Consider the following 56,511-nt stretch of genomic DNA (forward strand, 5'->3'; position numbering starts at 1 on the left):
CACGCGCTGTCGCTGCGCGACTCGGGGGTCGATGTGCGCGTCGGCCTGCACGAGGGCTCCAAGTCCAAGGCGAAGGCCGAGGAGCAGGGTCTTCGCGTGGTCACCCCCGCCGAGGCCGCGGCCGAGGCCGACGTCATCATGATCCTGGTCCCGGACCCGATCCAGGCGCGGGTGTACGAGGAGTCCGTCAAGGACAACCTGAAGGACGGCGACGCGCTGTTCTTCGGACACGGCCTGAACATCCGCTACGGCTTCATCAAGCCCCCGGCCGGTGTCGACGTGTGCATGGTCGCCCCCAAGGGCCCGGGTCACCTGGTGCGCCGTCAGTACGAGGAGGGCCGCGGCGTCCCGTGCATCGCGGCGGTCGAGCAGGACGCGACCGGGGGCGGCTTCGCGCTCGCGCTGTCCTACGCCAAGGCCATCGGCGGCACCCGTGCGGGCGTCATCAAGACGACGTTCACCGAGGAGACCGAGACCGACCTGTTCGGTGAGCAGGCGGTGCTCTGCGGTGGTACCGCGGCGCTGGTCAAGGCCGGTTTCGAGACCCTGACCGAGGCCGGTTACCAGCCGGAGATCGCGTACTTCGAGTGCCTGCACGAGCTGAAGCTCATCGTGGACCTGATGTACGAGGGCGGCCTGGAGAAGATGCGCTGGTCGATCTCCGAGACCGCCGAGTGGGGCGACTACGTCACCGGCCCCCGCATCATCACCGACGCCACCAAGGCCGAGATGAAGAAGGTCCTCGCGGAGATCCAGGACGGCTCCTTCGCCAACAACTGGATCGCCGAGTACAACGCCGGCCTGCCGCGCTACAACGAGTACAAGAAGGCCGACGAGAACCACCTGCTGGAGACCACCGGCAAGAAGCTGCGCAAGCTCATGAGCTGGGTGGACGAGGAGGCGTAAGTCCTCCGCACCGCGGTCTGCACGGTCCCGGGGGCGCCGCGCCCCCGGGACCTGCCGCTTTGGCCACCCCGTACACCCTCGTGCGGGTGATCCTTCCACGTTGGCGCAGGATGCCGGGCCCGCCGCCGATAGACTCCACTAACAAGCGCGTCAGGCTCACAGCGTCGTGCGTCTTCCACGCGGCATGCCATCCCTCTCCACCGCCTTCGGCCGTCGGGACGCGGCCGTAGACCAGGGACTAGTGAGGACTCACGTGAGCAACCCCGTCGTACTCATCGCTGAAGAGCTGTCGCCTGCCACCGTCGACGCCCTCGGTCCGGACTTCGAGATCCGGCACTGCAACGGCGCCGACCGAGCCGAACTCCTGAGCGCGATCACCGATGTCGACGCCATCCTGATCCGCAGCGCCACCAAGGTCGACGCCGAGGCCGTCGCGGCCGCCTCCAAGCTCAAGGTCGTGGCCCGCGCGGGCGTCGGCCTGGACAACGTGGACGTCTCCGCCGCCACCAAGGCCGGCGTCATGGTGGTCAACGCCCCGACCTCCAACATCGTCACCGCCGCCGAACTCGCCTGCGGTCTGCTGATCTCCGTCGCCCGCAACATCGCCCCCGCGAACGCGGCCCTCAAGCAGGGCGAGTGGAAGCGCAACAAGTACACCGGCGTCGAGCTCGCCGAGAAGACCCTCGGCGTGGTCGGCCTCGGCCGCATCGGCGCCCTGGTGGCTCAGCGCATGTCGGCCTTCGGGATGAAGATCGTCGCGTACGACCCCTACATCCAGCCCGCTCGCGCCGCCCAGATGGGCGTGAAGATCCTCAGCCTCGACGAGTTGCTGCAGGTCTCCGACTTCATCACGGTGCACCTCCCCAAGACCCCGGAGACGGTCGGCCTCATCGGCGAGGAGGCGCTGCGCAAGGTCAAGCCGCACGTCCGCATCGTCAACGCCGCGCGCGGCGGCATCGTGGACGAGGAGGCGCTGTTCGCCGCGCTCAAGGAGGGCCGGGTCGGCGGCGCCGGCCTGGACGTGTACGCCAAGGAGCCCTGCACGGACTCCCCGCTCTTCCAGTTCGACAACGTGGTGGCCACCCCGCACCTGGGCGCCTCCACCGACGAGGCCCAGGAGAAGGCCGGCATCTCCGTCGCCCGCTCGGTGCGCCTCGCCCTCGCCGGTGAGCTGGTGCCGGACGCGGTCAATGTCCAGGGCGGGGTCATCGCCGAGGACGTCCGCCCCGGCCTGCCCCTCGCCGAGAAGCTCGGCCGGATCTTCACCGCCCTCGCGGGCGAGGTGGCGGTCCGCCTCGACGTGGAGGTGCGCGGCGAGATCACCCAGCACGACGTGAAGGTGCTGGAGCTCTCGGCCCTCAAGGGCGTCTTCGAGGACGTCGTCGACGAGACCGTCAGCTACGTCAACGCCCCGCTCTTCGCGCAGGAGCGCGGCGTCGAGGTCCGCCTCACCACCAGCAGCGAGTCGCCCGACCACCGCAACCTGGTCACCGTGCGGGGCACCCTCTCGGACGGCACCGAGGTGTCCGTCTCCGGCACGCTGGCGGGTCCCAAGCACATCCAGAAGATCGTCGCCGTCGGTGACGACGACGTGGACCTGGTCTTCGCCGAGCACATGGGCTTCCTGCGCTACATCGACCGCCCCGGTGTCGTCGGCACCATCGGCCGCATCCTGGGCGACGCCGGCATCAACATCGCGGGCATGCAGGTCGCCCGCGACCAGGCCGGCGGCGAGGCGCTGGTCGCGCTCACCGTCGACACCGCGATCCCCGCGCCGGTGCTGGCCGAGATCGCCGAGGAGATCGGCGCCACCTCGGCCCGCGCGGTCAATCTCGAGGACTGACGGCCGGTTCGCTCCGCTGGGGGCGGCCGACCCGGGAGATCCGGGTCGGCCGCCCCTTCGCCGTCAGCGTCGCCATCGCGGGGGAGCCGGCCCGGAAGCGCAGCGCCACCGCCGCGAGGAAGACCAGGCCCAGCACCGGGTACGGAGAGGCCAAGGGCTGCAGCCACCACGCCAGGTGCAGATCGAGGTCACCGGCCTTCGGCACGATCCACAGGGTGCGCGCCAGGAAGACCACCGCCGCCACCCGCAGCGCCCAGCGCGGCGCCTCGGCGGCGAGCAGGATCAGCATCGGCACGCACCACACCCAGTGGTGCGACCAGCTGATCGGCGTGATGAGCAGCGCCGTGACCGCACAGCACACGACTCCCCAGGCCTCCCGGCCCAGGCGGCCCATCCGCACCGACACCGTGAGGCCCGCGCAGGCCACCACAAGCGCGGCGACGGCCCAGACCGCGCCGGGGTGGGCGGTGTGCAGCACCCGGGCGGCGAAGCCCTGCAGCGACTGGTTGTCGACGATCCACACCTTGCCGATGCGGCTGGTGTCGAAGACGCAGCGGGTCCAGTAGTCGACCGTCGCGCCGGGCAGCGCGAGCGCCCCCAGCAGTGTGGTCCCGGCGAACCCGGCGGCGGCGACCGCGGCCTCCTTCCGCCGGCCGGTCAGCAGCAGGTAGACGGCGAAGATCGCGGGGGTGAGCTTGATGCCCGCCGCCACGCCGATCGCGAGGCCCTTGCCGCGTGCGCCGTCCGGCCGGCTCACGTCCCACAGCACCAGCACCGCCAGCAGCAGGTTGATCTGGCCGTAGAGCATCGTCTGGAAGACCGGCTCCAGCCACAGCCCGAGGGCCATGGCCAGGAGGACCACCACCCAGCGCGAACCGCGGGCGCGCGGCCACCCCGTCGACCGGCAGGACAGGTACGCCAGCAGCCCGAGCAGCAGCAGGTTGCCGCCCATGAAGGCCAGCTTCAGCAGGGGTACGGGCAGCCATGTCGTCGGCACGAACAGCAGCGCGGCGAACGGCGGGTAGGTAGCCGGGAGGTTCCACTCGGTGACGGTGAAGCCGTACAGGTCGGTGCCGTCGACGGCGGCCGCGCCCTCGGCGCGGTAGACCTGCATGTCGGCCATGGGCACGGCCATCGACAGGCACAGCGCGGTGAAGGCGGCCAGTGACACGACCAGCAGCAGCCCGGCGAGGAGCAGTCTGCGGTCGGCGCGAGGTCTGCCGGGAACGGTCGGCGGCGTCCTCCACAGCGCTGGGCGTTCGCGTCCGTGGGCGTCCGTGAAATGAGTCACCGGCTCCCGATCCCCTTGTTTCGCCATCCGCGGTGTCCGCGCCGGACGCGCGGTTCGCCCACGTCCTACGCGTGTCGATCAAGCCCCCCTGGGCCCTGCCGGCCCGAGCCTCGCGTCACGTTACTTGTGCCCCCTCGGGTCGGCAACAGTCCCTTCAGTCCCCGAGCCCGGCCGTCTTGAGGGCTATGTGGAGCAGCAGCCGGTCCTCCCCGTCGTCCAGGTCGAGGCCGGTCAGCCGCTCGATGCGGGACAGCCGGTAGTAGAGCGTCTGCCGGTGTATCCGCAGCTCCGCGGCGGCGCGCCCGGCCTGCCCCGCACGGTCGAGGTACACCTCGGCGGTATGTGCGAGGTCGGAGTGCGAGGGGTCGAGCAGCGGACGCACCGCCGGATCCACCGCACCGGCGGGCAGCGCGGCCAGCATCCGGTAGGGGCCGATGGCGTCCCACTCCGCGGTGCGACCGAGCCGCGGCTGGGCGCGGGCGGCGCGGGCGGCGGAGACGGCCTCGTGCCACGCCTCGGGCAGTTCGGCGAGCCCCTGGCGGGGGGTGCTGATCCCGGCCCGCGCGCTCGGTTCCACCGCCCTGCCGTTGCCCTCCATCAGCCGTGCGGCCGCGGTGAGCGCCGGCCCCGACATCGTCGCCGAGCGCAGCCGTACCAGGGCGGCGAGCGCCGCGACCGGGGGCTCCCGGTGCGTGTCGGGGGTGCTTTCCTGCGGCGGCACCACGCACAGCGCGGCGGCGCCCGGCACGCTGCGCGGCCCCGGTGCGTCGCCGTCCTCGCCGCCCGGCCAGGGCAGGACGCACACCACCGCGTGGGCCTCGTCCGCGTCCGGGCCGAGTGCCTCCCGCAGCGCCTCACGGGCGGCCGTGCGGCCGGGCCCGGGGGCGGAGCCGAGGAGGTCGCCCAGCGCCCGGCCGGCGTCGGCGCCCGCGCGGGACTCGGCGGCCAGCAGTGCGCCGATGCGGGCGGCGACCGCCATGGCGGCGGCCAGCTGGGCGTCGGTGTACCCGCTGGTGTCCAGCAGCCACACGTAGCCGTGCACGACGCCGCCGTGCCGCACCGGCAGGCACAGCCGGGGCCTGAAGACCCCGGCGTCGGGCGCGGCCGGGATGCGGACGGGGGCCGTGGCCCGGGCGATGCCGAAGCGCTCGAACCACGAGCGGACCTCGGCGGTGGAGCGGCGGGTGAGGATCGACCGGGTGCGCACCGGGTCCATGGCGCCGTCGTCGTCGCTGTCGTGGGCGCCGAAGGCGATCAGCCGGAAGTCGCGGTCCTCCAGGGTCGCCGGGGCGCCGAGCAGCGCCGAGACCTCGTCGACCAGCTCCTGGTAGTCACCACGCACGCCGCCATTCTCCCTCATACATCTGTATGAGGGAGACCGATCCGATGCGTGACAGCTGTCGATGGCGGGCGGGGTAGGTGAATCCTAGATTTCACGGCGACGCTGCCTGCCCCCTGGGCAGCCCTTCAACCAGGAGGAGACCGTGCTCGGTCCCGTGCTGCTCGCCGCCTCGCGCAGCGACCGTATGCGCCGCGTCGTCGCGGGCGCGCCGATCACCCGCCCCGTGGTGAACCGCTTCATCGCGGGTGACGAGCTGGCGCCCGCCATGGACACCGTGCGGTCGCTGGCCGCCTCCGGCCTGGAGGTCACGCTCGACCACCTGGGTGAGGACGTCACCGACAAGGCGACCGCGCTCGCCACCCGCGACGCCTACCTGCGGCTGCTGGAGGCACTGAAGGCCGAGGGCCTGGGCACCCGCGCCGAGGTCTCCGTCAAGCTGTCCGCCTTCGGGCAGGCCCTTCCGTCCGGCGGCCACGACATCGCGCTGGAGAACGTCCGCCCCGTCGCCGACCTGGCGAGCGAGATCGGCACCACGGTCACGCTCGACATGGAGGACCACACCACGGTCGACTCCACCCTCGCGATCCTCGACGACCTGCGCCTGCGCCACCCCGGCACCGGCGCCGTCCTGCAGTCGTACCTCTTCCGCACCGAGGAGGACGCCCGCAACCTCGCCGTCGCCGGCTCCCGCGTGCGCCTGGTCAAGGGCGCCTACAAGGAGCCCGCCAATGTGGCCCACCAGGACAAGGCCGAGGTCGACCGCGCCTACGTGCGCTGCCTGAAGATCCTGATGGCGGGCGAGGGCTACCCGATGATCGGGTCCCACGACCCGCGGCTGATCTCCATCGCCCAGGAGCTCGCCCACCGGCACGGCCGCAAGCAGGGCTCGTACGAGTTCCAGATGCTGTACGGCATCCGCACCGCCGAGCAGCGGCGGCTGGCCGAAGAGGGCGAGCGCATGCGCATCTACGTCCCGTACGGCGCAGACTGGTACGGGTACTTCATGCGGCGTCTCGCGGAGCGGCCGGCGAACCTGGCCTTCTTCCTGCGGTCCTTCCTCCCCACCCGCTGACCACGACCCCACAAGGACACAAGGAGCTGTCTTCCATGGACGCTGTGACCCAGGTCCCCGCCCCGGTGAACGAGCCGGTGCACTCCTACGCCCCGGGGAGCCCGGAGCGGGCCCGGCTGGAGGCGAAGCTGAAGGAGCTGGCCGGGAACCCCGTCGAGCTGCCGATGACCATCGGCGGCGTGCGGCGGATGGGCGGCGGCGAGCGCTTCGACGTCGTACAGCCGCACAACCACGGCGCCCGCCTCGGCACCTACGCCAACGCCACCCAGGACGACGCCCGCGACGCCGTCGAGGCCGCACTGGCCGCCGCCCCGGCCTGGCGCGCCATGTCCTTCGACGACCGCGCCGCCATCATCCTGCGCGCGGCGGACCTGCTGGCCGGCCCCTGGCGCGAGACGATCGCCGCCTCGACGATGCTCGGCCAGTCCAAGACCGCGCAGCAGGCCGAGATCGACAGCCCCTGCGAGCTGGTCGACTTCTGGCGCTTCAACGTGCACTTCGCCCGGCAGATCCTGGCCGAGCAGCCGATCGCCAACTCCCCGGGTGTGTGGAACCGCCTCGACCACCGCCCCCTCGAGGGCTTCGTCTACGCGATCACGCCCTTCAACTTCACCGCGATCGCCGGCAACCTGCCGACCGCGCCGGCCCTGATGGGCAACGTCGTGGTGTGGAAGCCGTCCCCGACCCAGACGCACGCCGCCGTGCTGCTGATGGAGCTGCTGGAGGAGGCCGGGCTGCCCAAGGGCGTCATCAACCTGGTCACCGGCGACGGCATCGCCGTCTCCGAGGTCGCCCTGGAGCACCCGGACCTGGCCGGCATCCACTTCACCGGTTCCACCCGGACCTTCCAGCACCTGTGGAAGACGGTCGGCAACAACATCGACAAGTACCGCTCCTACCCGCGGATCGTCGGCGAGACCGGTGGCAAGGACTTCGTCGTCGCGCACCCGTCGGCCGACCCGGCGGTGCTGAAGACCGCGCTGACCCGCGGCGCCTTCGAGTACCAGGGCCAGAAGTGCTCCGCGACCTCCCGCGCCTACATCCCGCGCTCGCTGTGGGAGAACGGCTTCAAGGAGGAGTTCGCGGCGGAGGTCGACGGCCTCACCATGGGTGACGTCACCGACCTGTCCAACTTCATCGGCGCGGTGATCGACGAGCGCGCCTTCGCCAAGAACAAGGCCGCCATCGACCGCGCCAAGGCCGACCCGACCGTCGAGGTCGTCGCCGGCGGCACCTACGACGACAGCGTCGGCTACTTCGTCCGGCCGACCGTGCTGGTCTCCTCCGACCCGGAGAACGAGATCTTCCGCGAGGAGTACTTCGGCCCGGTCCTCGGCGTGCACGTCTACGACGACGCCGACGAGGGCGCCTTCGAGGCGATGCTCACCCAGATGGAATCGGTCGCCGCGTACGCGCTGACCGGCTCGGTGGTCTCCCGTGACCGCGCCGCCGTCGCGCACGTCATGGACAGGCTGCGCTTCGCCGCGGGCAACTTCTACATCAACGACAAGTCCACCGGCGCCGTGGTCGGCCAGCAGCCCTTCGGCGGCGGCCGTGCCTCCGGCACCAACGACAAGGCGGGTGCCGCGCAGAACCTCATGCGCTGGACGTCGACCCGGTCGATCAAGGAGGCCCTGGTGCCCCCGACCGACTACCGCTACCCGCACATGGGCTGATCTCCGCGTCACCCGGACGAGCCCGCAAGGGGCAGGGCCCGGTACCCCCGATTCCGTGGGGTGCCGGGCCTTCGCCGTCTCAGATAGTAGGAAGTCCGAGTAATTGTGGAGACAGATCGGCCGAGCTGTCCTAGCTTTGTAGAAGCCGAACGTCTCGCTCCACCAGCGACCGGCGGACGTCAGCCGCGCACCTCTGGCAGGTCACCCCCTGCAGCGCCGCTCCCCGCCCCGTTCTATGGCGACACAACCCTCCTCTTCTTCTCCGGGAGCTGTTCACCATGGACGAGACCGCCCGCAAGAACGCCGCCGAAGCCCTCCAGCGCGCCCTGGACCGCCGTGACAACGGCGGCTCGACGGGTCACGAGCCGCGATGAGCGGCCCCCTCGTGCCCCGCCGGATCAGCCGTCTGCGGCGCCTGGCCTATCTGGCCGTGCGCGCGATGGTGAAGTGATCGATCCGTCTGCCGTTCTCGGCGAGTGCCGAGACGACCAGCCGCGCCGTCCCGCCGGACGGCGCGGGCAGCGACTCCACGGACAGGAACGAGTGGCCGGTGTAGCGGACGCGTGACCACTCCACCGTCTCCGTCGCCTTGTGGGCACCCCTCACCCAGCGATAGGTGTCCACGCTGTCCAGGTCCTTGACCCGCCCTTCGTGGCTGTCCGGTACGGGGAAGGCGTACAGGCTCTTCCCCGCGCCGCCCGCCGTGACGTAGACGATGCCGTCCCGCTCGGGGTGCGTGGTCGCCCCGACGGGGACGGCCCTGCCCACCGCGTCGCGGCGTACCGCGTCGGTGCGCTCGTAGACGTGGTTGTGCCCGTTGACCACCAGGTCGACGCGGTGCTTCTCGAAGAGCGGCACCCAGGCCTCGCGCACCCCGCCCTCGGAGGCGTGCGCGCTGGTGGTCGAGTAGGCGCAGTGGTGGAAGAAGACGACCAGGAAGTCGGTGCCGCGTCGCGCCCGCAGCTCGCCCAGCCGCCGGTCCAGCCAGGCCGTCTGCCGGCCGCCGCTGATCCCCCGGTTGGCCGGGATCTCGTAGGACACGTCGTTGGCGTCCAGCGCCACGACGGCCACGTTGCCGTAGGCGAAGGAGTAAGCGCCGGGGATCCGCGCCGGGTCGGGGCCGTCACCCGGCAGGGTCCAGCGGGCCTCCTGGCCGCCGTAGCCGTTGGGGGAGTACCAGGCCTCCATGTCGTGGTTGCCGAGCGCGACCATCCACGGGACGCGTGCGGCGACGCTCTCGGTCTGGGCGAGGAACTGGTCCCAGACGCGCGCGTCGTAGATGTCGTCCTTGGCGCCGCGGCCGGAGTCGTCGGCGTAGCAGATGTCGCCCGCGTGCAGGTGGAACGCGGGGTTCTGAGCCAGGATCAGACTGTCGTTGGCCAGCGCGTGGTAGCTGACGCCCTGGTCGCCGAAGGCCGTGAACACGAACGGCCGGCGCTGCGCGGGGTCCGGGGCGGTGGTGAAGGAGCTGATCGTGCCGTAGGCGGACGGCACGGCGGGGTCGAAGCCCCGGTGCCCCACGCCGTAGTAGTACGTGGTGCCGGGGCGCAGCCCGTCGAGCGCCGCGTGCAGGTAGTACTGCTCCACCGCGGGCAGTTCCTTGCCGAGCGCGGCGGTGTGCAGCGAGCGCACCTGCGCCTCGATCCGCTGCCCCAGGTCCCAGGGGCGCAGCCCCACCCGTACGAACGGCCCCCGCACCGGCAGCGGCACCTGCCAGGAGACGCGCATCTGCGTTTCGGGGTCGGCGCCGAAGGCCAGGTGACGGCCGAACGGGGCCACCAGCGCACCGTCCACGTGCGCCGCGGCCGGCGGGGCGAGCACCTCGGGGAAGCGCGCCGGCGCGGCGGTCTCCCCGCCGGCGTACGCGGACGCGCCCAGCACACCGGCCCCGGCGACGACCCCGGCGGCCGCGACGCCGCCCCGGATCACCCGTCTGCGGGAATGCCGCTCCCGCAGGTGGGCGTGCTGCTCAGCCATGCTCAGACGGCCGGCGAGGTGCTCGTCGATGCCCATCCGTGGAGTGTCCATGGACAGGGAGTTCCCCTCCGCCGCCGACTCAGCACGGTCAGACGGGTGAACAGCACCCGGCGGGCACGCACCGCGTCCGCCATGCGGACATCACGTGTCATTCCCTGGACGGAAGAGTAGGGTTCTCGCCATGTCTCGCAGCGTCAGTCTCGCAGTGATCCCCGGTGACGGAATCGGCCAGGAAGTGGTGGCAGAGGGCCTCAAGGTCCTGTCCGCCGTCCTCCCGCAGGACGTGAAGCTGGAGACCAAGGAGTACAGCCTCGGCGCCAAGCGCTGGCACGAGACCGGCGAGACCCTGCCGGACGCGGAACTGGAGCAGCTCAAGGCGCACGACGCCATCCTGCTGGGCGCCGTCGGCGACCCTTCGGTGCCCTCCGGCGTCCTGGAGCGCGGTCTGCTGCTGAAGCTCCGCTTCGCCTTCGACCATCACGTCAACCTGCGCCCCTCCCGGCTCTTCCCCGGAGTGAAGGGCCCGCTGGCCGGTGAGCCGGACATCGACTTCGTCGTCGTCCGCGAGGGAACCGAGGGCCCCTACGTCGGCAACGGCGGTTCCCTGCGCACCGGTACGCCGCAGGAGGTGGCCACCGAGGTGAGCCTCAACACGGCGTTCGGCATCGAGCGCGTGGTGCGCGACGCCTACGCCCGCGCCCAGGCGCGTCCCCGCAGGAAGCTGACGCTGGTCCACAAGAACAACGTCCTCGTGCACGCCGGACACCTGTGGAAGAACATCTTCGACAGGGTCGGCGAGGAGTACCCCGAGGTCGCCACCGACTACCTGCACGTGGACGCGGCGACGATCTTCTTCGTCACCCAGCCCGAGCGCTTCGACGTGATCGTCACCGACAACCTCTTCGGTGACATCCTCACCGACCTGGCCGCCGCCGTGACCGGTGGCATCGGCCTCGCAGCCAGCGGCAACATCAACCCGGGCGGCGAGTTCCCCTCGATGTTCGAGCCGGTGCACGGCTCCGCCCCGGACATCGCCGGCCAGGGCAAGGCCGATCCGACCGCCACCGTGCTCTCGGTCGGCATGCTGCTGCAACACCTCGGGTACACCGCCGAGGCCGAGCGGATCGAGGCCGCCGTCGCCGCGGACCTCGCCGAGCGTTCCGCGACGCGCAGCACCTCCGAGATCGGCGACGCGCTCGCCGCGCGAGTAGCCGGCTGACCGCCGGGTAAGCCTCCGCCAGTCGGCCCGGCCGGTCAGCGACCGCACCACGACTGACCTCCACCTCCCGGGCCGCGCATGTACGTCCTCGGCCCCGCCGCTGCGATAATCGGCGGTGGGGCCGCTGTGCGAGGGGAAACTCGGACGTCCTAGCAGCTGAGGACGTCGGGTGCGGTCCGCCCTGACCCTGACGCGAAGGACACCACACATGACGACGCCCACGATCGAGCTCAAGCCCTCCTCGCACCCGCTGCCCCACGCGCAGCGCGAGGCGATCCTCGCCAGCCCCGGCTTCGGCCGCCACTTCACCGACCACATGGTGACGATCCGGTGGACCGAGGGCCGCGGCTGGCACGACGCGGAGCTCGTGCCGTACGCGCCGCTCTCCATCGACCCCGCGAACATGACGCTGCACTACGCGCAGACGATCTTCGAGGGGCTGAAGGCCTACCGTCAGCCCGACGGGTCCGTCGCCACCTTCCGTCCCGAGGCCAACGCCGAGCGCTTCCAGGCCTCCGCCCGCCGCCTGGCCATGCCGGAGCTGCCCGTGGAGACCTTCATCGCCGCCGTCGACGCGCTCGTCAGCCAGGACAAGGAGTGGGTGCCCAGTCAGGGTGAGCAGTCCCTCTACCTGCGCCCGTTCATGTTCGCCACCGAGGTCGGCCTCGGCGTCAAGCCGGCCAACGAGTACCTGTTCATGGTCATCGCCTCCCCGGCGGGCGCGTACTTCCCCGGTGGCGTCAAGCCGGTCTCCGTGTGGCTCTCCGAGGAGTACGTCCGTGCCGCGCCCGGCGGCACCGGCGCCGCGAAGGCGGGCGGCAACTACGCCGCGTCCCTGGTCGCACAGGCCCAGGCCATCGAGCACGGCTGCGACCAGGTCGTGTGGCTCGACGCGATCGAGCGCCGCTGGATCGAGGAGATGGGCGGCATGAACCTGTACTTCGTGTACGGGGACAGGATCGTCACCCCCGAGCTCACCGGCTCCCTCCTCCCCGGCATCACCCGCGCATCGCTGCTGCGCATCGCCGCCGACCTCGGCTACGAGGTGAGCGAGGGCCGCATCTCCGTGGACGACTGGAAGAACGGCAATGCGGACGGATCGCTGACCGAGGTCTTCGCCTGCGGCACCGCCGCGGTCATCACGCCGGTCGGTTCCGTGAAGTCCACCCGCGCGGACTGGACCGTCGGCGACGGGGGGTCCGGCGAGGTCACGATGAAGCTGCGCAAGGCGCTGCTCGACATCCAGACCGGCCAGTCCCCCGACGTCCACGGCTGGATGCACCCCCTGGGCGGCTGACCGCCCGCCGTCCGCGTACGGCGCCGCCCGGGGCAGGGCCGGGGCGGCGCCGCACTCCTGCCGCGCGGCGGCGCGGCCGGGCGGGGAGCGATCCGTCTCACGCGGTGACCGCGACCCGTTCCGGGGTCCGCACGGCGGCACGGGGTGCGGGCGGCCCGCGTCGAGCACCAGGTACACCGCGGCCGTGACGGCGCCTGAATCCGGAAGGCCGAGGTCGATCGCGCCGGTCACGGGCAGCAGGGGCCCGCTGTACGCCGGGGTGTCGACGGAGAGCAGCCCGATGCCCGACCCCGCCGGTCAGGCGACCGCGGCCCGCACGTTCCCGCCGCCGCGGCACCAGTACAGACCGCCGCGGGCGCGCCGGTTGCAGACCTGGGGGGCGTCGGCGTCGTAGCGCACCCGCACCCGGGCGAACCCGATGAAGGTGATCACCGCCCACGGGGTGCCCACGGCGGTGAGCAGCAGCGGGAGACAGCGGCGACCACGTAGGTCGCCCGCGTGCGCGTCGCCCGCGGCGGGATCGCGTCCAGGTCCCAGGCCCATGCTGGGGAGCATCAGCCCCGCGTTGCCCACCGGAGCCGGCCGAGGCGTTGACCGGCAGCGGCACCAGGTACCACGCGGGGGCAGCCGCGACGAGGGGCCCCGCGTAGTCCTCGCCGGCCCCGACGGCGAGCGCGGTGAAGGTGCCGAAGGTGGGGCACCAGCAGCCCGGCGACGAGCCCGGCGCAGCCGGCCCGGAGGACGCGCGGCTGGGAGAAGCGGCGCGGCGATATGTAGCGCGTGTAGTCGCCCAGCAGCGTGATGAACGCGATCGGCCCGCTCAGGCGCGCGGAGACCGCGGCGAGCAGCCAGGTCGGCCAGAAGCCGCCGAGCAGGTACTGCGTGCCGGCGGGCGCGGCCGTGCTGAAGTCGCCCGCGTACGCGACGACCCCGATCACCAGCAGCACCGTCAGGCCTGTGGACAGGGCGCGGCTGAGTCGCAGCAGCATCCGGTAGCCGAAGACCGCGGATGTGGCGGTGCACGCCGCGAGCAGGGCGTACATCACGGCTTGTCGCGCCGCGAAAGTTAGAACGCCACTCAATTTCTTCCGACCACATCCTGACCAATACTTCCCCGGGGTGGCTTTCAGGTTTAGAGTGTTGCTCTAATCAGTGCCCGATGTGGGAGGTCGACGTGGGAGGTGCGCAGGCGTGAGGCTCACCCCGACCGAGCGCGACCGGCTGCTGCTGTTCGGCGCGGCGGAGCTGGCCCGGGCCCGCCGGGCGCGCGGGCTGCGGCTCAACGTGCCCGAGGCCACCGCACTGATCGCCGACGCGGTCTGCGAGGCCGCGCGGGACGGCGCGCGCCTCGCGGAGGCCGTCGAGGCCGGCCGTGCCGTGCTCGGGCCCGCGGACGTACTGCCCGGCGTGGCGGACGTCGTCACCGAGGTCCACGTGGAGGCCGTCTTCGACGACGGCTCGCGGCTGGCCGTCGTCACCGACCCGATCGGCGGGGGCTCGCTGGGGTCGCAGGCCCCCGGCGCCGTGCTGCCCGGACCGGCTCGGCCCGAGCGGTCCCCGGAAGCGCTGGTGGCCGTGCGCAACACCGCCTCCGTACCGGTCAGCGTGACCTCGCACTTCCACTTCTTCGAGGCCAACCCCCGGCTGGACTTCGACCGTTCGGCCGCGTACGGCATGCGGCTGCACGTCCCGGCCGGCTCGTCCGTGCGCTTCGGCCCGGGGGAGGAGCGGGAGGTCGGGCTCGTCCCGATCGGTGGCGACCGCGTGGTGGTCGGTTTCGCCGGGCTCGTCGACGGACCGCTCGACGCGCCCGGCGCGAAGGCGGAGGCGCTGCGGCGGGCCGCCGCCTGCGGATACCTGGGAGCGCGGCGATGAGCATCGACCCCCACGAGTACGCCGCCGTGCACGGACCGCGCGCCGGGGACCGGGTCAGGCTGGGCGACTCGGGCCTGGTGGTCCGCGTCGAGTCGGACTCCCAGCGGCCCGGGGACGAGTTCCTCGCCGGGTTCGGCAAGACCGCCCGCGACGGACTGGCGCTCAAGGCCGCCGCCGTCCGCGAGACCTGCGACGTGGTGATCAGCAACGTACTGGTCATCGACGCGGCCGTCGGCATCCGCAAGGTGTCCGTCGGCATCCGAGAGGGCCGCATCCACGCCATCGGCCGGGCGGGCAACCCCGACACCCTCGGCGGGGTCGACGTCGTGGTCGGCACGGGCACCTCCATCGTGTCCGGCGAGGGGCTGATCGCCACCGCCGGAGCCGTGGACACCCATGTCCACCTGCTGTCGCCGCGCATCATGGAGGCCTCGCTCGCCTCCGGGGTCACGACGATCATCGGCCAGGAGTTCGGGCCCGTCTGGGGCGTCGGCGTCAACTCGCCCTGGGCGCTGCGCCACGCGTTCAACGCCTTCGACGCCTGGCCCGTCAACATCGGCTTCCTCGGGCGAGGTTCGTCCTCCGACCCGGCGCCGCTGGTCGAGGCGCTCGCCGAGGGCGGAGCGTGCGGCTTCAAGGTCCACGAGGACATGGGCGCCCACAGCCGCGCCCTGGACACCGCGCTGCGCGTCGCCGAGGAGTACGACGTCCAGGTCGCCCTGCACAGCGACGGCCTGAACGAGTGCCTGTCCGTGGAGGACACCCTGCGGGTGCTGGAGGGCCGCACGATCCACGCCTTCCACATCGAGGGCTGCGGCGGCGGGCACGTCCCCAACGTGCTGAAGATGGCGGGCGTGCCCAACGTCATCGGCTCCTCCACCAACCCCACCCTGCCCTTCGGCCGGGACGCGGTCGGCGAGCACTACGGGATGATCGTCTCCGTCCACGACCTCAAGCCCGACCTGCCGGGCGACGCGGCCATGGCCCGCGACCGCATCCGCGCCGGCACGATGGGCGCCGAGGACGTACTGCACGACCTGGGCGCGATCGGCATCACCTCCTCCGACGCCCAGGGCATGGGCCGCGCCGGCGAGACCGTGCGCCGCACCTTCGCGTTGGCCGGGAAGATGAAGGCCGAGCGCGGTCCGCTGGAAGGGGACGGCCCGGACGACGACAACGTCCGCGTGCTGCGCTACGTCGCCAAGCTCACCCTCAACCCGGCGATCGCCCACGGCCTCGCCCACGAGATCGGCTCGATCGAGGTCGGCAAGCTCGCCGACATCGTGCTCTGGCGGCCGCAGTACTTCGGCGCCAAGCCGCAGATGGTGCTCAAGTCCGGCTTCCCCGCGTACGGGGTCACCGGCGATCCCAACGCCGCCACCGACACCTGCGAACCGCTCGTCCTCGGCCCGCTGTTCGGGGCCCACGGCGCCACCGCCGCCGACCTGTCCGTGGCGTTCGTGGCCCGCCCCGCACTGGAGCTGGAGCACGACCGGATGCCCACCCGGCGCCGCCGGGTCGCCGTGCGCGGCACCCGCGGCATCGGTCCGGCCGACCTCGTCCTCAACTCCCGTACCGGGCAGGTGGACGTGGACGGTACGACGGGCCTGGTGACCCTCGACGGCGACCCGCTGCGCTCCGAGCCCGCGGAGCAGGTGTCGCTCAGCCGTCTCTACTTCTTGTGACGAGGACCAGCGCCATGCCCAGCACCCCCGCCGCCGACGGCTACACCATGCCGCCCGAGTGGGCCCCGCACACCCGCACCTGGATGGCGTGGCCGTCGCCGAGCGTCACCTTCGACGGCGCGGACGACCTCGCCGAGTCCCGCGCCGCCTGGGCCGAGGTGGCCCTGACGGTGGCCCGCTTCGAGCCCGTGACCGTCGTGGCCCGGCCCGAGGACACGGCGGGCGCCCGGGAGCTGCTCGGCTCCGGCGGCGCGGACGTCATGGTCGCCGGGGCGCCGCTGGACGACGCCTGGATGCGTGACACGGGCCCGACCTTCCTGACCGGCGGCGGGCGCCTCGCGGCCGCCGACTGGGCGTTCAACGGCTGGGGCGCCCAGGAATGGGCGGCCTGGGGGCACGACGCGGAGATCGGCGCCTTCGTCGCCGGGCGGGCCGGCGCCGCCCGCTACGCCACCTCCTTCGTCAACGAGGGCGGCGGCATCCATGTCGACGGCGAGGGCACCGTGCTGCTCACGGAGACCGTGCAACTCGACCCGGGCCGCAACCCGGGCTGGACGAGGGAGCGGGCGGAGGCCGAGGTCCACGCCTTCCTCGGCACCCGCAAGGCGATCTGGCTGCCCCGCGGTCTCACCGCGGACTACGGGCGCTTCGGCACCCGCGGGCACGTCGACATCGTGGCGGCCTTCGTCCGTCCCGGCGTGGTCGTCGTCCACAGCCAGCAGGACCCGGCCCACCCCGACCACGCCGTCTCCCGGGAGGTCGCGTCCCTGCTGCGGGCCGCCACCGACGCCCGGGGCCGGCCGCTGGAGGTCGTGGAACTGCCCGCGCCGCAGGTCCGGGAGGTGGACGGCGAGCTGGTCGACTACTCCTACGTCAACCACTACCTCTGCAACGGCGCCGTGGTGCTGTGCGCCTTCGACGACCCCGCCGACGAGGTCAACAAGGCCGTCTTCGAGCGGCTCCTCCCGGAGCGGGAGGTCGTGCTGGTGGACGCTCGTACGATCTTCGCCCACGGTGGTGGTATTCATTGCGTGACCCAGCAGCAGCCCCAGGTGTGACCCCACCGCCTCCGGAGGAACAGTGACCGGACCCGCCCGCCCGCGGCGGCGGCTCAAGCAGCCGCGCGAGGACGTGATGGCCGCCGCCATGGCGACCATCGCCGAGCGCGGGCTGGCCGAGCTGACCATCGCGGGCCTCGGCCGGCAGGTCGGCATGAGCAGCGGCCACGTCCTCTACTACTTCGGCAGCAAGGAGGAGCTGCTGCTGCAGACCCTCGAATGGAGCGAGGCGCAGCTCGCCGCCGAGCGCCGGCGGGTGCTGGGCGGCCCCGCAGCCCCCCGGGAACGGCTCGACGCCGTGATCGACCTCTACCTTCCCGACGGGCGCCGCGACCCGCGCTGGACGCTCTGGTCCGAGATCTGGAACAGGACGACGGCCGCCGAGGACGTGCTGCGCCGCCAGCTGGATCTCGAACTGGTCTGGCACCGCGACCTGGTCGCCCTGCTCGCCGAGGGCATCTCGCGCGGCGACTTCCGGCCCCTGGACCCCGAGCGCTTCACCGTACGGCTGCGGGCGCTGCTGGACGGGTTCGGGGTGCCCCTGGTCATCGGGCTGCCGGGGACGGACCGCGGGCAGACCCTGGAGCACGTCAAGGAGTTCCTGGACGACGCCCTCACCCCGGCCCCCGCGGGCTGAGGGAAGGTTCACGGCCGGGGCGGCGCGGCCGCCCGGGGTCCGGCCGGACGCGGCCGTTCCGGCCCGCAGCCGACCGGGTGCCCGCATCCTGAGACCGTGTCCCACGTCCGCGGGTCCTGTGGCAGACTGCCGATGTGTCCTCGTTCGCCATGATTATCGGCAGCAGGCGCGCCGGTCCTCAGTGATCGCCGTACCGCAGACCATCGCGGAGGCGACCACCGTGTCCCAGACCCGCGCGCAGACCTCTCGCACCCGCGAGGGGTTTTTTCGTTTCCCGGCCCACCCGCGCCGGAGGCGGCGCAGCGCGAGGGATGATGGGGGCAAGTGGAGCCCGGTCTTCCGGAACCACTCACCCGACAGGAGTTGGAACGAACCATGACGGCCGTACTGGACGACAGCTTCCACGTCTTCGACACCACGCTGCGCGACGGCGCGCAGCGCGAGGGCATCAACCTCACCGTCGCCGACAAGCTGACGATCGCCCGGCACCTGGACGACTTCGGGGTGGGCTTCATCGAGGGCGGCTGGCCCGGCGCCAACCCGCGTGACACCGAGTTCTTCGCCCGTGCCGCCGCGGAGCTGGACCTGCGGCACGCCCAGTTGGTGGCGTTCGGCGCCACGCGCCGCGCCGGCGGTAACGCCGCAGAGGACCCGCAGGTCAGGGCGCTGCTGGAGTCGGGAGCCCCGGTGATCACGTTGGTCGCCAAGTCCCATGACCGGCATGTCGAGCTGGCCCTGCGCACCACGCTCGAGGAGAACCTGGAGATGGTCCGGGACACCGTCTCCCACCTGCGTTCCCAGGGACGCCGGGTCTTCGTCGACTGCGAGCACTTCTTCGACGGCTACAAGGCAAACCCGGGGTACGCCAAGGAGGTCGTGCGCGCCGCCCACGAGGCCGGCGCGGACGTCGTCGTGCTGTGCGACACCAACGGCGGGATGCTCCCCGCCCAGATCACCGCCGTCGTCCGCACCGTGCTCGCCGACACCGGTGCCCGCCTGGGGATCCACGCCCAGGACGACACCGGCTGCGCCGTCGCCAACACCCTCGCCGCCGTCGACGCGGGTGCCACCCACGTCCAGTGCACCGCCAACGGCTACGGCGAGCGGGTCGGCAACGCCAACCTCTTCCCGGTCGTGGCGGCGCTGGAGCTCAAGTACGGCCGCAAGGTCCTGCCCGCCGGTTCGCTGGCCGAGATGACCCGCATCTCGCACGCCATCGCCGAGGTCGTCAACCTCACGCCCTCCACCCACCAGCCCTACGTGGGAATCTCGGCCTTCGCCCACAAGGCGGGGCTGCACGCCTCGGCGATCAAGGTCGACCCCGACCTCTACCAGCACATCGACCCGGAACTCGTCGGCAACACCATGCGCATGCTGGTCTCCGACATGGCCGGCCGTGCCTCGGTGGAGCTCAAGGGCAAGGAGCTCGGCATCGACCTCGGCGACGACCGCGAGCTGGTCGGCCGCGTCGTGGAGCGCGTCAAGGAGCGCGAACTCGCGGGCTACACCTACGAGGCCGCCGACGCCTCCTTCGAACTCCTGCTGCGCGAGGAGGTGGAGGGCAGGCCGCTGCACTACTTCCGGGTCGAGTCCTGGCGCGCCATCGTCGAGGACCGCCCCGACGGCACGCACGCCAACGAGGCGACGGTCAAGGTGTGGGCCGACGGCCAGCGCATCGTCGCCACCGCCGAGGGCAACGGCCCGGTCAACGCGCTGGACCGCGCGCTGCGCGTCGCGCTGGAGCGGACCTACCCGCAGCTGGCGAAGCTGGAGTTGGTGGACTACAAGGTCCGCATCCTGGAGGGCAAGCACGGCACGGAGTCCATCACCCGGGTGCTGGTCTCCACCTCCGACGGCAGCTGCGAATGGTCCACCGTCGGCGTCGGCGAGAACGTCATCGCCGCCTCCTGGCAGGCACTGGAGGACGCCTACGCGTACGGCCTGCTGCGCGCCGGCGTGGAGCCGCGCGCGAACGACTGAGGGGCCCGACGCGGCGGACGCGGCGTGATCACCCGCGTCCGCCGCCCCGGAAGGGCGTCGGTCACGCGACACGGCTGCCGCGCCGAAACAATTGCCATGGGCACCGGAATTCACGCCGGGTAATTCCGGGTGATTGGCGCTTCCAAGAAGAGCGAGTGTCCATGAGTGGACACCCGGCGCCCGGGTCGTTACGGTCGAATTGTCGGCGTCATCGACATGGGATGACTTGATCCGCAGGTCAGATGGCGTGCGCAGCCGGAATCGACCGGCTGTCGTGGTGCCCGGCGCACCGCATTGCAGATTTCGCTCTCCAGGCCCGCTCCGCATGTGTTCCATGCGCCCCCGGCCGGGTCGAGCGCACCGTCCGCGCGTACCAGATTCCAGGGAAGAAGAAATTCATGCGCGCCAAGCGAAGCATCGCATTGCTGGCCAGCCCCCTCGTCGCGGCCGCGGCGCTGGCGTTCTCGTCGGCGGTCCCGGCAACGGCGTCCGCGGACGCGTCGCACCACGCGACGGCGTCCGCGCAGCAGGCTCCCACCAAGGACGACCCGAAGTACCAGCAGGGTTACAACGCCGGGCTCCTCGACGGACGCTTCGACGGAAAGTCCTGCTCTTACTACGACTCCTACAGCCCGGAGACGACGAACGCGAAGTACAAGTCGGGCTACTCCAGCGGCTACAACGTCGGCTACAACGCCAAGTGCGACCACTAGCGCCCCGCGGGATCCGCGCGCGTGCGCCCCAACTGGCGCGCATACGCGCGTAGAACACCGGGCACACTCCTCCTGCCCCACCTGCTCCACCTGCACCGCCGCCCCACCGGAAGCACGGTCCCCAGCAGGAGGAATCCCCATGAAGTTCCGCTCCGTCCTGAGCGCGCTCGTCCTCGCGCTCGGGGTGCTGTTCGCCCCCGGCGTCGGTCTCGCCGCGTCCCACGACGCCTACGCCGTCACGAAGCTGACGCACGCCCAGGCCACGACGATGTTCCGCAACGCCGGGATCACCTGGTCCTCGTCAGGCGGCTGCTCCAACCGCAACAACGCGACATGCACGTCCTTCGACCAGCTCAACCTGGCCACCGCCCAGGGCGCGGTGACCCTGAAGGGCGCGACCGGCTGCGCCCTGAACATCACCGGCGGCACCGAGACCGGCCACGCGAGCGGCACCTACTCGCACTGGAACGGCTACAAGCTCGACTACGGCAAGAACAGCTGCGTCACCAACTACATCCACAGCGCCTTCACCTACATCGGCCTGCGCGGTGACGGCGCCCCCCAGTACCGCTCCGGCTCGGGCAACATCTACGCCGACGAGGGCAACCACTGGGACGTCCTGTACTACAACTGCGGCGGCTGCTGAGCCGTGCCGGGCGAGCCGCCCGCGGCACGGTCCCGGCCGTGCCGCGGGCGGTCCCGCACCCTGACGACGCTCACGCCCAGGCCCGGACCTCCACCGGGTCGCCCACCGCGATCGCGCCGGGCCGGAGCACCGCCGCCTTCATCGCGAAGCTCACCTTGTTGCCGTACTCCGGCTCCCGCCGGTAGCCGGCCAGGGTGCGCACCGGCTCGGGCCCGGCGGTACGGCCGGTCGCCTGGTCGACCAGCGGTACGGAGCAGCGCATCGCGCGCACGGAGTAGCCGAGGCGGGCGGTGCCGACGTCCATGAGCCGCACCCGGTCCTCGGTGTGCGGCTCGCTCCAGCCGGCGACCACGATGTTGGGGCGGAAGCGGTCCACGGGCACGGGCGTGCCGCCGCGTTCGGCGATGCGCCGGTTGAGGTCGTCGAGCGAGGCCAGCGAGGCCACGGAAAGGGCGTGCGCGTCGGCGAAGTTGACCTTGCCCGGGTGCTCGCCCCAGCCGTCCCGGTCGAAGCCGGGACGGACCCGCACCAGGCGCGAGGGCGCACCCAGCGCCTCGGAGAACCAGCGCGCGGCCTCCTCGCCCTGGTCCACGGCCGGCCCCAGCGGCCGGTCGAACAGGACGACCTCGCGCGGCGGCCCCGCGTACGCCACTTCCAGCGTCAGTTCCCCGGCCCCGGGCGCCGACAGCGCCAGGTGCTTGCCGTCGTCGGTGACGTCCGCGCGCACGACCGCCATCCGCGGGAGCGTCCGCTGGCTGCGGAAGGATCCGTCGGCCGCGTCGACCACCATGAACGTACGGTCGTGGACCAGACCGGTCGCGGTGACGGCCGAGCCGGCCAGGGGCACGCCGGCGCAGCCCTTGACGGGGTAGCAGGTCAGCGAGTGCACGGTAGCGGCGGTCATGGGGCTGGTCCTTCCCGGGGTGGAGAAACCCATTCGATCACGCTCCCGTGCCCGGAGTAGGGTCATCGCGTGACCGACGACACGACACCGCGGATCCGACCCGCGCGGGCCGCGGACGCGGATGCCGTCACCGCGGTCTTCCTGGCCTCCCGGCAGGCCGCCATGCCCTGGCTGCCCCGACTGCACAGCGACGAGGAGACCCGGTGGTGGGTCGCGAACATCGTCCTGGAGCAGTGCAGGGTCTGGCTCGCGGAGGAGGCCGGGACCGGGGCCGCGCTCGGCTTCGCGGCACTCGGGGGCGACTGGCTGGAGCACCTCTACCTGCGGCCCGACGTGCGCCGGCGCGGGATCGGCACGCGACTGCTCGACGAGGTCGTGCGCCACCACCCGGACGGCCCACTGTCGTTGCACGTCTTCCGGCGCAACACCGCGGCACGCGCGTTCTACGAACGGCACGGCTTCCTGGCCGTCCCCGGCAGCGAGAGCACCGCGAACGAGGAGGGCGAGCCGGACCTGACCTACCGTCTGCCGCCGGCGGCCGACCGGTGACCAACGGCACACGTACCGACCAGTAACGCGAGGACCCCGCGGATCATAGGGTGAGCGCCGTACGCTCCCCACCCTCGAACCCTGGGAGACCGCATGCGTTCCGCGAAGGACTTCTTCCGACCGCTGGCCGTGGGGGCCCCGGCCCCCGTACGGGAAGTGCCGTTCCGGCCGTCGCGGATGATCCACTTCTTCGATCCGAGCAACGAGAAGATGGCGGCGAAGGTACCCACCATCGCCCCCACGGTGGACGTCCTGCTGGGCAATCTGGAGGACGCCGTCTCGGCCGACCGCAAGGAGGCCGCCCGTGCGGGGCTGGTCGCCACGGCCAAGGCCCACGACCTCGGCGGCACCCAGCTGTGGACCCGGATCAACAGCCTCGACTCGCCGTGGGCGCTGGACGACCTGCTGACCCTGGTCACCGAGATCGGCCACAAGCTCGACGTCGTGATGGTGCCCAAGGTCGAGGGCGCCGAGGACATCCACTACGTCGACCGGCTGCTGGCCCAGCTGGAGGCCAAGGCGGGCATCGGGCGGCCGATCCTCGTCCACGCGATCCTGGAGACCGCGACGGGCGTCGCGAACGTCGAGGAGATCGCCGGGGCCAGCCCCCGGATGCAGGGCATCTCCCTCGGCCCCGCCGACCTCGCGGCGAGCCGCCGCATGAAGACCACCCGCGTCGGCGGCGGTCACCCCGGGTACCTCGTGCGGGAGGACCCGAAGGATCCGGACCTGGAGCTGCCGCGGCTGACCTTCCAGCAGGACCTGTGGCACTACACGATCGCGCGCATGGTCGACGCCTGCGCCGCGCACGGGATCCTGCCGTACTACGGGCCCTTCGGCGACATCAAGGACACCACCGCCTGCGAGGACCAGTTCCGCAACGCCTTCCTGCTCGGCTGCGTCGGCGCGTGGAGCCTGCACCCGGTGCAGATCGACATCGCCAGGCGGGTCTTCTCCCCGGCGCCCGCCGACGTGGCCTGGGCGCGCAGGGTCATCGACGCCATGGGCGACGGCACCGGCGCCGTGATGATCGACGGCAAGATGCAGGACGACGCCACGGTCAAGCAGTGCCGCGTCGTCGTCGAGCTCGCGGAGGCGCTGGCCGACCGCGACCCGGAGCTGGCGCAGGCGTACGAGGCCGCGTTCAAGGAGCAGGAGCAGAACCGATGACCGACGCGATCCTGCGGCCGCGCCGCTCCGTCCTCTACATGCCCGGCGCGAACGAGCGCGCCCTGGAGAAGGCGAAGACCCTTCCCACCGACGCGCTCATCCTCGACCTGGAGGACTCCGTCGCGCCGGACGCCAAGCCCGAGGCCCGCAAGAGGGTCGCCGCGGCCGCCGCCTCCGGCGAGTACGGGTACCGGGAGGTCACCATCCGGGTGAACTCGCCCGGTACGCCCTGGCACGAGGACGATCTGCGGGCCGCCGCCGAGGCGGGGCCGGACGCCGTGGTCGTCCCCAAGGTCGACTCGGCCGCGACGGTGCACGCCGTCGAGCGCGCCCTGGAGGCCGCGGGAGCCCCGGACCACACGGCCATCTGGGCGATGGTGGAGACCCCGCGCGCGATGCTGGACGCCCGTGCCGTCGCGGCGGCCTCCGAGCGGCTGCGCGTACTGGTCATGGGCACCAACGACCTCGCCAAGGAGCTGCACGCCGAGCACGTCCCGGGCCGGGCCCCGCTCCTCACCGGGCTCTCTCTCGCCCTTCTGGGTGCGCGCGAGGCCGGCAAGGTGATTTTGGACGGTGTCTACAACGACGTCACCGACGAGAGCGGCTTCGAGGCGGAGTGCGTCCAGGGCCGGCGGTTCGGCTTCGACGGGAAGACCCTGATCCACCCCCGGCAGGTGGAGGTCTGCAACAGGGTGTTCGCCCCGTCGCCGGAGGAGGCCGACAGGGCGCGGCGGATCATCGAGGCCTTCGAGGAGGCCGTGGCCGAGGGCCGGGGGGTGGTCACGGTGGACGGCCGGATGATCGAGAACCTCCATGTGGATGACGCCCGGCGTGTCCTTGCGCTGGCCGAGGCGGTGTCCGGAAGGTAGCGATCCCGTTGAGTCCGGGTGGACGACCGCTACAAAGAAAAGGTCCCGCACGTGCCGTGCGGGGCCTTTCTTGTGTTGGTTCTGTCCAGATGCTCCATGAAGCGGGTCCGGACACTGTACGAAGTCGACGCCGATTTTGACGGCCCTCCGCTCGTATGGTCGATGGCATGAGCGTTTTGGACGAGGTGCCGACCCAGCCCGCCGAGGCCGAAGAGGCCGAAGAGGCCGCGCAGCCGGCGAATGACGCGCGCGGGCGCGTCGCGGAGCTGCACGCCATCCGCGAGCAGGTCCGGCTCGGCCCCAGCGAGAAGGCAACCCAGGCCCAGAAGGCCAAGGGCAAGCTGACCGCGCGTGAGCGCATCGAGCTGCTGCTCGACGAGGGCTCCTTCAACGAGGTGGAGCCGCTGCGCCGGCACCGCGCCAGCGGATTCGGCCTGGAGTCGAAGAAGCCCTACACCGACGGTGTCATCACCGGCTGGGGCACCGTCCACGGACGGACCGTCTTCGTGTACGCCCATGACTTCCGGATCTTCGGCGGCGCGCTGGGCGAGGCCCACGCCAGCAAGATCCACAAGATCATGGACATGGCCATCGCGGCCGGAGCCCCGCTGGTCTCGCTCAACGACGGTGCCGGCGCCCGCATCCAGGAGGGCGTCTCGGCGCTCGCCGGCTACGGCGGCATCTTCCAGCGCAACACCCGCGCCTCCGGTGTGATCCCGCAGATCTCCGTGATGCTCGGCCCCTGCGCCGGCGGCGCCGCGTACTCCCCGGCCCTGACCGACTTCGTGTTCATGGTCCGGGAGACCTCCCAGATGTTCATCACCGGCCCGGACGTCGTCCAGGCCGTCACCGGCGAGAAGATCTCCCAGAACGGGCTCGGCGGCGCCGACGTCCACTCCGAGGTCTCCGGTGTCTCGCACTTCGCGTACGACGACGAGCAGACCTGCCTGGAGGAGGTCCGCTACCTGCTGTCGATGCTGCCGCAGAACAACCGCGAGAACCCCCCGTCGGCCCCCGCCGCGGACCCGGCCGACCGGCGCTCCGACGTCCTGCTGGACATCGTCCCGGCCGACGGCAACCGCTCGTACGACATGCACCAGGTGATCGAGGAACTCGTCGACGACGGCGAGTACCTGGAGATCCACGAGCGCTGGGCGACCAACATCATCGTGGCCCTGGCCCGCCTCGACGGCCAGGTCGTCGGCATCATCGCCAACCAGCCCGCCTCCCTCGCCGGCGTCCTCGACATCGAGGCCAGCGAGAAGGCCGCGCGCTTCGTGCAGATGTGCGACGCCTTCAACATCCCGCTCATCACCCTTCTGGACGTCCCCGGCTTCCTGCCGGGCGTCGACCAGGAGCACGGTGGCATCATCCGGCACGGCGCCAAGCTGCTGTACGCGTACTGCAACGCGACCGTGCCGCGGATCTCGCTGATCCTGCGGAAGGCGTACGGAGGTGCCTACATCGTCATGGACAGCCAGTCGATCGGCGCCGACCTGACCTACGCCTGGCCGACCAACGAGATCGCCGTCATGGGCGCCGAAGGCGCCGCCAACGTGATCTTCCGCCGGCAGATCGCCGAGGCCGACGACCCCGACGCCATGCGCGCCCGCATGGTGAAGGAGTACAAGTCCGAGCTGATGCACCCCTACTACGCCGCCGAGCGCGGCCTGGTGGACGACGTGATCGACCCCGCCGAGACGCGCGAGGTCCTCATCCGCTCGCTCGCGATGCTGCGCACCAAGCACGCCGACCTGCCGTCCCGCAAGCACGGCAACCCGCCCCAGTAAGGGAGAGACGAACCCCGTGAGCACCCCTGCCGACAGCACCTCCGCCGCGCTCGTGCGCGTGGAGCGCGGCCACGCCAGCGACGAGGAGCTGGCCGCCCTCACCGCGGTCCTGCTCGCCCGCGCCGCGGCCCAGGGCCAGGACGCGACCGAGTACGTCAAGCCCCGCTCCACGGCCGGCTGGCGCCGCCTGGAGCGGCAGTCCGGCTTCAGCGCGCCGCACAGCTGGCGCAGCTGACCCTCCGGCTCCGCACGGCGGCGCGGCACCCCTCACGGGTGCCGCGCCGCCGTCGTCGTACCGGGGCACCTCGACGCGTCCAGGGCGGCCCGCAGCACGAGCGCGGCGCCGTCCGCGGCTCGGGCAACGCGAAGGCCCCGCACATCTCGTGCGGGGCCTTTCGCGTCGTGCAGGGAGCGGGTACCGCTACCGCAGCCGCGCCATCAGGGCGTGCTCGACGAGCGTGATGAGCGCGCTCTTCGCCTCGGCGCGGTGCCGGGCGTCGGTGATGATGATCGGCGCCTCGGGACCGATCTGGAGGGCCTCGCGGACCTCCTCCGGGGCGTACGGCTGGTGCCCGTCGAAGCCGTTGAGGGCGATGACGAACGGCAGGCCGCTGTTCTCGAAGTAGTCGACGGCCGGGAAGCAGTCGGCCAGCCGGCGGGTGTCCACCAGGACGACCGCGCCGATGGCGCCGCGCACCAGGTCGTCCCACATGAACCAGAAGCGGTCCTGGCCCGGCGTACCGAACAGGTAGAGGATCAGGTCCTCGTCGAGGGTGATACGGCCGAAGTCCATCGCCACCGTCGTGGTGGTCTTGTCCGGCGCGTGCGTCAGATCGTCGATCCCCGCGGAGGCGGAGGTCATCACGGCTTCGGTACGCAGCGGGTTGATCTCCGATACGGCACCGACGAACGTGGTCTTGCCCACGCCGAAGCCGCCCGCCACCACGATCTTCGCCGAGGTGGTTGAGCGAGCTGGACCGCTAGAGCTTGCGAAGTCCACTGAGCACCCTTTCGAGCAGTGTCACGTCTGGCTGTCCGCCCGAGGCATCGTCGCCACCGGGCTGGTGAATGGCGACGAGCCCGGCCTCCGCCAGGTCGGCGACGAGGATTCGGGCGACGCCGAGGGGGATGGAGAGGAGCGCGGAGATCTCCGCGACCGACTTGATCTCCCGGCAGAGGATGCAGATCCGCTGGTGCTCCGGCAACTGGCCCCGCAGCTGCGCCGGGTCGGCGGTCGTGCTGACCAGAGCCTCGATGGCGAGCTGGTAGCGCGGCCGGGTGCGGCCACCGGTCATGGCGTAGGGGCGTACCAGACCGGACGGCGTCCTGGCCCGCCCGGTCTGCGCTGTCCGAGGCGGTGGCGCCTGCGGGGGTTCGTACGGCTGGATCCTCGGCTGCCGGTGCGGCGGCATGGGGCCGGGACCGGGGTTTTCCCCGCCATGGGAGGGGGGTGGGTCCTGGCTTGGTGCCGAGGGGAAGTTGAACCGCTTGAGGGGCGGCTGCTGTTGGTGATTGCCGTACTGATCTCCGCCTGGGGGCGTTGCCACGGTTCCTCCTCCAGCTGGGTAGCGCGTCTGAAAACCCTACGGGTCCCCAGACGCGCCCGCATGCCTGTCAGTCAGTTGAGCAGGCTGCCCTGCAATTCCGCACGCAGATCGGGGGTGAGCACATTGCCCGCCCGGTCGACCAGCAGGGCCATCTCGTAGCCCACGAGGCCGATGTCGCACTCCGGGTGCGCCAGCACGGCCAGCGAGGAACCGTCCGAGACGGACATGATGAAGAGGAAGCCGCGCTCCATCTCCACGACGGTCTGGTTCACGTGGCCGCCCTCGAAGATGCGCGAGGCACCCGCGGTCAGCGAGGTCAGACCGGAGGCCACCGCGGCCAGCTGGTCCGCGCGGTCCCGCGGGAATCCTTCGGACATCGCCAGCAGCAGGCCGTCGGCAGAGACCACAACCGTATGGGAGACCCCTGGGGTCTGGTCCACGAAACTGGTGATCAACCAGTTCAGGTTCTGTGCCGCCTGGCTCATCGGACTCAACTAACGCTCCTGGTGCTTGGGGCCGAAGCCCTGGCCGTTCGTGTCAGTTCCCGCAGTGCGTCCCTGCTGGACACCGCGCCGGAGATTGCTCAGCCGGCCGCGGACGTCCTCGGGTGCACGGGAGACCATCGGTCCACCCTGCGGAGTCTGCTGGGCGGTGCCCGGGACCAGGTTGGCCTTGGGGACCCGCCGGGGCAGGCCGGAGGGGGTGACCCCGCCCGCCTTGGGCTTACGGGCCTGTTCGGCCCGCTGCCAGTTCTCGTCGTTCGTGGAGCGCCAGTCGGAGGACGACTCTCCGTCCGGCGCCGGTGCGGAGGGCGCCGGCTGCGCGGGGAAGGCGTCCGCCGACTGGGGTTCCGGCTGCGCCGGGGCCGCCGGGCCGGACTGCTGCCATCCGCGGTCGCGGCGCGGCAGGCCCGCGTCGGTCACCGAGGACTGCAGCGGGCCGGTGGTCGGGCCCGATTGGTCGAAGCCTACGCGCTCCGGCGCCCCGAAGGGGGCGGCTGCGCCGGAATCGGTCGCGGCCTGAGCGGGGAAGCCCTGCTGCGGGGCCGCCTGCGGCAGTTCGCCGCCGGGCGCCGGCGTCCACTGCTCCTGCGCGTAGCCGTTCTGCTGCTGCCAGCCGTCCTGGGCGTAGCCGTTCTGCGGAGCGGCGTACCCCTGCTCCGCGTAGGCGCCCTCGGTGTACGCCGGCTCCTGGAACCCGGTCTGCGCGTCGTAGCCGTGCTGCTCCGGGAACGGCTGGGCCTGCGGCTCCTGGTAGCCCTGCTCGGCGTAGCCGTTGGCCGGGAAGCCGTTGTCCTGGAAGGGAGTCTCCTGGAAGGCGGCCTCGGCGCCGGCCTCCTGGTAGCCGTCCTGGAAGGAGCCCTGCTCCTGCGCCTCCCCCTCGAAGGGCGGGCGCTCCCCGGTGCGGTCGCCGGCCGCGGCCTCGAGCTGGGCGCGGCGCTGGTCGCGCATGAGGGAGCGGCCGACCGGGTCGAGCGAGCGCGCGTCGTTCGGGACCTCGACGCGCTCGTAGCGCGAGTCGTCGAAGCCGAGTTCGGCGGCGGTCGGCCCATAGGCGTCGAACTGCGGGGTCTCGAGCTCCGGCACGATCCGGGAGACGGTGAAGTCGTCGTCCAGCGGCGTCTCCTCGCCGCCGCCACCGTGGGTGATCGGCTCGGGGAGCATGACCAGCGAGGTGGTGCCCGCCTGCTCGCCGGAGGGGCGGAGCTGGACGCGGATGCCGTGCCGGTCGGCCAGGCGGCCGACCACGAACAGGCCCATGCGCTTGGAGATCGAGGCGTCGACGATCGGCGGGTCGGCCAGCTTGTGGTTGATGTCCGCGAAGTCCTCGGCCGTGAGGCCGATGCCCTTGTCGTGGATCTCGACCATGACGCGGCCGTCCGGCAGCCGGGTCGCGGTGACGCGCACCTTGGTCTGCGGCGAGGAGAACGTGGTGGCGTTCTCCAGCAACTCGGCCAGCAGGTGCACGAGGTCGGTCACGGCGGTGCCGTGGATCTCGGTCTCCGGGATGCCGACCAGCTCGATACGGGCGTACGCCTCCACCTCGGAGGCCGCGGCGCGGAGCACGTCGACCAGCGGGACGGGCTGGTTCCAGCGGCGGCCGGGCTCCTCGCCGGCGAGGACCAGGAGGTTCTCGCCGTTGCGGCGCATACGGGTCGCCAGGTGGTCCAGCTTGAAGAGGTTCTCCAGCTGGTCCGGCTCCGCCTCGTTGTTCTCCAGGTCCGTGATCAGCGTCAGCTGGCGCTGGATGAGGCCCTGGTTGCGGCGGGAGAGGTTGGTGAAGATCGCGTTGACGTTGCCGCGGAGCAGGGCCTGCTCGGCGGCGAGCCGTACCGCCTCGCGGTGGATCTGGTCGAAGGCGCGGGCGACCTCGCCGATCTCGTCGTTCGAGGTGATCGGGATCGCCTGGACGCGGGTGTCGACCTTGCCCGGGTCGGTGCGGGAGAGCTGGTCGACCAGGCTGGGCAGGCGCTGCTCGGCGACCTCGAAGGCCGAGGTGCGCAGGCGGCGCATGCTGTTGCTCATGGAGCGGGCGACCATCGCGGCCACGATGAAGGCGATGATCAGCGCGATCAGCACGACGGCGGAGTTGACGATGGCGTCGATGCGGGCGCTGTCGGCGATGTCGCTCGAGTCGTTGTACGCCTGGTTGGCCAGGTGCTGCTCGACGTTCTTGTAGGCGTCGAAGGCGAGGGTGGACGCGCCGAACCAGCTCTCAGCGGTCACGCCCTGGCCCTTGAGCTGCTCAGGGTCCTGACCGGAGGCGATCAGCTTGATCATGTTCTCCAGGCTCGGCGGCGCCTTGAAGGGCTGACCGGCCTGCTTGGCCGCCTCGGCGGCCTGGGCGACCTGCTCCTTGCCCTTCTGCAGGGCCGCGGCCTGCTCGCTCTGCAGCCGCTGGTAGTCCGCGTCGGTGCCACCGCCCCGGTACTCCTCGAGGGCGACCTGCTGCAGGTAGGCGTACGAGGTGAAGGCGGTGAGCTGGAGCCGCAGCTCACCGTCGGCGAGCTTGCTGCGGTCCTCGACGAGGAGGTGGGTGCCTATGGAGCGGGTCAGCGACTCGGCGGCCTTCGACAGTTCGAGCGCGTAGAGGGTGCGGCCGTAGGAGGCGACGCTGTTGGTGCCGAAGCCGAGCTCGTTCGCCAGCTCCATCAGCGGGTGCTGGACCTCGACGTACTTCTCCTCGGTCTGCACGCCAGGGAGCTGCCGGGTGAAGGCCGTGTCGCGCAGCTTCGCCAGGACCTTCTCGCCCTCGCGGATGTTCGCCACGCGGCGCTGCAGCCGGTCGTTCACGGGCAGCTCGGTGACGGCCGCGTCGAACTTGGCGGCGGCCTGGTCGGTGGCCGCGCGGGTCGCGACGACGGTCTTGTTGTCGGCGTCGCCGGCCAGCAGCGGAACCACGCTGAGGTCGCGTTCGTTCAGGATGGCGTTGGCGTAGTCCACGGCGGCACGCACGGCGTTGGCGGTCCGCACCGCGTCGTCCGCGTCCTGCCAGGTCTTCACCGAGCTCTGCACCCGGAAGCCGCCGAAGACCAGGGCGACCAGCACCGGGATGAGGAGGATGACGTTCAGACGGGTGGCCACCCGCCAGTTGCGCATGGCGAAGCGGCTTCCCGCGCTCGCCGCCGGCTCGGGGGCAGGTGTGGCCTCGGGGGCGGTGGCCTGTGCCGTGCCGTACCGCGCAGGCGGGGTGAAATTGCCACGCGGGTGGTCCGCGGGACCCGGCTCTGCTCGCCTCGTGTTCCTCACTCGACCAACAACCTCTCGGCGACGGCGCGGGCGGCGCCGTTCCTACTCTCGGGTTTCGATGAATTCCAGCACGTCATGGGGGTGCTCCACAAACCTCCGGCGAGGACTGCGAAGCCATGATCACGGGCCGGTCAAAGGGGGCATAAGCGTAAAGCGGTGGCAATTCGCTGTGGGGATGTATGCGCAGTGAAGCCGACTGGGCGCGGGCGGTGTTCGGCTTGTTCCGATTCGCGGTCGAAACGTTATGAACAGAAGGACCGGCCATGTCAAAAGACACAGCCGGTCCTTTCGTGAAGTGGCAAGCTGGAAGGCTTACTTGAGACGAGCGAGCAACGCGTGTTCGACGAGCGTGATGAGCGCGCTCTTCGCCTCGGCGCGGTGCCGGGCGTCCGTGATGATGATGGGGGCGTCCGGGCCGATCTGCAGTGCTTCCCGGACTTCGTCCGGCGTGTACGGCTGGTGCCCGTCGAAGCCGTTGAGGGCGATGACGAACGGCAGGCCGCTGTTCTCGAAGTAGTCGACGGCCGGGAAGCAGTCGGCCAGCCGGCGGGTGTCGACCAGGACGACGGCGCCGATGGCGCCGCGGACCAGGTCGTCCCACATGAACCAGAAGCGGTCCTGGCCCGGCGTACCGAACAGGTACAGGATCAGGTCGTCGTCGAGCGTGATACGACCGAAGTCCATGGCCACGGTCGTCGTCGTCTTGTCGGCCACGTGCGTCAGATCGTCCACGCCCGCGGACGCCGAGGTCATCACGGCCTCCGTGCGGAGCGGGTTGATCTCCGAGACCGCTCCGACGAACGTGGTCTTGCCCACGCCGAAGCCACCCGCCACCACGATCTTCGCCGAGGTGGTGGACCGGGCCGCGGGCGGCGCACCGTACGCCGCCTGCTGCCCCGGCCTAGAGCTTGCGAAGTCCACTGAGCACCCTTTCGAGCAGTGTCACATCAGGCTGTCCGCCGGCCTCGCCGCTGCTCGGCTGGTGGATGGCGACCATACCGGCCTCAGCCAGGTCGGCCACCAGAATCCGGGCCACCCCCAGCGGGATCCCCAGCAGTGCGGAGATCTCGGCGACCGACTTGATCTCCATGCACAGGTGGCAGATGCGCTGGTGTTCGGGGAGTAGCCCCTGGAAGGCACTCGCGTCCGCGCTGGTGCTGACCAGCGCCTCGATGGCGAGCTGGTAGCGGGGCCGGGTGCGACCACCGGTCATGGCGTACGGCCGCACCAGCGGCTGGTCGCCTTCATCCCCGTACGGCGCATGGTGGGGCGCGCCGTACGGGCCGGGCGAGGCGGGCGGCGGGGTCATGAATGGTCCTCCGGGTAAGAACGGACGCGTGTCGCGAGTAGTCATGGGGCGTGCATTCGGCCGGGCTCCGCAGAGCTCAGCCCATCAGGCTGCCTTGGAGTTCTGCGCGCAGGTCGGGGGTGAGAACGGCGCCCGCTCGGTCGACGAGCAGGGCCATCTCGTAGCCCACGAGGCCGATGTCGCACTCGGGGTGCGCCAGTACGGCGAGTGAGGATCCGTCCGAGACCGACATCAGGAGGAGGAAGCCGCGCTCCATCTCCACGACGGTCTGGTTGACGCTGCCGCCCTCGAAGATGCGGGACGCGCCCGCGGTCAGCGAGGTGAGGCCGGAGGCCACCGCGGCCAGCTGGTCGGCGCGGTCACGGGGGAAGCCCTCGGACATGGCCAGCAGCAGGCCGTCGGCGGATACGACCACGGTGTGGGACACCCCGGGGGTGTTGTCCACGAAGTTGGTGATCAACCAGTTCAGATTCTGTGCCGCCTGGCTCATCTGACTCAACTAACGCTCCTGCTGGTGAGTGGTGCCAAAGCCGCGGCCGTCGGTCGTTCCCGTACCGGCCTGGCGGCCCTGCTGGATACCGCGACGGAGGTTGGTCAGGCGTCCGCGCACGTCGTCGGGCGCCCGCGAGATCTGCGGACCGCCCTGTGGGGCTTGCTGGGGAGCACCGGCTCCCGGGACGAGGTTGGCCTTCGGGACCCGCCGCGGCAGACCGGACGGGGTGACCCCGCCGGCGGACGGCTGGCGCACCTGGCCGGCGCGCTCCCACACCTCGTCGTTCGGCGAGGACCGCCACGCCGCCGAATCGCGCCGCGAGGGCTGCGGCGGCTGCGCGGGCTGTGCCGGGTGCGCGGGCGGCGCCGGGTACTCGGCGCGGGCCCGCTGCGGCTGCTGCTGGTGCTGCTGCGGAGCGGGCTGCTGCGGGCGCTGCGGCGGCAGGGTGGGCGTGCCGGCGCTCTGGCCGTGTCCGTTCTGCTGCGCCGCGACCGGGCCACTCTCGACGTGCACCTGCTGCATGCGCTCCGCACGACCGGTGCGGAACCAGTCCGACTCGAGGGAGTCGAAGATCGGGCTGGACTCGTCCGCGCGGCTCGGGGCCGGGGGCAGCGCCATCGGCTCGTTGACGGCCGGCAGCGGCTGCCGGTCGGCCTGCGGGGCCGCGGGGCGCTGCTGGTGCCCGCCACCGGGGCCCTGGGCGTAGCTCGCGGAGTGCCGCGGGCCCTGCGGGGCCGCCGGAGCGGGCGACGCGGTCTCCGGCGCCTGCGGGTACTGAGGTGCCTGCGGGTACTGAGGAGCCTGCGGCGCCGCGGGGCGCTGGAAGACGTCGCTGCGGGTGAACTGGCCCTGCTGCTGCGGGACCTGGCCGCCGTGCTGAGGCATCTGCGGGGCCTGCGGCATCTGCGGGGCCTGCGGGGCCTGCGGCATGTGCGGGGCCTGCGGGCCGCCGTACGCCTGCGGCGCGTGCGGCATCGCGTTGAAGTCCGGACGCTCGAACTGCGCCGTGGACTCCAGGTCCTCGTGACCGCGCGGCATGTCGGCCTCGGGTCCGTGGGCCGCGCCCATCGGCTGCGGGGCCGCCGGACGCTGCGGGGGAGCGGCGGGGCGCTGCTGGGCCTGCTGCGGCTGCTGGGCCTGCTGCGGACGGCCCTGGCCGCCGGGGACCTGCTCGTTCGCCCAGCTCGGGCCCGAGCGCTGCGGGCCGGGACCCGTCGGGGCGCCGGGGCCGGCCGGACGGCCGCCCTGCGGGCCCATACCGGGACCGGAGTTGAGGGCCGGACGCGACGCGGAACCGGACACCTGGCCGCGGTGGCCGCCGCGGTGCATGCCGGCCAGGCCCGTACCGCCGCCGCCCATGGCCGGGGCGGGTGCGCCCGGAGCGCCGGCGGGGGTACCGCCCGGCTGCTGGCCGCGGTTGCCCGCGCCGGGCTGCGGCTTGGCACCGCCCTGGGTGACGTCCACCGGCAGCATGACGAGCGCGGTGGTGCCGCCCGAGTCGGACGGACGCAGCTGGATCCGGATGCCGTGTCGCAGGGACAGGCGGCCGACCACGAACAGACCCATGCGGCGGGAGACGGAGACGTCCACCGTCGGCGGGTTCGCGAGACGCTCGTTGATGTCGGCGAGGTCCTCCGGGGAGAGGCCGATGCCGGTGTCGTGGATCTCGATCAGCACGCGGCCGTCGGGCAGCGCGTGACCGGTGACCCGCACCTTGGTCTGCGGGGAGGAGAACGAGGTCGCGTTCTCCAGCAGCTCTGCGAGCAGGTGGACGAGGTCGTTGACGACGCGGCCGGTGACTTCCACCGCCGGCACCGAGGTGAGCTCGATGCGCTCGTACTGCTCCACCTCGGAGGCCGCGGCACGGAGGACGTCGACCAGCGGGACCGGGCGGGTCCAGCGGCGGCCGGGCTCCTCGCCCGCGAGGACGAGGAGGTTTTCGCCGTTCCGGCGCATACGGGTCGCGAGGTGGTCGAGCTTGAAGAGGCTGGACAGCTGGTCCGGGTCGGCCTCGCGGGACTCCAGTTCGGAGATCAGGCTCAGCTGACGCTGGATCAGGCCCTGGCTGCGGCGCGAGAGGTTGGTGAACATCGCGTTGACGTTCCCTCGCAGCAGCGCCTGCTCGGCGGCGAGACGGACCGCCTCGCGGTGGACCTCGTCGAACGCGCGGGCCACCTGGCCGATTTCGTCGCGGGTGTGGATGCCGATCGACTCGACCGAGGTGTCGACGTCCTGCGGGTCGGACTCGGAGAGCTGCTTGACCAGCTCGGGCAGTCGCTTCTGGGCGACTTCCTGGGCGGTGTCCTGCAGCCGGCGCAGCGAGCGGACCATCGACCGGGCGACGACGAAGGCGCCGACGACCGAGATGCCGAGGACGAGGAGGATCAGGGCGCCGCTGAGGATGGCCTCTTGCTGGGCCTCGTCCCGCAGCGTCAGGGCCTTCTGCTGCATCTGCTGCAGCAGGGTCTGCTCGATCTGGCCCATGACCTGGAGCTTGGTCTTGGCGTCGTCGTCCCAGTCCAGGTACGAGGTGCCCTTGAAGTTCTGGATGCTGGACTCGGAGGCCGTGATGCGTTCGACCTGGTCGTCGACCTTGGTGACGATGTCGTTGCCGCCGTTGAGGCCCTTGAGCAGGTCAGCGGCGTTCGCCCGGCCGTAGATCTGGCTGAACTGCTTCAGCTCCGTGTTCTCGGACCGGTGGACGCCCGAGAGGTAACGGAAGTCGGCGGAGCTGAGCTTGCGGTCGTCGGCGAGCGCGGCACTGACCACGGCGCGCTGGATGGAGTCGTACTCCTTGGCGGCCGAGAAGGCCGCCAGCGCGCGGGTGCTCGCGATCATGTCCGGGTTACCGGTCGCCTCGGCCAGTTCCTGGGAGAGGTCGATCAGCGACTGGATGATGTCGTTGTAGTCGCTGACGGTCTGCGAGATGTAGCCGTGATCCTCGTACGCACGCTCGCGGATGGAGTTCAGCTCTTGGAGGTTGCGGCCGATCACGGACAGCGAGGCGTTGACGCCCGTGAGGTCCGGCGAGACCTCGTTGGCGGCGGCGATGTAGGCCGTACGCGCCAGCTTGGTCTTCGCCTGGGATGCCTTGATGTTGTCGTCGTCAAGGTCCCTGGGCGTGCTGGACAGCGGCCCGGCCGAGGCGTCCCGCTCCTCCTGGAGCGCGGCGGCGAGCTTGGTCGCCTGCTCCGTGAGGTCGGTCAGCGAGGTCATGGCCTCCAGTTGCTGCACGTTCTCCAGCGAGCTCTGGATGCGGAGCGCACCCAGCGTGGTCGCGGCGACCACCGGCAGCGCGAGCAGCGACACCAGACGAGTGCTGATGCGCCAGTTGCGCATGGCTATTCGAGAGCCGTGCTTCGGGCCGGTGCGCACACCGATTCCCGGCGTGACGTCGCTCTGCGCGCCCGCGGTTCCGGCGTCTGCGGTTTCATCCCGGCGGGCGGGACCGTGTTCGGCCCCACCGCGCTGCTCCGGGTCGCCCGCAGCGCCGCCATCCCTCTTGAAACGTCCCTGCACTAGCGTCGCAACCTCTGGACCAGGCGTCCCCCGCACGGGCGGCAGGACGGTGTCGAGTCTTCGGAGTACCGCCCCCCGGCGGATACCCATTGGCCGCCGCCGCTCGGCGATCGCACGCTCCCCCCTGCGCGCCGGCATCTGTTGATACGGCGGTCCGGGGAATTCCAGCACAGTGCCGGACGTCCAACAAGGCCCGACATGTTTCGAGTGGAATACGTGACTCAGCGCGTCCGGTGGATCACGCGGTGTCGGTGTCCTTTCGGATTTCTTCCGGCAATACGGGCTTTCTCCAGGGGGGTTGGGGTTGCCCGTCCGGCGCCCGGCTGCTGCCAACCGGGGGTGAAGAGTCCGGATAGGGCGGGATGTCGGATTGGGGGGCATCGGCCGGGCGGCCGATTCGCCCCGCTTGTCCCTGCCTTCGTGAGCAAAATCACAGGCCGTCAGTTGTATTGGGCATCCGGATCGGGGAACAGGCGCCGATAGATTGACGTTTGACACAGCCGTGTATTACGTCAACCGCGCCTTGCGGGGCGCCCGGTACAACACGAGGTTCTGACCGGCCCATGAAGACGACCATGATCATGCGACCCATAGCCAACCCGCGCCGCACCACCCTCGCGCACCTGACGGACGCCGAGGACACGCGGACCGCAGAGGTCGCGCCGGCCGTCGAGGGCGCGGAGGCCGTCGTGCTGCCCCGCCAGACCGCCANCCCCCGCCGCACCGTCCTGACGGAGCTGCCGACCGCCTGAGGCGCGGCTCGGCGGGCGGGGCCGGGAGCCACCCCCGGGATAACCTGGAGCGTCAGTCTCCGGCCAGTGAGGTGAGCTGCTTCCCGTGCGCATCGCCAGGTTCTCCATCGACGGCAATGTCGCCTTCGGCGTCGTCGAAGGCGACGAGTCCGTCCCGGACGGACTCGTCCTCGACATCATCAAGGGCATCCCGTTCGCCGAGTACGAGCGCTCCGGCACCAAGGTGCCGCTGAGCAAGGTCCGGCTGTTGCCGCCGGTGCTCCCCAGCAAGGTCGTCGCGATCGGCCGGAACTACGCCGAGCACGCCGCCGAGCTGGGCAACGAGGTGCCGGAGGTCCCGGTCGCCTTCTTCAAGCCGTCCACCTCGGTGATCGGCCCCGGCGACCCCATCGTGTACCCCTCCTTCTCACAGGAGGTGCACCACGAGGCCGAGCTCGCCGTCGTCATCGGCCGGATGTGCCGCGAGGTCCCGCGCGAGCGCGTCGCCGAGGTCGTCCTCGGCTACACCTGCGCCAACGACATCACCGCGCGGGACGCCCAGAAGGCCGAGAAGCAGTGGGCGCGCGCCAAGGGCTTCGACTCCTCGTGCCCCATCGGCCCCTGGATCGAGACCGGCCTCGACCTCGCCGCCGCGAACGACCTCGCCGTCACCGCGACCGTCAACGGCGAACTGCGCCAGTCCGGCCGCACGAGCCAGATGATCCGCTCCATCGAGGACCTGATCGTCCACATCTCCGAGGCCATGACGCTGCTTCCGGGCGACGTCGTCCTCACCGGCACTCCGGCGGGCGTCGGCCCGCTCCACGTCGGCGACGAGGTCGCCGTCTCCATCGAAGGCATCGGCACTCTCACCAACAAGGTGATCAAGCGTGACTAGCGCAGCTCCCGTACGCGTACGTTTCTGCCCCTCGCCGACCGGCAACCCCCACGTGGGCCTGGTCCGCACCGCCCTGTTCAACTGGGCGTTCGCCCGGCACCACCAGGGTGCCCTGGTCTTCCGCATCGAGGACACCGACGCCGCCCGCGACTCCGAGGAGTCGTACGAGCAGTTGCTGCAGGCCATGCGCTGGCTCGGCTTCGACTGGGACGAGGGCCCCGAGGTCGGCGGCCCGCACGCGCCCTACCGGCAGTCGCAGCGTATGGACGTCTACAAGGACGTCGCCGCGAGGCTGCTGGAGTCCGGCCACGCGTACAAGTGCTACTGCACCACCGAGGAGCTCGACGAGCGCCGCGAGGCCGCCCGTGCCGCCGGCCGCCCCTCGGGTTACGACGGCCACTGCCGCGACCTCACCGCCGAGCAGGTCGACGCGTACGAGCGCGAGGGCCGCGAGCCCATCGTCCGCTTCCGCATGCCCGACGAGACGATCACCTTCACCGACCTGGTCCGCGGCGAGCTGACCTTCACGCCGGACAACGTGCCCGACTACGGCATCGTCCGGGCCAACGGCGCTCCGCTGTACACGCTGGTCAACCCGGTCGACGACGCGCTGATGGAGATCACGCACGTGCTGCGCGGCGAGGACCTGCTGTCCTCCACCCCGCGCCAGATCGCGCTCTACCGCGCGCTCGCCGAGATCGGCGTCGGCAACGGCACCACCCCGCACTTCGGCCACCTGCCGTACGTCATGGGAGAGGGCAACAAGAAGCTCTCCAAGCGCGACCCGCAGTCCTCCCTCAACCTCTACCGGGAGCGCGGCTTCCTCCCCGAGGGCCTGCTGAACTACCTGTCGCTGCTCGGCTGGTCGCTCTCCGCCGACCGCGACGTCTTCAGCGTCGAGGAGATGGTGGCCGCCTTCGACATCGACGCGGTCAACGCCAACCCGGCGCGCTTCGACCTGAAGAAGGCCGAGGCGATCAACGCCGACCACATCCGCATGCTGGACGTGAAGGCGTTCGTCGAGGCCTGCGGCCCGTGGCTGAAGGCCCCGTTCGCCCCCTGGGCGCCCGAGGCGTTCGACCAGGCCGCCTTCGAGGCGATCGCGCCGCACGCGCAGACCCGTCTGACCGTGCTCTGCGACATCACCGACAACGTCGACTTCCTCTTCCTCGACACGCCGGTGGAGGACGAGGCGTCCTGGCAGAAGGCGATGAAGGACCCGGCCGCCGCCTCGGCGCTGCTCACCACCGCGCGCGAGAACCTGGCCGCCGCCGACTGGAACGCCGAGGCCCTGAAGGACGCCGTCCTCGCCGCCGGCGAGACCCACGGCCTCAAGCTCGGCAAGGCCCAGGCGCCGGTCCGGGTCGCCGTCACCGGCCGCACCGTCGGCCTGCCGCTCTTCGAGTCCCTCGAAGTGCTCGGCCGTGAGCGCACCCTGGCCCGAGTCGACGCCACCCTGGCGAAACTGGCCGGCTGACCGCGGTATGCCGATCCGCCCCGGGCACTCCGCCAGGAGCCCGGGGCGGCACGCTTCCCGGACGACGTCATGCGCCGCAGGACCCGGCCCCCGATCCCCCCGCTGCCCCAGCGCCGCGGGGTGGATCCCGTACGCGTGCGGCTGCCCGGCACCGGGACCTGGGCGACGGTCCGCGACCACCTGGTGGACCGACTCGGCGCGGCGGTGCCCCCGGAGCGGTTGGACGCCATGTTCGCGGCGGGGGAGGTGCACGGGAGCGACGGTCCGCTCGCCCCTGACGCCGCCTTCCGCCCGGGCGGCCACGTCTGGTTCCACCGGGAGCTGCCGGAGGAGGTCCCGGTGCCCTTCGGCATCGAGGTGCTCCACCGGGACGAACGGCTGCTCGTCGTCGACAAGCCGCACTTCCTCGCCACCATGCCGCGCGGCGGCCACGTTGTGGAGACCGCGCTGAGCCGGCTGCGCCACGACCTCGCGCTGCCCGAGCTCAGCCCGGCCCACCGGCTCGACCGGCTGACCGCGGGCGTGGTGATGTTCGTGATCCGCCCCGAGCTGCGCGGCGCCTACCAGACGATCTTCCGCGACCGCCTGGTGCGCAAGGAGTACGAGGCCGTGGCCCGGCACGACCCCGCCCTGGCGCTGCCGCGCACGGTGGAGAGCCGGATCGTCAAGGAGCGCGGCGAGATGGCGGCGCGCGAGGTCCCCGGCGAGCCCAACGCCCGCAGCCACGTCGACCTGCTGGAGCACCGCGACGGGCTGGCCCGCTACCGGCTCCGCCCCGAGACCGGCCGCACCCACCAGTTGCGGGTGCACATGAACAGCCTGGGGGTGCCCATCCTCGGCGACCCCGTCTATCCGCACGTCCTGCCGCCGGCCGCGCCCGGCGACTTCACCCGCCCCCTGCGGCTGCTGGCCCGGGTGCTGGAGTTCGACGACCCCGTGACGGGCGAACGGCACCGTTTCGAGAGCCGCCGGACGCTGTTCACCCGCAGGCCGCCGGGCCACGGCGCCCCGGACGGAGCACCGGGCTAGAGTCGGCATATGCCGATCCGCGCCGTGCTCTGGGACATCGACGACACGATCTTCGACTACTCGGGCGCCGAGCGGACCGGCGCGCTGCGTCATCTCGAGGCCGAGGGTCTGCTCGGCGCGTTCGGCGGCGAGGAGCGGGCGCTGGGTACCTGGCGCGAGGTGATGGAGACGCACTACGCACGCTTCCTCACCGGGGAGCTGGACTTCACCGAGCACCGCAGGGAGCGTGCCCGGGCCTTCCTGGGGCCCTCGGTGAGCGACTCCGCGGCCGATGCCTGGTTCGCGGCCTACTACGTGCACTTCGAGGCCGCCTGGTCGGTCTTCCCCGACGTGGTGCCGGTGCTGGACGCCCTCACCCCCGGCTACCGGCACGGCCTGCTGTCCAACTCCAGCGCCGCCCATCAGGAGCGCAAGCTCACCCGGCTGGGGCTCCGCGACCGCTTCGAGTGCCTGGTGTGCTCGCTGGAACTGGGACACGCCAAGCCCGCCCCGGAGGCTTTCCTGGGAGCGTGCGAGGTCCTGGGGCTGCCGCCGGAGGAGGTCGCCTACGTCGGTGACAAGGCCGACACCGACGCGCGCGGCGCCGACGCGGCGGGCCTGTACGGGGTGTGGCTGGACCGTACGGGTTCCGTCACCGCGCCGGACCTGCGGCGGATCACCGGGCTCGCGGAGCTGCCCGCACTTCTGGCGGCGGATACTCGTTTTGGAGCCCCGTCACCGATCGGGTAATGTTCTTCCTGCGCCGCCCGGGCGGGCCGAAATGGCCGGTACGGGGAGCGCGGCCAAACAAAACCCCCTGCGGGGGGTTGAGTTTTGGTGGGGTATGGTGTAATTGGCAGCACGACTGATTCTGGTTCAGTTAGTCTAGGTTCGAGTCCTGGTACCCCAGCGCAGATCTTCTGCAAAGCCCCCGTTGTGTAGCGGCCTAGCACGCTGCCCTCTCAAGGCAGTAGCGCCGGTTCGAATCCGGTCGGGGGTACTGATCTCTCTCGCAGGGATCGCTAGGGCCCCCGTTGTGTAGCGGCCTAGCACGCCGCCCTCTCAAGGCGGTAGCGCCGGTTCGAATCCGGTCGGGGGTACTTGACACACCATGGGGTATGGTGTAATTGGCAGCACGAGTGATTCTGGTTCATTTAGTCTAGGTTCGAGTCCTGGTACCCCAGCGCATTTCCTCAAGGCTTGCCCCCGTTGTGTAGCGGCCTAGCACGCCGCCCTCTCAAGGCGGTAGCGCCGGTTCGAATCCGGTCGGGGGTACATCGAGGAGAGGCCCTCCGCTTCGGCGGGGGGCCTCTTCCGTTTTCCCCGTTCACCCCCGATCCGGGCGTTCGGGCTCACTCAACTCCGAAGCGGCGACGGGACTCCTCGGCCTCGGCGAGCCGGCGCAGGCTCAGCAGCACCGGCTCGTAGAGCACCGTGAGCGTCACGGCGGCGGCCGCCTGTTCCAGCGGGGTGTCGTAGGTCTCGACCAGATCCAGGTCGTGGACGGCCTGTTGGGCGGCGAGCCGTGCGTAGGGCGCCAAGTGCCGTGCGCTGCTGGGGTATCCGAGGCGGGTCAGGGCGGCGACCGCCGTGACGAGCATCCGGTACGCGGGGGAGGGGCCGTACTTCTCGCTGCCCTGGCTCCAGCCGAGTTCGGCCATCAGCCCGTCCACCTCGCGGCGGGCCGTCCCCGTCGCCGGGTCGTCCTCGTCGGGCTCCGGGCCGTGCGGCAGGGCGAAGGTGGCGGCGCCGAGCCGCGTGTGCTGGTTGAGCGACTCGTCCTCGACCGCGGCGAGCACCTCGCGGGCGGTGGCCACCGGCACCTTGCCGACCTGGATCAGCGCCCGGACGAACCGCAGCCTGCGCAGGTGCTCCTCCCCGTACTCGGACTGCGTGGCCGTGACGCGACGGCCCGGGGGGAGCAGGCCCTCGCGCAGGTAGTACTTGATCGTGGCCGTGGCCACGCCGCTGCGTTCACTCAGCTCCGCCAGTCGCATTCCCTTGCGCCCTCCCTTGGATAGTGGCACTATCCAAGCATGGATAGTGCCACTATCCAACATGACCGACAGGGGGCTCCTCATGTCCGCGCAGGTGATTCCGGGCCGCAACACCGCCGCCGCCGAGGGCGGCATCGTCGTGTTCCTCATCGGGATGCGGATCAACCGCTTCCTCGCGCTCGGCAGCTGGCTTCCGGTGTTCCGCGCCATGCCGCGCATGCTGCGCGAGCTGTCGCGGGACGAGGGGAGCGGGTTCCTGGGCCACCGGCTGCTGTTCGGCGGGCCCCGGGTGATCTACGTCGTCCAGTACTGGAAGTCCACGGAGCAGTTGTTCGCGTACGCGTCCCAGCAGGACAAGCAGCACCGGCCCGCGTGGGCGGCGTTCAACCGCCGCGCGCGGGCCGGCAAGGGCCGGGTGGGCTTCTGGCACGAGACGTACGCCGCGCCGGCGGGTGCCTACGAGTCCGTCTACGTCGACATGCCCGCCTTCGGACTGGGCGCCGCGACGGGCGTCGTCCCGGTGGGACGCCGCGGTGAGACGGCGGCGCAGCGGCTGAAGGCGGGCGAAGGACGGGCGGCCTGAGGCCGGCGCTCCGGGCTCAGCCGGTGCGGCGCAGCGCCTCGGACAGGCGGCCGGCGGCGTCCACGACGGCCTGGGCGTGCATGCGCCCGGGGTGTCGGGTGAGCCGCTCGATGGGACCGGAGACGGACACCGCCGCCACCACGCGGTTGGACGGGCCGCGCACCGGGGCAGAGACGGAGGCCACACCAGGTTCGCGCTCGCCGATCGACTGGGCCCAGCCGCGGCGCCGCACGCCGGAGAGCGCGGTGGCGGTGAAGCGGGCCCCCTGCAGCCCGCGGTGGAGCCGCTCCGGCTCCTCCCAGGCGAGCAGGACCTGGGCGGCGGAACCGGCCTTCATCGGCAGCGTCGAGCCGACCGGGACGGTGTCCCGCAGTCCGGACAACCGCTCCGCGGCGGCAACGCAGATGCGCATGTCGCCCTGGCGGCGATAGAGCTGGGCGCTCTCGCCGGTCACGTCGCGCAGATGCGTGAGCACCGGCCCGGCGGTGGCCAGCAGGCGGTCCTCGCCCGCCGCGGCGGCCAGTTCGGACAGCCGCGGGCCGAGGATGAAGCGCCCCTGCATGTCGCGGGCCACCATCCGGTGGTGCTCCAGGGCGACGGCGAGGCGGTGCGCGGTGGGGCGGGCGAGGCCCGTGGCGCCCACGAGACCGGCCAGGGTGGCCGGGCCGGACTCCAGTGCGCTGAGCACCAGAGCCGCCTTGTCGAGAACGCCGACGCCACTACTGTTGTCCATGCAACGATACTCGCGTCTCACTCTGTGAAACGCAAGTTCAATTTTCCGGTGAACGCGGCACGCTGGAATGCACAGGCCGCTGCGGCCACTCCCCACAAGGGAGCGGACACGCAGGGCAACGACGAACAGGCCGGCAGAGCGGCCGGTCGGAGGGAATGCGATGGCAAGGACACTCGCGGAAAAGGTCTGGGAGGATCACGTCGTACGGCGCGCCGAGGGCGAGCCCGACCTCCTCTTCATCGACCTGCACCTGCTCCACGAGGTCACCAGCCCGCAGGCCTTCGACGGTCTGCGGATGAACGGCCGCCCGGTGCGCCGGCTGGATCTCACCATCGCGACCGAGGACCACAACACCCCCACCCTCGACATCGACAAGCCGATCGCCGACCCGGTCTCGCGCACGCAGCTCGAGACGCTGCGCAAGAACTGCGCCGAGTTCGGGGTGCGGCTGCACCCGCTGGGCGATGTCGAGCAGGGAGTCGTGCACGTCGTCGGCCCGCAGCTGGGCCTGACCCAGCCGGGCATGACGGTCGTCTGCGGCGACAGCCACACCTCCACCCACGGCGCCTTCGGCGCGCTGGCGTTCGGCATCGGCACCAGTCAGGTCGAGCACGTGCTGGCCACCCAGACCCTGCCGCTGGCCCCGTTCAAGACCATGGCGATCACCGTCGACGGCGAACTGCCCGACGGCGTCACCGCCAAGGACCTGATCCTGGCGATCATCGCCAGGATCGGCACCGGCGGCGGTCAGGGCTACGTCATCGAGTACCGCGGCTCGGCCATCGAGAAGCTCTCGATGGAGGCCCGGATGACCATCTGCAACATGTCGATCGAGGCGGGCGCCCGGGCCGGCATGATCGCCCCCGACCGGACCACCTTCGACTACCTGCAGGGCCGCGCGCACGCCCCGCAGGGCGAGGACTGGGACGCCGCGGTCGCCTACTGGGAGACGCTCAGGACCGACGAGGACGCCGTCTTCGACCACGAGGTCGTCATCGACGCCGCCGCGCTGTCCCCGTTCGTCACCTGGGGCACCAACCCCGGCCAGGGCGCCCCGCTGAGCGCCTCCGTGCCGGACCCGGCGGGCTTCGAGGACCCCAGCGACCGCCTGGCCGCCGAGAAGGCGCTGGAGTACATGGCCCTGGAGCCCGGTACGCCGCTGCGCGAGGTGAAGGTCGACACCGTCTTCGTCGGCTCCTGCACCAACGGCCGCATCGAGGACCTGCGCTCCGCCGCCTCCGTCGTCAAGGGCCGCAAGATCGCCGACGGTGTGCGGATGCTGGTCGTCCCCGGTTCGGTCCGGGTGGCGCTGCAGGCCGTGGAGGAGGGCCTGGACAAGGTCTTCAAGGAGGCCGGAGCCGAGTGGCGGCACGCGGGCTGCTCGATGTGCCTGGGCATGAACCCCGACCAACTGGCGCCCGGTGAGCGCTCCGCGTCCACCTCCAACCGCAACTTCGAGGGACGGCAGGGCAAGGGCGGCCGCACCCACCTGGTGTCGCCGCAGGTCGCGGCCGCGACCGCGGTCACCGGCCACCTCTCGTCCCCCGCCGATCTGCCCGGCGCAGCCGTCCTGGAGGCCTGAGAACGATGGAAGCTTTCACCACGCACACCGGCCGCGCCGTGCCGCTGCGCCGCAGCAACGCCGACACGGACCAGATCATCCCGGCGCACTGGCTGAAGAAGGTCACCCGCAACGGCTTCGAGGACGGCCTGTTCGAGGCCTGGCGCAAGGACCCCGAGTTCGTCCTCAACCGGCCCGAGCGCCAGGGGGCGACCGTCCTGGTCGCCGGCCCCGACTTCGGCACCGGCTCCTCCCGCGAGCACGCGGTGTGGGCCCTGCAGAACTACGGTTTCAAGGCCGTCATCTCCTCCCGCTTCGCCGACATCTTCCGCGGCAACTCGTTGAAGAACGGCCTGCTCACCGTGATCCTGCCGCAGGAGACGGTAGAGGAGCTCTGGCAGCTGACCGAGGCCGACCCGACGGCCGAGATCACCGTCGACCTCCAGGCCCGCGAGGTCCGCGCCGAAGGGATCACCGCCCCCTTCGAACTGGACGACAACGCCCGCTGGCGGCTGCTCAACGGCCTGGACGACATCAGCCTCACCCTGCAGAACGAGGCCGACATCGCCGCCTACGAGGCCGGGCGCCCCTCCTACAAGCCGCAGACCCTGCAGGTCTGAGAGGCCCGGCGGCCCTCGCGGCCGCCCGCCCGCCCACCTCCGCAGCGCCCCCCGCCCCCACCGGGCGGGGGGCGCTGCGGCGTGTTCGGCTCCACACCTCGTGACAACTCACCGCAGATGACACAATCGGCACATGGAACACGATGGCCAACTCGAGCTGTACGGGTTCCTCGCTGCCAGGTTGAAGCAGGCCCACACCCGGGTGGCGGGTCTGCAAGTGCCGGAGGACGTCAGGATGCAGTTGACCCGGCGGCTGCTCGTCATCACCGCTGCCGCGAAGCACGATCTCGCGGGTGCGGCAAGGCGTCTGGAGGAACTGATGAAGGACCTCGACGAAGGCCGATTCCCCGATCAAAGGTCTTCCTGAGCCCCGAGTTCGTTGCGGCACAAGGGTGATTCGCCCGTTTCGTATTTGATTTGCGGTATATATCCGCCTAGCGTGCGAAAAAGCCCGAACTTCATCGCCGGGCAAGTTTCCGAAGGGGAAGACGTGAACAAGGCGCAGCTCGTTGAAGCGATTGCCGACAAGCTCGGCGGCCGTCAGCAGGCCGCGGACGCGGTCGACGCCGTCCTGGACGCGATCGTCCGCGCGACGGTGAGCGGGGACCGGGTTTCGGTCACCGGCTTCGGCTCGTTCGAGAAGGTGGAGCGTCCCGCCCGCTACGCCCGCAACCCCCAGACCGGGGAGCGGGTCCGGGTCAAGAAGACCTCCGTCCCGCGCTTCCGCGCCGGTCAGGGCTTCAAGGACCTGGTCAGCGGGTCGAAGAAGCTCCCCAAGGCCGGAGAGGTCTCCGTCAAGAAGGCGCCCAAGGGCAGCCTGAGCGGAGGCGTCACCGCCAAGGCCACCACGAAGAAGGCGGCCGCGAAGAAGACCACCGCGAAGAAGGCCGCCACCAAGGCCGCCGCGGCCAAGAAGACCACCGCCGCCAAGACCACGGCGAAGAAGGCGACCGCGGCCCAGGCGACGACGGCGAAGAAGGCGACCGCCAAGAAGACCACGGCGAAGAAGGCGACCGCCAAGAAGACCGCCCCGGCCAAGAAGGCGCCCGCCAAGTCGGCGGCCCGGAAGACCGCCACCAAGCGGGCCGCGAAGCGGTAACGATTCGGCGGCCCCGCACACGCCGACGGGCCGGACACCCCGATTCAGGGGTGTCCGGCCCGTCGGCGTGTGCTCAGGCCCCCGGGTCGGGGAAGGTCTGCAGCGTCACGAACACCACCCGGCGCCCGTCCCCGCTGCCCTCGGTGCGGATGCGCACCCGCTGCCCGGGCCGCAGCAGCCGCAGGCCCCCGGCGTCGAACGCCGCCGCGTCGAACGGCAGCGGCGTCCCGTCGTCCAGCAGCACGCTGCCGGCGCGGGTCTCGGGGTCGTAGGTGTACGCGGTGGCCTGCATGGGCCTCAGCCTATCGGGCACCGCCGCCCGGGGCCGGTGCGCCCGCGGCCGGGCAGCCGGCGGGCCCGGGCCCCGCGGCCCCGTCCCGCGGCACCGCCCGAAGTGCGGGCCGCAGCAGCGCCCGCGTGTGCGGCCCGACCCCCAGCAGCAGGGCGGCGGCCAGGTCCTCCCCCGTATCCACGTCCCGGCGTACGGAGTCCACGTCCGGCAGGGCGATCTCATGGGCGCCGGAGGCCCGGTGGCGGGCCCGTGAGGGCCCCCCGAAGGCCGGCTCGAGGGCGGTCCCGGCGGTGGCGGCCAGCAGCGTGGTGCCGATTCCGGCCGCGTCGGCCAGAAACGACCGTCCTGGGCTTCGCGCGGCCGCGCGGAGCACCGCGGCCAGTTCGAGGGGCCGCAAGGCCGGGAGATCGGCGTTCAGGGCCGCCACGGCCGCCGCGGGGTGACGCCGCAGGACCGCGTCGGCGCCGTGCCGCAGCGCCGCGTTGAGGCCGGCGGCCGGGGAGTCGGCCTCGACGCGCGCCCCGAGGGCCGCCAGCACGGACCCGGCGAGCGGGTCATCGGTGACGACCGTCACATCTCGTACCGCCTCGCAGGCGAGTGCGGCGGCCACCGTGTCCTGCGCGAAGGCCAGCGCCAGCCCCGGCCGCACGGGGCCGACGGCCTCCGCGAGGCGGCTCTTGGCGGCGGACAGCGGCTTCAGCGGGACGACGAGCGTCCATTCCACGGGTGGCGACACCGAACTATTGTGCTCGGGTCCCCCGGGGCCACCGCCACCCTGCCCCAACCCCCCTTCCCGACGGCCCGCCTCCGGGTGCACGATCTCCCTGGTACGTGCTCGGGCCCTCCCGGCCCCGGCGCTTCCGCCGGGGCGTACCCCTGGGGCCCTCCGCCCTGGCGTTACGGTGGCCCTTCCGGCGACACTTGTGCGGCCGCACCGGCCGTACGGTGCCGCCGACCGCAGCAGGCCGCGATCCGGTGACCCCCGGGTCGGCGGCGGAACGAGGAGGAGTTCTGGTGTCCCGCCGCAGAATCGGCTTCTGGTACCGGCTCGCAGCCGTCATCGCCAAACCGCCGCTTGTCGTTCTTTTCAAGCGGGACTGGCGCGGAATGGAGCACATTCCGGGCCAGGGCGGATTCATCACGGCGGTCAACCACAACTCGTACCTCGACCCGCTGTCGTACGCGCATTTCCAGTACAACACCGGGCGGGTCCCCCGCTTCCTGGCGAAGGCGCCGCTGTTCAAGCCCGCCTTCGTCGGCGCCATACTGCGCGGCACCGGTCAGATCCCCGTCTACCGCGAGAGCACCGACGCCGCCAACGCCTTCCGGGCCGCGGTGGACGCCATCAACTCCGGCGAGTGCGTCGCCTTCTACCCGGAGGGCACGCTGACCCGCGACCCCGAGATGTGGCCGATGGTGGGCAAGACCGGCGTGGCACGGGTCGCGCTGATGACCAAGGCCCCCGTGATCCCGGTCGCCCAGTGGGGCGCCAACGAGGTCATGCCGCCCTACGCCACGGAGAAGAAGCTCCGCCTGTTCCCGCGCAGGACCCTGCGGGTCGTCGCCGGGCCGCCGGTGGACCTCTCGGCCTTCTACGGGCAGGAGGCCAACGCCGAGGTGCTCAGGGACGCCACCGACGCCATCATGGCCGCGGTCAGCGAGCTGCTGGGTGAACTGCGCGGCCAGACCCCGCCCGCCGAGCGCTTCGACCCTCGCAAGCAGAAGGGGAACACCAAGTGACGACGCGCTGCGCGGTCTACGGCGCGGGCTCCTGGGGAACCGCCTTCGCGATGGTGCTCGCCGACGCGGGCGCCCAGGTGACCATGTGGGGCCGACGCCCCGAGGTGGTCGAAGCGGTCAACAGCACGCGCAGCAACCCGTACTACCTGCCCGGGACCGAGCTGCCCGAGACGATCACCGCCACCACCGACCCCGCCGAGGCGGCCCGGGACGCGGAGTTCGTGATCCTCTCCGTACCGTCGCAGACGCTCCGCGGCAACCTGGCCGAGTGGCAGTCGCTGCTGCCCCGCGACTCGGTGCTGGTCAGCCTGATGAAGGGCGTCGAACTCGGCACGGCCAAGCGGATGAGCGAGGTCATCGAGGAGGTCGCCAAGGCGGGCCCGGAGCGCGTCGCCGTGCTGTCCGGCCCCAACCTGGCCAAGGAGATCGCCGCACGGCAGCCCGCCGCGAGCGTGGTCGCCTGCCGTGACGAGGCCGTCGCCAAGCGGCTGCAGGCCGCCAGCCACACCGCCTACTTCCGGCCGTACACCAACACCGACGTGGTCGGCTGCGAACTCGGCGGCGCCGTGAAGAACGTGATCGGCCTGGCGGTCGGCATCGCCGACGGCATGGGCCTGGGCGACAACACCAAGGGCTCGCTGATCACGCGCGGACTGGCGGAGACCACCCGGCTCGGCATCGCGCTCGGCGCCGACCCGCTGACCTTCTCCGGCCTGGCGGGCCTGGGCGACCTCGTCGCGACCTGCTCCTCGCCGCTGTCCCGCAACCACACCTTCGGCTTCAACCTGGGCAAGGGCATGACGCTGCAGGAGACCATCGCCGTCACCCGGCAGACCGCCGAGGGCGTCAAGTCCTGCGAGTCGGTGCTCGACCTCGCCCGCCGGCACGGTGTCGACATGCCCATCACCGAGACCGTCGTCGACATCGTGCACAACGGCAAGCAGCCGGTCGTGGCGGTCAAGGAGCTGATGTCGCGCTCCGCCAAGTCGGAACGCTGACGTCCGGAACGGTAAGGTCAACGCGACATGAGCATTCAGCCTTCTTCCCGCAAGCCGCGCGTCGCCGTCGTCTTCGGCGGACGCAGCTCCGAGCACGCCATTTCGGTCCTCACCGCAGGCGCCGTACTGAGCGCGATCGACCGCGACAAGTACGACGTGCTGCCGATCGGGATCACCACCGACGGCCGTTGGGCGCTGACCGCCGACGACCCGTCCCGGATGGCGATCGCCGACCGCGCGCTGCCGAGCGTCGAGCAGCTCGCCGAGTCCTTTGACGGCACGGTGATGCTGCCGGTGGACCCGGCCAGCCGCGAGGTCGTCTACAGCGAGCCCGGCTCGGTGCCCAAGGCGCTGGGCGACGTCGACGTCGTCTTCCCCGTGCTGCACGGCCCCTACGGCGAGGACGGCACTCTCCAGGGACTGCTGGAGCTCTCCGGTGTGCCCTACGTCGGCTCCGGCGTGCTCGCCTCGGCCGTCGGCATGGACAAGGAGTACATGAAGCGGGTCTTCATCTCCTTCGGCCTGCCGGTCGGCCCGTACGTGGTGATCCGCCCCCGCGAGTGGGAGAACGACCCCGCCGCGGCCCGCAAGGCGGTCGTGGACTTCGCGGCCGACCACGGCTGGCCGGTCTTCGTCAAGCCCGCACGCGCCGGGTCCTCGATGGGCATCAGCAAGGTCGACGACCTCGCGGGCCTGGACGAGGCGATCGAGGAGGCCCGCCGGCACGACCCCAAGGTGCTGGTGGAGTCGCTGCTGCGGGGCCGCGAGATCGAATGCGGCGTCCTGGAGTTCGAGGACGGCCCGCGCGCCTCCGTCCCCGCCGAGATCCCGCCGGTCACGGCGCACGACTTCTACGACTTCGAGGCGAAGTACATCGACTCCGCCGAGGGCGTCGTCCCCGCCCCGCTGACCCCGGAGCAGACCGCCGAGGTGCAGCGGCTCGCCGTGGCCGCCTTCGACGCGGCCTCCTGCGAGGGGCTGGTCCGCGCGGACTTCTTCCTGCAGGACGACGGCGAGTTCGTGATCAACGAGATCAACACGATGCCCGGCTTCACGCCGATCTCCATGTACCCGCGCATGTGGCAGGAGAGCGGCGTCGGCTACGCGGCACTGGTGGACCGACTGATCCAGGCCGCGCTGCGGCGCCCCACCGGCCTGCGCTGAACCGCGAACGGCGAGCAGCGGTGCCCCGGGCCCGTCAGAGCTCGGAGGGGATCGTGGTCTCCACGGCGTGCCCGAGGTCGGTCAGCGGATTGACCTCGGGCTTGTAGCGGGCGGGTACGGTCACCTCGACGAAGGCCTTGCGGCCGGTCGTCGTGAAGCGGTAGCCGTCGCCGGTCTGCTCGACGAGCCAGCTCACCCCGTTGACCTCCACCGCCTCGGCGGTGGGGTTGTAGACCGGGTTGCCCGGGGTCAGCATCTCGGGTCGCGGCACGCCGCAGCGCAGCACCACCGTAGGATCCCCCCATCCGGCGGTGAGGTCGGAGACGGGGCTCACCGACCGCTTCGACAGTCCGTCGACCTTCCCCGGCAGCGCGTCGTGGAGGGCGCCGCACATCCGGGCGGCGGAGGCGGAGGGCGACGGCACGGCGACCCCGCCCGCGGCGGTGCCGGAGGCGGAAATCCAGACCGCCGCCGCGGACATGCACGCGACGGCGGACACGGAGACTAGCGCTACCCGGCGGTACATCACCCGCCGAGCCTACAGGGGGCCTACAGATGGACGACCGGACAGGTCAGGGTGCGGGTGATCCCCTCCACCTGCTGCACCTTCGCCACCACGAGGCGCCCCAGGTCGTCGACCGTGTCGGCCTGGGCACGCACGATCACGTCGTACGGGCCGGTGACGTCCTCGGCCTGGATGACCCCCGAAATCTTGGAGATCACCTCAGCTACTGCCGAGGCCTTTCCCACCTCGGTCTGGATCAGAATGTACGCCTGTACCACGGAACCTCCAGGGCGGCTACGAGGATCATGTGGGAGGGAACGTCACGGTACCGCGTCGCCGCATGCCGCGGGGAGACCCGCGCGGTACCGGTCGCGCCGAAGCCGCCGCACAAGCGCACACAGAAGGGGACCGGCCAGGTGAAGGGGACAGTCAGATGAAGGGCACCGTGGGCGAACTGGGGGAGTTCGGGCTCATCAGGGAGTTGACCGCCCGGCTCACCTCCAGCCCCGCCGTCCGGCTCGGACCGGGTGACGACGCCGCCGTGGTCGCCGCCCCGGACCGGCGGGTGGTGGCCACCACCGACGCGCTCGTGGAGGGGCGGCACTTCCGCCGCGACTGGTCCACCGCCTACGACGTGGGCCGCAAGGCCGCCGCGCAGAACCTCGCGGACATCGCCGCCATGGGCGCCGTGCCGACCGCCGTGCTGCTCGCCCTGGTCGTCCCGGCGGACCTGCCGGTGACCTGGCCGGTCGAGCTGATGGACGGCATCCGGGACGAGTGCCAGGTGGCCGGCGCGGCCGTGGTCGGCGGTGACGTCGTCCGCGGTGACACGATCATGGTCTCCATCACCGCACTGGGCGACCTGCGCGACCGCGAACCCATCACCCGATCCGGTGCCCGCCCCGGCGACGTCGTCGCCGTCACCGGCTGGCTCGGCTGGTCCGCCGCGGGACTCGCCGTCCTCTCCCGGGGGTTCCGCTCCCCGCGCGCCTTCGTCGAGGCCCACCGCCGCCCCGAACCGCCGTACCACGCGGGTCCCGCCGCCGCGGAACTCGGCGCGACGGCCATGACGGACGTGAGCGACGGGCTCGTCGCCGACCTCGGCCACATCGCCGCCGCGAGCGGCGTCGCCATCGACCTGTCCTCCGCGGACATCGACATCCCGGCGCAGATGGCCGACATCGGCCAGGCCGTCGGCGTCGACCCGCTGCACTGGGTGCTGACCGGGGGAGAGGACCACGCGATAGTCGCCGCCTTCCCCCCGGAGACGAAACTGCCCGCCCGCTGGCGGGTCATCGGCCGGGTGGTGAAGGCCACCACGGCCCCCCAGGTCACCGTGGACGGCGCCCCCTGGGACAAGGCGGGCGGCTGGGACCACTTCGGGGCCGAGTGAAGGCGCCGACTAGATTCGCGGTATGACGAGCCCACCACGCGTGCTCACCGTCGCCGGTTCCGACTCCGGCGGCGGCGCGGGCATCCAGGCCGACCTGAAGACCATGCTCGCCCTCGGCGTCCACGGGATGAGCGTGGTCACGGCCGTCACGGCGCAGAACTCGCTGGGTGTCCAGGGTGCCTGGGAACTCCCGGTGGAGGCCGTGCGGGCCCAGTTCCGCAGTGTCGTGGACGACATCGGCGTCCAGGCGGTCAAGACCGGGATGCTCTCCTCGGCCGGGCTCGTCTCCGCCGTCGCCGAACTCCTCGCCCCGCTCGACGTCCCGGTGGTCGTCGACCCCGTCGGCGTCTCCAAGCACGGCGACCCGCTGCTCGCCGCGGACGCCGTCGAGGTCGTCCGGACGCGGCTGCTGCCGCTGGCCACCGTCGCCACCCCCAACCTGGACGAAGTGCGCCAGATCACGGGAGTCGTCGTGGACGGCGAGCCGGCCCTGCGCGAGGCCGCGGCGGCCGTCCTCGAGTGCGGCCCCCGCTGGGTCCTGATCAAGGGCGGCCACCTGAGCGGCGACGCCGTCGACCTGCTCACGGACGGCAGCAGCGAGCACTGGCTGCGCGCCCCGCGCCATGACAACCGCCACACCCACGGCACCGGCTGCACGCTGGCGTCCGCCGTCGCCTCGTTTCTGGCGCGGGGGATGGACGTCCCGGAGGCGGCCCACGCCGCCAAGGAGTACGTCACCGGAGCCATCGAGGCGGGCTTCCCTCTCGGCGGCGGCATCGGCCCCGTGGACCACGCCTGGCGGCAGCGCTGACGAAGACCGGCGCATCCCGGCGCATCCCGGTGGGATCCGCCGCGATCCGATGGAAGAGCACACCAGAAAGCCGGTCCACCACGAGGGTGGACCGGCTCAAGTAGCCGCAAAGGCTGCGCTACGACGTCCTATGCGTCAGCGCGCGACCTTGCCGGCCTTGATGCACGAGGTGCAGACGTTGAGGCGCTTCGGCGTCCGACCGACCACAGCACGCACCGTCTGGATGTTGGGGTTCCAACGACGGCGAGTACGGCGGTGCGAGTGCGAGATGTTGTTGCCGAAGCCCGGCCCCTTGCCGCAGACGTCGCAGTTGGCAGCCACGGGTCACTCCAAAGACTTCAGATGCACTTACGGATAAATCCCGGCGGCGCCGACGCCCGTCCAAGTGCAATGAAGGGAGACCGGTGGTGCCGAGGGACGGCCCGGGACAGCCCCGGGCAACCGGAGCAGCATACAACGTCCGCTCCTGTCCCTCGAAATTACCATGGTCAGCGGTACGGGGCGGTCCCCCGGAGGGCCCCGGCCCTCAGTACGCTGCGTGCGGACACCTCCCCACCCCAGGTCCCCGGCCGCCCCGCAGGAGGAACACGTGCCGCCGACGCTCGACCCTCCCGCGGTCCGCGCATGGTGCCGGCTGTCCCTCCAGGCGCTCGGGCGGGCACGCGAGGAGATCGACGCGATCAACGTCTACCCCGTCGCCGACGGGGACACCGGAACGAACCTCTTCCTGACCGTGGAGTCCGCCGCCCAGTCCGTGGACGCCGTCTTCGAGGGCCACGCCGCCTCGGGCGGCACCCCGGACCTCACCTCGTGCCTGCGCTCCATGGCGCACGGCGCGCTCATCGGCGCGCGGGGCAACTCCGGGACGATCCTCGCCCAACTGCTGCGCGGCATGGCCGAGGTCCTCGCCGAGGACGCCGGCGACCTGCGGCCCGCCCTGCGCCGGGCCGCGGAGTCCGCGTACCAGGCGGTGGCGCACCCGGTCGAGGGCACGATGCTGACCGTCGCCACGGCGGCCGCGGAGGCCGCCTCCGCGGTGAACGGAGACGTCCACGAGGTCTCCCGGGCCGCGTACGAGGCGGCGCGCCTCGCGCTGGCGGCGACCCCGCGGCAACTGGCCGTCCTCGGCGACGCCGGGGTCGTCGACGCCGGCGGCCGCGGCCTCGTCGCCGTCCTGGGCGCCCTCGCCGACGCGGTCTCCGGCCAGGCCCCCATGGGCCCGCTCGACGACGTCCTGCGGGTGCCGCTGCCCCGGAGCGCGTCCCAGGTCGTGCCCTACGGCTGCGCGACCGGCGAGGACGGCACGGAGGGCGGCGACCCGCACTTGGTGCCCGGCGGGCCGGGCTTCGAGGTGATCTACCTCCTGGAGGCGCCCGACCGCGCCGTAACCGCGCTGCGCACCCGGCTGGACCGGCTCGGCGACTCCCTGGTGGTCGTCGGCGGGGACGGGCTGTGGAACGTCCACGTCCACGTCGACGACGTGGGCGCCGCCATCGAGGCCGGGATCGAGGCCGGACGGCCGTACCGCATCAAGGTCACGCACTTCGGCGACCAGGCGCGGGCGCTGGAGCAGGGCCGCCGCGGGACGACCGGTCCGCACGGGGCGGGTGAGCGGGGCGAACGCGCGCTGCGCGCCGTCGTCGCCGTGGTGCGCGGCGACGGCCTCGCCGGACTCTGCGCGCAGGCCGGTGCCACCGTGGTCGCCGTACGGCCCGGGGAGCCGCCCGCGAGCGGCGACATCGCCGAGGCCATCCGCCGCGCGCACGCCGACGAGGTCGTCCTGCT

Annotated in this window: 53 protein-coding genes, 5 tRNA genes and 1 pseudogene (1 of these 59 only partly in view); 39 read left to right on the forward strand and 20 right to left on the reverse strand. The window is 71.7% G+C overall.

The window, feature by feature from the left end; genetic code table 11:
* Together ilvC and serA are read left to right on the forward strand one after the other, a co-directional pair.
* The coding region (gene ilvC, locus B085_RS0128575) for a ketol-acid reductoisomerase (RefSeq protein WP_018562034.1) at window positions 1–906 on the forward strand (906 nt) is incomplete at its 5' end.
* 253 nt (window positions 907–1,159) lie between these two features.
* Window positions 1,160–2,749, forward strand: coding sequence for a phosphoglycerate dehydrogenase (serA, locus tag B085_RS0128580; RefSeq protein ID WP_018562035.1), 1,590 nt, complete (start codon window positions 1,160–1,162; stop codon window positions 2,747–2,749).
* Here serA and B085_RS0128585 read toward each other — a convergent pair.
* Both B085_RS0128585 and B085_RS0128590 read right to left on the reverse strand, forming a co-directional pair.
* Entirely contained in the window at window positions 2,733–4,040 is a 1,308-nt protein-coding gene (locus B085_RS0128585; protein ID WP_018562036.1) for a glycosyltransferase 87 family protein, read from the reverse strand. The genes serA and B085_RS0128585 overlap by 17 nt on opposite strands.
* A gap of 154 nt (window positions 4,041–4,194) precedes the next feature.
* Window positions 4,195–5,382 (reverse strand): PucR family transcriptional regulator, encoded by a 1,188-nt coding sequence (locus B085_RS0128590; protein WP_018562037.1) that lies wholly within the window; start codon window positions 5,380–5,382, stop codon window positions 4,195–4,197.
* Window positions 5,383–5,524: 142 nt separating this feature from the next.
* Between B085_RS0128590 and B085_RS0128595 the strand changes: the two genes are divergently transcribed.
* Window positions 5,525–6,454: a proline dehydrogenase family protein gene (locus B085_RS0128595; RefSeq protein ID WP_018562038.1), complete on the forward strand. Its 930-nt coding sequence runs from the start codon at window positions 5,525–5,527 to the stop codon at window positions 6,452–6,454.
* Window positions 6,455–6,489: 35 nt separating this feature from the next.
* Entirely contained in the window at window positions 6,490–8,130 is a 1,641-nt protein-coding gene (gene pruA, locus B085_RS0128600) for an L-glutamate gamma-semialdehyde dehydrogenase (protein WP_018562039.1), read from the forward strand.
* Between the two features lie 420 nt (window positions 8,131–8,550).
* Here the strand turns inward: pruA and B085_RS0128610 are convergent, their stop codons facing one another.
* Window positions 8,551–10,158, reverse strand: a complete 1,608-nt coding sequence (locus B085_RS0128610) for a purple acid phosphatase family protein (RefSeq protein ID WP_037732664.1) — start codon at window positions 10,156–10,158, stop codon at window positions 8,551–8,553.
* Window positions 10,159–10,288: 130 nt separating this feature from the next.
* On the opposite strand from B085_RS0128610, the gene B085_RS0128615 reads away from it, so the two are divergent.
* Both B085_RS0128615 and B085_RS0128620 read left to right on the forward strand, forming a co-directional pair.
* Window positions 10,289–11,326, forward strand: a complete 1,038-nt coding sequence (locus B085_RS0128615) for a 3-isopropylmalate dehydrogenase (RefSeq protein ID WP_037732666.1) — start codon at window positions 10,289–10,291, stop codon at window positions 11,324–11,326.
* Window positions 11,327–11,534: 208 nt separating this feature from the next.
* On the forward strand, window positions 11,535–12,623 hold the full coding sequence (locus tag B085_RS0128620) for a branched-chain amino acid aminotransferase (RefSeq protein ID WP_018562043.1): 1,089 nt from the start codon (window positions 11,535–11,537) through the stop codon (window positions 12,621–12,623).
* 96 nt (window positions 12,624–12,719) lie between these two features.
* On the opposite strand, the pseudogene B085_RS48265 reads toward B085_RS0128620, so the two are convergent.
* A pseudogene (locus B085_RS48265) lies at window positions 12,720–13,708 on the reverse strand (cytosine permease); the annotation flags it as partial.
* A gap of 106 nt (window positions 13,709–13,814) precedes the next feature.
* Between B085_RS48265 and ureA the strand changes: the two are divergent.
* The 7 genes from ureA to B085_RS0128665 all read left to right on the forward strand — a co-directional run bounded on the left by ureA (window position 13,815) and on the right by B085_RS0128665 (window position 21,217).
* The gene (gene ureA / locus B085_RS0128635; protein WP_018562044.1) at window positions 13,815–14,498 is read left to right on the forward strand and encodes an urease subunit gamma; all 684 of its coding nucleotides are present in this window, start codon (window positions 13,815–13,817) and stop codon (window positions 14,496–14,498) included.
* A complete protein-coding gene (locus B085_RS0128640) occupies window positions 14,495–16,183 on the forward strand; it encodes an urease subunit alpha (RefSeq protein WP_018562045.1) in 1,689 nt (562 codons plus the stop codon). Before ureA ends, B085_RS0128640 begins: the two co-directional genes overlap by 4 nt.
* 14 nt (window positions 16,184–16,197) lie before the next feature.
* Window positions 16,198–17,241: an agmatine deiminase family protein gene (locus B085_RS0128645; protein WP_018562046.1), complete on the forward strand. Its 1,044-nt coding sequence runs from the start codon at window positions 16,198–16,200 to the stop codon at window positions 17,239–17,241.
* A gap of 22 nt (window positions 17,242–17,263) precedes the next feature.
* Window positions 17,264–17,878 carry a TetR/AcrR family transcriptional regulator gene (locus B085_RS0128650; protein ID WP_018562047.1) on the forward strand — a complete coding sequence of 205 codons (615 nt, stop codon included), beginning with the start codon at window positions 17,264–17,266 and terminating at the stop codon, window positions 17,876–17,878.
* A 375-nt stretch (window positions 17,879–18,253) separates the two neighbouring features.
* Window positions 18,254–19,858, forward strand: coding sequence for a citramalate synthase (gene cimA / locus B085_RS0128655; protein WP_018562048.1), 1,605 nt, complete (start codon window positions 18,254–18,256; stop codon window positions 19,856–19,858).
* Window positions 19,859–20,256: 398 nt separating this feature from the next.
* Entirely contained in the window at window positions 20,257–20,571 is a 315-nt protein-coding gene (locus B085_RS0128660; protein WP_018562049.1) for a hypothetical protein, read from the forward strand.
* Between the two features lie 139 nt (window positions 20,572–20,710).
* Window positions 20,711–21,217 carry a hypothetical protein gene (locus B085_RS0128665; protein ID WP_018562050.1) on the forward strand — a complete coding sequence of 169 codons (507 nt, stop codon included), beginning with the start codon at window positions 20,711–20,713 and terminating at the stop codon, window positions 21,215–21,217.
* A gap of 70 nt (window positions 21,218–21,287) precedes the next feature.
* On the opposite strand, the gene B085_RS0128670 is transcribed toward B085_RS0128665, so the two are convergent.
* Window positions 21,288–22,121, reverse strand: a complete 834-nt coding sequence (locus B085_RS0128670; RefSeq protein ID WP_018562051.1) for an MOSC domain-containing protein — start codon at window positions 22,119–22,121, stop codon at window positions 21,288–21,290.
* 69 nt (window positions 22,122–22,190) lie between these two features.
* Between B085_RS0128670 and B085_RS0128675 the strand changes: the two genes are divergently transcribed.
* The 5 genes from B085_RS0128675 to B085_RS0128695 all read left to right on the forward strand — a co-directional run bounded on the left by B085_RS0128675 (window position 22,191) and on the right by B085_RS0128695 (window position 26,734).
* Entirely contained in the window at window positions 22,191–22,670 is a 480-nt protein-coding gene (locus B085_RS0128675; RefSeq protein ID WP_018562052.1) for a GNAT family N-acetyltransferase, read from the forward strand.
* 93 nt (window positions 22,671–22,763) lie between these two features.
* Window positions 22,764–23,840 (forward strand): HpcH/HpaI aldolase/citrate lyase family protein, encoded by a 1,077-nt coding sequence (locus tag B085_RS0128680; RefSeq protein ID WP_018562053.1) that lies wholly within the window; start codon window positions 22,764–22,766, stop codon window positions 23,838–23,840.
* Window positions 23,837–24,709, forward strand: coding sequence for an HpcH/HpaI aldolase/citrate lyase family protein (locus B085_RS0128685; protein WP_018562054.1), 873 nt, complete (start codon window positions 23,837–23,839; stop codon window positions 24,707–24,709). The genes B085_RS0128680 and B085_RS0128685 overlap by 4 nt, the downstream gene beginning before the upstream one ends.
* Before the next feature lie 167 nt (window positions 24,710–24,876).
* Window positions 24,877–26,499 carry an acyl-CoA carboxylase subunit beta gene (locus B085_RS0128690; RefSeq protein WP_026251541.1) on the forward strand — a complete coding sequence of 541 codons (1,623 nt, stop codon included), beginning with the start codon at window positions 24,877–24,879 and terminating at the stop codon, window positions 26,497–26,499.
* 16 nt (window positions 26,500–26,515) lie between these two features.
* On the forward strand, window positions 26,516–26,734 hold the full coding sequence (locus tag B085_RS0128695; RefSeq protein ID WP_018562056.1) for an acyl-CoA carboxylase epsilon subunit: 219 nt from the start codon (window positions 26,516–26,518) through the stop codon (window positions 26,732–26,734).
* A 186-nt stretch (window positions 26,735–26,920) separates the two neighbouring features.
* On the opposite strand, the gene B085_RS0128700 is transcribed toward B085_RS0128695, so the two are convergent.
* The 8 genes from B085_RS0128700 to B085_RS0128735 all read right to left on the reverse strand — a co-directional run bounded on the left by B085_RS0128700 (window position 26,921) and on the right by B085_RS0128735 (window position 36,936).
* Window positions 26,921–27,499 carry a GTP-binding protein gene (locus tag B085_RS0128700; RefSeq protein ID WP_078620108.1) on the reverse strand — a complete coding sequence of 193 codons (579 nt, stop codon included), beginning with the start codon at window positions 27,497–27,499 and terminating at the stop codon, window positions 26,921–26,923.
* Entirely contained in the window at window positions 27,480–28,046 is a 567-nt protein-coding gene (locus tag B085_RS47455) for a DUF742 domain-containing protein (RefSeq protein ID WP_078620109.1), read from the reverse strand. The genes B085_RS0128700 and B085_RS47455 overlap by 20 nt, the downstream gene beginning before the upstream one ends.
* Window positions 28,047–28,117: 71 nt before the next feature.
* Window positions 28,118–28,531, reverse strand: coding sequence for a roadblock/LC7 domain-containing protein (locus tag B085_RS0128710; protein ID WP_018562059.1), 414 nt, complete (start codon window positions 28,529–28,531; stop codon window positions 28,118–28,120).
* Window positions 28,532–28,540: 9 nt separating this feature from the next.
* Window positions 28,541–31,645, reverse strand: coding sequence for a nitrate- and nitrite sensing domain-containing protein (locus tag B085_RS0128715; protein ID WP_018562060.1), 3,105 nt, complete (start codon window positions 31,643–31,645; stop codon window positions 28,541–28,543).
* Window positions 31,646–32,107: 462 nt separating this feature from the next.
* Entirely contained in the window at window positions 32,108–32,716 is a 609-nt protein-coding gene (locus tag B085_RS0128720) for a GTP-binding protein (protein ID WP_078620110.1), read from the reverse strand.
* Entirely contained in the window at window positions 32,697–33,104 is a 408-nt protein-coding gene (locus B085_RS0128725) for a DUF742 domain-containing protein (protein WP_018562062.1), read from the reverse strand. Before B085_RS0128725 ends, B085_RS0128720 begins: the two co-directional genes overlap by 20 nt.
* A 76-nt stretch (window positions 33,105–33,180) precedes the next feature.
* Entirely contained in the window at window positions 33,181–33,594 is a 414-nt protein-coding gene (locus tag B085_RS0128730) for a roadblock/LC7 domain-containing protein (protein ID WP_018562063.1), read from the reverse strand.
* Between the two features lie 9 nt (window positions 33,595–33,603).
* Complete coding sequence (locus tag B085_RS0128735; protein ID WP_018562064.1) at window positions 33,604–36,936, reverse strand: nitrate- and nitrite sensing domain-containing protein; 3,333 nt, start codon at window positions 36,934–36,936, stop codon at window positions 33,604–33,606.
* A 743-nt stretch (window positions 36,937–37,679) separates the two neighbouring features.
* Between B085_RS0128735 and B085_RS0128740 the strand changes: the two genes are divergently transcribed.
* The 10 genes from B085_RS0128740 to B085_RS0128785 all read left to right on the forward strand — a co-directional run bounded on the left by B085_RS0128740 (window position 37,680) and on the right by B085_RS0128785 (window position 42,505).
* Window positions 37,680–37,868, forward strand: coding sequence for a hypothetical protein (locus B085_RS0128740; protein WP_018562065.1), 189 nt, complete (start codon window positions 37,680–37,682; stop codon window positions 37,866–37,868).
* Window positions 37,869–37,953: 85 nt separating this feature from the next.
* Window positions 37,954–38,745, forward strand: a complete 792-nt coding sequence (locus tag B085_RS0128745; protein ID WP_018562066.1) for a fumarylacetoacetate hydrolase family protein — start codon at window positions 37,954–37,956, stop codon at window positions 38,743–38,745.
* A complete protein-coding gene (gene gltX / locus B085_RS0128750) occupies window positions 38,738–40,222 on the forward strand; it encodes a glutamate--tRNA ligase (protein WP_026251546.1) in 1,485 nt (494 codons plus the stop codon). Before B085_RS0128745 ends, gltX begins: the two co-directional genes overlap by 8 nt.
* 69 nt (window positions 40,223–40,291) lie before the next feature.
* Window positions 40,292–41,251, forward strand: a complete 960-nt coding sequence (locus tag B085_RS44100; RefSeq protein WP_018562068.1) for a pseudouridine synthase — start codon at window positions 40,292–40,294, stop codon at window positions 41,249–41,251.
* Between the two features lie 9 nt (window positions 41,252–41,260).
* On the forward strand, window positions 41,261–41,980 hold the full coding sequence (locus tag B085_RS0128760; protein ID WP_018562069.1) for an HAD family hydrolase: 720 nt from the start codon (window positions 41,261–41,263) through the stop codon (window positions 41,978–41,980).
* Window positions 41,981–42,068: 88 nt separating this feature from the next.
* Window positions 42,069–42,140 (forward strand) — tRNA-Gln (locus B085_RS0128765).
* Window positions 42,141–42,157: 17 nt separating this feature from the next.
* Window positions 42,158–42,230, forward strand: a tRNA-Glu gene (locus B085_RS0128770).
* A 27-nt stretch (window positions 42,231–42,257) separates the two neighbouring features.
* Window positions 42,258–42,330, forward strand: a tRNA-Glu gene (locus B085_RS0128775).
* A 12-nt stretch (window positions 42,331–42,342) separates the two neighbouring features.
* Window positions 42,343–42,414 (forward strand) — tRNA-Gln (locus tag B085_RS0128780).
* An 18-nt stretch (window positions 42,415–42,432) separates the two neighbouring features.
* Window positions 42,433–42,505: transfer RNA gene (locus B085_RS0128785), tRNA-Glu, on the forward strand.
* 77 nt (window positions 42,506–42,582) lie between these two features.
* Here B085_RS0128785 and B085_RS0128790 read toward each other — a convergent pair.
* Window positions 42,583–43,227 (reverse strand): MerR family transcriptional regulator, encoded by a 645-nt coding sequence (locus B085_RS0128790; RefSeq protein WP_018562070.1) that lies wholly within the window; start codon window positions 43,225–43,227, stop codon window positions 42,583–42,585.
* A gap of 61 nt (window positions 43,228–43,288) precedes the next feature.
* On the opposite strand from B085_RS0128790, the gene B085_RS0128795 reads away from it, so the two are divergent.
* The gene (locus B085_RS0128795) at window positions 43,289–43,810 is read left to right on the forward strand and encodes a DUF4188 domain-containing protein (RefSeq protein WP_018562071.1); all 522 of its coding nucleotides are present in this window, start codon (window positions 43,289–43,291) and stop codon (window positions 43,808–43,810) included.
* Window positions 43,811–43,826: 16 nt separating this feature from the next.
* Here B085_RS0128795 and ndgR read toward each other — a convergent pair whose 3' ends face one another.
* Window positions 43,827–44,543 (reverse strand): IclR family transcriptional regulator NdgR, encoded by a 717-nt coding sequence (gene ndgR / locus B085_RS0128800; protein WP_018562072.1) that lies wholly within the window; start codon window positions 44,541–44,543, stop codon window positions 43,827–43,829.
* Window positions 44,544–44,703: 160 nt separating this feature from the next.
* Here ndgR and leuC point away from each other — a divergent pair, with 160 nt between their 5' ends.
* The 4 genes from leuC (at window position 44,704) to B085_RS0128820 (ending at window position 47,823) form a co-directional block, all read left to right on the forward strand.
* A complete protein-coding gene (leuC, locus tag B085_RS0128805) occupies window positions 44,704–46,125 on the forward strand; it encodes a 3-isopropylmalate dehydratase large subunit (RefSeq protein WP_018562073.1) in 1,422 nt (473 codons plus the stop codon).
* Between the two features lie 5 nt (window positions 46,126–46,130).
* A complete protein-coding gene (gene leuD / locus B085_RS0128810) occupies window positions 46,131–46,724 on the forward strand; it encodes a 3-isopropylmalate dehydratase small subunit (RefSeq protein WP_018562074.1) in 594 nt (197 codons plus the stop codon).
* Between the two features lie 133 nt (window positions 46,725–46,857).
* The gene (locus tag B085_RS0128815) at window positions 46,858–47,091 is read left to right on the forward strand and encodes a hypothetical protein (protein WP_018562075.1); all 234 of its coding nucleotides are present in this window, start codon (window positions 46,858–46,860) and stop codon (window positions 47,089–47,091) included.
* 123 nt (window positions 47,092–47,214) lie between these two features.
* On the forward strand, window positions 47,215–47,823 hold the full coding sequence (locus B085_RS0128820) for an HU family DNA-binding protein (protein ID WP_018562076.1): 609 nt from the start codon (window positions 47,215–47,217) through the stop codon (window positions 47,821–47,823).
* 73 nt (window positions 47,824–47,896) lie between these two features.
* Here B085_RS0128820 and B085_RS0128825 read toward each other — a convergent pair whose 3' ends face one another.
* Both B085_RS0128825 and cofC read right to left on the reverse strand, forming a co-directional pair.
* Entirely contained in the window at window positions 47,897–48,115 is a 219-nt protein-coding gene (locus B085_RS0128825) for a hypothetical protein (protein WP_018562077.1), read from the reverse strand.
* Between the two features lie 10 nt (window positions 48,116–48,125).
* Complete coding sequence (cofC, locus tag B085_RS0128830) at window positions 48,126–48,839, reverse strand: 2-phospho-L-lactate guanylyltransferase (protein WP_018562078.1); 714 nt, start codon at window positions 48,837–48,839, stop codon at window positions 48,126–48,128.
* Window positions 48,840–49,129: 290 nt separating this feature from the next.
* On the opposite strand from cofC, the gene B085_RS0128835 reads away from it, so the two are divergent.
* Genes B085_RS0128835 through B085_RS0128845 form a run of 3 tightly spaced genes read left to right on the forward strand, consistent with a single transcriptional unit; the run spans window position 49,130 to window position 52,017 of the window.
* On the forward strand, window positions 49,130–49,855 hold the full coding sequence (locus B085_RS0128835) for a lysophospholipid acyltransferase family protein (protein ID WP_018562079.1): 726 nt from the start codon (window positions 49,130–49,132) through the stop codon (window positions 49,853–49,855).
* The gene (locus B085_RS0128840) at window positions 49,852–50,853 is read left to right on the forward strand and encodes an NAD(P)H-dependent glycerol-3-phosphate dehydrogenase (RefSeq protein WP_018562080.1); all 1,002 of its coding nucleotides are present in this window, start codon (window positions 49,852–49,854) and stop codon (window positions 50,851–50,853) included. The genes B085_RS0128835 and B085_RS0128840 overlap by 4 nt, the downstream gene beginning before the upstream one ends.
* A gap of 27 nt (window positions 50,854–50,880) precedes the next feature.
* A complete protein-coding gene (locus tag B085_RS0128845) occupies window positions 50,881–52,017 on the forward strand; it encodes a D-alanine--D-alanine ligase family protein (protein ID WP_018562081.1) in 1,137 nt (378 codons plus the stop codon).
* Between the two features lie 34 nt (window positions 52,018–52,051).
* On the opposite strand, the gene B085_RS0128850 is transcribed toward B085_RS0128845, so the two are convergent.
* Entirely contained in the window at window positions 52,052–52,516 is a 465-nt protein-coding gene (locus B085_RS0128850) for a DUF3515 domain-containing protein (RefSeq protein WP_018562082.1), read from the reverse strand.
* 50 nt (window positions 52,517–52,566) lie between these two features.
* A complete protein-coding gene (locus B085_RS0128855; RefSeq protein WP_018562083.1) occupies window positions 52,567–52,800 on the reverse strand; it encodes an Lrp/AsnC family transcriptional regulator in 234 nt (77 codons plus the stop codon).
* Window positions 52,801–52,955: 155 nt separating this feature from the next.
* Between B085_RS0128855 and B085_RS0128860 the strand changes: the two genes are divergently transcribed.
* Together B085_RS0128860 and thiD are read left to right on the forward strand one after the other, a co-directional pair.
* Window positions 52,956–53,915 (forward strand): thiamine-phosphate kinase, encoded by a 960-nt coding sequence (locus B085_RS0128860; protein WP_018562084.1) that lies wholly within the window; start codon window positions 52,956–52,958, stop codon window positions 53,913–53,915.
* Window positions 53,916–53,937: 22 nt separating this feature from the next.
* On the forward strand, window positions 53,938–54,726 hold the full coding sequence (gene thiD / locus B085_RS0128865; RefSeq protein ID WP_026251548.1) for a bifunctional hydroxymethylpyrimidine kinase/phosphomethylpyrimidine kinase: 789 nt from the start codon (window positions 53,938–53,940) through the stop codon (window positions 54,724–54,726).
* A 135-nt stretch (window positions 54,727–54,861) separates the two neighbouring features.
* Here the strand turns inward: thiD and rpmB are convergent, their stop codons facing one another.
* The gene (gene rpmB, locus B085_RS0128870) at window positions 54,862–55,047 is read right to left on the reverse strand and encodes a 50S ribosomal protein L28 (RefSeq protein ID WP_014628431.1); all 186 of its coding nucleotides are present in this window, start codon (window positions 55,045–55,047) and stop codon (window positions 54,862–54,864) included.
* 268 nt (window positions 55,048–55,315) lie between these two features.
* Between rpmB and B085_RS0128875 the strand changes: the two genes are divergently transcribed.
* A protein-coding gene (locus B085_RS0128875) for a DAK2 domain-containing protein (protein WP_018562086.1) crosses the window boundary here: on the forward strand, window positions 55,316–56,511 show its 5' portion. The gene runs 502 nt beyond the window's last position; only the first 1,196 of its 1,698 coding nucleotides appear in the window; it begins with the start codon at window positions 55,316–55,318; the stop codon falls past the right edge of the window.

Origin of the sequence: Streptomyces sp. BoleA5, assembly GCF_000373665.1 — a bacterium.
GTDB lineage: Bacteria > Actinomycetota > Actinomycetes > Streptomycetales > Streptomycetaceae > Actinacidiphila.

Bases quoted from the DNA above. Each gene is read 5' to 3' on its own strand.
- B085_RS0128690 (WP_026251541.1), top strand. From the start codon at position 24,877: ATGAGCGTTTTGGACGAGGTGCCGACCCAGCCCGCCGAGGCCGAAGAG.
- B085_RS0128860 (WP_018562084.1), top strand. From the start codon at position 52,956: ATGAAGGGCACCGTGGGCGAACTGGGGGAGTTCGGGCTCATCAGGGAG.
- B085_RS0128665 (WP_018562050.1), top strand. From the start codon at position 20,711: ATGAAGTTCCGCTCCGTCCTGAGCGCGCTCGTCCTCGCGCTCGGGGTG.
- B085_RS0128730 (WP_018562063.1), bottom strand. From the start codon at position 33,594: ATGAGCCAGGCGGCACAGAATCTGAACTGGTTGATCACCAACTTCGTG.
- B085_RS0128610 (WP_037732664.1), bottom strand. From the start codon at position 10,158: ATGGACACTCCACGGATGGGCATCGACGAGCACCTCGCCGGCCGTCTG.
- B085_RS0128670 (WP_018562051.1), bottom strand. From the start codon at position 22,121: ATGACCGCCGCTACCGTGCACTCGCTGACCTGCTACCCCGTCAAGGGC.
- B085_RS0128620 (WP_018562043.1), top strand. From the start codon at position 11,535: ATGACGACGCCCACGATCGAGCTCAAGCCCTCCTCGCACCCGCTGCCC.
- leuD (WP_018562074.1), top strand. From the start codon at position 46,131: ATGGAAGCTTTCACCACGCACACCGGCCGCGCCGTGCCGCTGCGCCGC.
- B085_RS0128735 (WP_018562064.1), bottom strand. From the start codon at position 36,936: ATGCGCAACTGGCGCATCAGCACTCGTCTGGTGTCGCTGCTCGCGCTG.
- cimA (WP_018562048.1), top strand. From the start codon at position 18,254: ATGACGGCCGTACTGGACGACAGCTTCCACGTCTTCGACACCACGCTG.
- B085_RS0128790 (WP_018562070.1), bottom strand. From the start codon at position 43,227: ATGCGACTGGCGGAGCTGAGTGAACGCAGCGGCGTGGCCACGGCCACG.
- B085_RS0128615 (WP_037732666.1), top strand. From the start codon at position 10,289: ATGTCTCGCAGCGTCAGTCTCGCAGTGATCCCCGGTGACGGAATCGGC.
- B085_RS0128715 (WP_018562060.1), bottom strand. From the start codon at position 31,645: ATGCGCAACTGGCGGGTGGCCACCCGTCTGAACGTCATCCTCCTCATC.
- B085_RS0128685 (WP_018562054.1), top strand. From the start codon at position 23,837: ATGACCGACGCGATCCTGCGGCCGCGCCGCTCCGTCCTCTACATGCCC.
- B085_RS0128815 (WP_018562075.1), top strand. From the start codon at position 46,858: ATGGAACACGATGGCCAACTCGAGCTGTACGGGTTCCTCGCTGCCAGG.
- leuC (WP_018562073.1), top strand. From the start codon at position 44,704: ATGGCAAGGACACTCGCGGAAAAGGTCTGGGAGGATCACGTCGTACGG.
- B085_RS0128760 (WP_018562069.1), top strand. From the start codon at position 41,261: ATGCCGATCCGCGCCGTGCTCTGGGACATCGACGACACGATCTTCGAC.
- B085_RS0128645 (WP_018562046.1), top strand. From the start codon at position 16,198: ATGCCCAGCACCCCCGCCGCCGACGGCTACACCATGCCGCCCGAGTGG.
- B085_RS0128640 (WP_018562045.1), top strand. From the start codon at position 14,495: ATGAGCATCGACCCCCACGAGTACGCCGCCGTGCACGGACCGCGCGCC.
- ndgR (WP_018562072.1), bottom strand. From the start codon at position 44,543: ATGGACAACAGTAGTGGCGTCGGCGTTCTCGACAAGGCGGCTCTGGTG.
- B085_RS0128660 (WP_018562049.1), top strand. From the start codon at position 20,257: ATGCGCGCCAAGCGAAGCATCGCATTGCTGGCCAGCCCCCTCGTCGCG.
- thiD (WP_026251548.1), top strand. From the start codon at position 53,938: ATGACGAGCCCACCACGCGTGCTCACCGTCGCCGGTTCCGACTCCGGC.
- B085_RS0128710 (WP_018562059.1), bottom strand. From the start codon at position 28,531: ATGAGCCAGGCGGCACAGAACCTGAACTGGTTGATCACCAGTTTCGTG.
- pruA (WP_018562039.1), top strand. From the start codon at position 6,490: ATGGACGCTGTGACCCAGGTCCCCGCCCCGGTGAACGAGCCGGTGCAC.
- B085_RS0128725 (WP_018562062.1), bottom strand. From the start codon at position 33,104: ATGACCCCGCCGCCCGCCTCGCCCGGCCCGTACGGCGCGCCCCACCAT.
- B085_RS0128825 (WP_018562077.1), bottom strand. From the start codon at position 48,115: ATGCAGGCCACCGCGTACACCTACGACCCCGAGACCCGCGCCGGCAGC.
- B085_RS0128795 (WP_018562071.1), top strand. From the start codon at position 43,289: ATGACCGACAGGGGGCTCCTCATGTCCGCGCAGGTGATTCCGGGCCGC.
- B085_RS44100 (WP_018562068.1), top strand. From the start codon at position 40,292: ATGCGCCGCAGGACCCGGCCCCCGATCCCCCCGCTGCCCCAGCGCCGC.
- B085_RS0128845 (WP_018562081.1), top strand. From the start codon at position 50,881: ATGAGCATTCAGCCTTCTTCCCGCAAGCCGCGCGTCGCCGTCGTCTTC.
- B085_RS0128680 (WP_018562053.1), top strand. From the start codon at position 22,764: ATGCGTTCCGCGAAGGACTTCTTCCGACCGCTGGCCGTGGGGGCCCCG.